Here is a 57671-nt window from a genome sequence, read left to right on the forward strand (position 1 = left end):
GGCACCTCGGGTACTTCGGGTACTTCGGGTACTTCGGGTACTTCGGGTACTTCGGGTACTTCGGGTACTTCGGGTACTTCGGGTACTTCGGGTACTTCGGGTACTTCGGGTACTTCGGGTACTTCGGGTACTTCGGGCACTTCGGGCACTTCGGGCACTTCGGGCACTTCGGGCACTTCGGGCACTTCGGGCACTTCGGGCACTTCGGGCACTTCGGGCACTTCGGGCACTTCGGGTACTTCGGGTACTTCGGGTACTTCGGGTACTTCGGGTACTTCGGGTACTTCGGGTACTTCGGGTACTTCGGGCACTTCGGGCACTTCGGGCACTTCGGGCACCTCAGGCACCTCGGGCACTTCCGGCACCGCCACCACCCCGCTCGGCAACGTCCTTCAGCAAACCGGCACGCTGGTCACCGCCCTCGGCACCACCGTCGCGAACGGCGGCTCGCAGATCGGCGGCGTGCAAGTGCCCGGCACGCACCCGACGACGGCCGCCAGCGTGGGCAATGCCGTCACGAGCCTCGGCAACGGCGTGCAGTCGCTCGGCAGCGGCATCGCGGGGGGCCTCGGCTCGATCGGCGTGTCGCCGAACCCGCTCGGCCCGACGCTCACGTCGACCACCGGCCTGCTGACCGGCGCGGGCGGCGCGGTCAACAATCTCGGCAACGCGGTGACGAGCCTCGGCAGCGGTCCGCTGTCGCCGCTCGCGCCGGCGACGACGCAGGTAGGCAGCCTCGTCAATACGGTCGGCACCGCGGTGAACTCCACCGCGTCGGCGTTGAACACGGCGCTGAGCAGCGCCCCGGTCCAGCAGCTAGAGACGCAGCTCGGCAGCGTGATCAATCCGATCACCAACACGCTGACCGGCGGTGCCACGACGCCCGGCGCCACGCAGACGCTCGGCGGCGCGACGCTGCTCGGCGCCCCGCTCAACGGGCTGCTCGGCACACTCGGCAGCGGCCTGGGCCTCGCGGGCTCGCAGATCGGCAGCACGACCGGCAACCCCGTCGGCGCGAGCACCGGCAATACCGTCGCGCAGCTCGGCAACACGGTGGCATCGGCCGGCGGCCTGCTGTACGGCGGCAGCGGCAGTTCCAGCAGCGGCACGAACCCGCTCGCGCCGATCACCGGCCTGCTCGGCACGTTGACGGGCGGGCTCGGCGGCGGCAGCAGTTCGAGCGGCTCGGGCGGCACCAGCGGAACGAGCGGGACGAGTGGAACGAGCGGCACCAACCCGCTCGCCCCGATCACCGCGCTGCTCGGCACCGTGACGGGCACGCTCGGCGGCATCGGTTCGAGCGGTACGGGTGGTACCAGCGGCACCGGCGGCAACGGTGGCGCGGGCGTCGGCGGCTTGCTGGCGCCGGTCACGGGCCTCGTGAACGCGCTGACGCCGCTCGGCGCCAGCCTCACCGGCACGGTGACGACGCCCGGCGGCGGCGTGACCGGCAACCTCGGCGGCGCGCTGACGAGCGGCCCGGTCGGCACGCTGACGGGTTCGTTGACGTCGCCGACCGGTGCGCTCGGCGCTGTCGGCACGGCGAGCCCGGGCGGCGCGGTCGGGACGGTGACGACGCCGTCCGGCAGCGGCACCGTGACGGCCGGCCTGTCCGGCAGTTCGGGCAGCACCGCGGGCGGCGCGACCAACCTGCTCGCGCCGGTGACGAACCTGCTCGGCGGTCTGCTCGGCGCCACCGCGCCGAAGAAGTAACGCTTCACCCATCAGAACGACAGGCCAGTGGCCGGGCCCATTCCGATACGGAGCCCGGCCGACGGCCGGCGTCATCCGCCAAGCGGGGACGCCGGCCCACCTCCCGACGAGGATCCGATCATGAATTCCACCATCGACGGCATTGCAGCAGTCCACGATCGTCCGCCGCGCTCCGCCACGCCGTTTCGCGCCGGGCTGCTCGGCATCGCGGCCGGGCTGGTCGCGCTGTGGGTCACGCGCGACCAGCCGGCGCTCGACGCGGCGACCCGCGCCGTGATCGCGAGCGTCGCGATCATCGGCACGATCGCGCTGCACGAAATCTTCGTCTCGCGCGTGTATCTGCGCCCGAGCGCCGGGCTGTCGCGGCAGGCACTGCGCCCGCTGGGGCTCGCGCGCGTCGCGACGCGCCTCGGCGCGCTCACGTCGATCTACGCGGGCATCGGCGCGATCTACTGGCTGCTCCCCGAATATCACGGCGCGTTCTATCTGCCGTTCTGGTCGCTGCTGCGCTCGCTGGCGCCGTACGTGATCGTCGCGGCGCCGTTCTACTTCGCGTGGATGGACCGCCACCAGCGCGACACCGACGACGCCTATCTGCTGTGGGGCCGCTACCTGTTGCGTCGCGAGCGGCCGGCGAACTGGCAGCCCGTGCGCGAGATGCTCGCCGGCTGGGGCGTGAAGGCGTTCTTCCTGCCGCTGATGACCGTGTACCTGTCGAAGGACGCCGATCACCTGAGCACATCGCTCGCGAACGCGCTGCACGCGCCGATGACGCTCGCGACCTTCGTGTTCCTGTACGACCTGTCGTTCACGATGGACCTGATGTTCGGCACCGTCGGCTACCTGTGCACGTTCCGCATTCTCGACAGCCACGTTCGCACCGTCGAGCCGACCACGCTCGGCTGGGGCGCCGCGCTGATCTGCTATCAGCCGTTCTGGTCGCTGATCTCGAACAACTACATCCGCTACGAAGGCTCGCTGTTCTGGGACAACTGGCTGCTGTCCGCGCCGACGCTGCGCGTGATCTGGGGCGGCGCGATCATCTTGTTGCTGATGACCTACGCGCTGTCGACGATCTCGTTCGGGCTGCGGTTCTCGAATCTCACGAACCGCGGGATCATCACGTCGGGCCCGTACCGGTTCACGAAGCATCCGGCCTACATCACGAAGAACCTGTCGTACTGGATGGTATCGGTGCCGTTCGTCGAGCCGCTCGGCTGGCAGGTCGCGCTGATGCACTGTGCGAGGCTCGTCGCGGTGAACCTGATCTACTACACGCGCGCGAAGACGGAGGAACGGCATCTGATGCGCGATCTGGACTATCGCGCGTATGCGGAATGGATCGCGCAGCACGGGTTGTTTGCGCGGATGCGGCACGCGTTGGGTATGCGCGCTGTGGTGTGAGGCCGTGTAACGCGGCGGCGATCGTCGGTTCGATGAGCGGCGCGCATCCGCGCTTCGCGCCGGCGCGCCCCGAACGCGCACCGGTGCGATAATCCGTCGAACCCACGCGACGACGCCGCGCCCCTACACCGCCAACCCACCCGCCGATGGCCGACGAACCCCGAACCGATCGCGCGCACCGCGTCGACATCATCGCGCTGTGCGGCAGCCTGCGCGCCCAATCGCACAACGCAGCGCTGCTCGATGCGGCGGCCCGCGTCGCACCGCACGGGATGCGCATCGTGCGCTTCGAACGGCTCGGCGAGTTTCCACTGTTCAATCCGGATATCAAATCTCCGACGCCGCCCGCGGTGCACGACTTGATCGAACGGCTGAACGCGGCGCACGGCGTGCTGATCGCGAGCCCGGAATACGCGCACGGCGTGACGGGCGTGATGAAGAACGCGCTGGACTGGATCGTCGGATGCGAGGCGGTCGTGTACAAGCCGGTCGCGGTACTGAACGCGTCGCCGCGCGCGACGCACGCGGACGCGGCGCTGCGGGAAACGCTGGCGGTGATGTCCGCATGCATCGTCGAGCGCGCGTCGATCGCGCTACCGATCCTCGGCAGCGGGCTCGATGCGGCCGGTATCGCCGCGCATCCGCACTTCGCGCCGGCGCTGACCGATGCGCTGCTCGCACTGCGCGCGACGATCGACGCGCAGACGCCGAGCCGCTAGCGAAGCACCGCAACGGGCGTCATCGCGCCCTCACCCGCGCGACTTTCTTCGCGGGCTTGCCGGACTTCGCTGCCTTGGCGCGCGGCGCATCCTTGTCGGGCGGCGGGCCGCCGGCCAGATCCTCGAGCCATGCCAGCGCATCGATATACGACAGGAACTGCTGCAGGTAGTCGGGTGACAGCTCGCGCATCGTCGCGAGCGACCGATGCACGAGGCTGTTCGAATTGAGCGGTCCCGCGTTGCGCGGCACCTGGTCGAGCGACTGGCGGTACTGCTGCTCGGTGCGGACCTTCGACCACGTCGCGCGGAAGTAGTCGATCAGCTCGGGATCGATCCCGCGCCGGTCGGCCTGCGCATCGCGCGCGAGCCGCGCGACGAGCCCGGCGAGTGCGCCGCGCGCAGGCCCCTGCGCGCCGGCATGCGCGCTGTCGCACGCAGCTGCGGTTGCGGTTGCAGCTACGTTTATGCCTTCGCTCGCGCGCGCCACGATCGCGGCGAACGCGTCGAGCAGCGTCGCGAACCGCGCGTCGAGCAGCGCGCGCGCATCGCCGTCCAGCGCGGCCGCGCGTTTGGCGAGCGCGTCGAGCCGATGAAAGCGCACCGGGTCGAGCCGGTCGGCGCGCTGCTCGCGCCATCCGTCGAGCATCGCGCGCACCTGCGTCGCGTCCACCGTCACTTCGCCGTTCCTCCATTCGACGCGCTCTTGCGCGGCACCGGCGCAATCTCCACGCGGCGGTTCTTCGCGCGGCCTTCGTCGTCGGCGTTCGAGCTGACCGGCTGCTGCGAGCCGAACGCCGCCGCGAACACCGACGGCGCCGGCACGCCGGCGTCGATCAGCGCGCGCGTGACGGTCAGCGCGCGCTTCGCCGACAACTCCCAGTTGTCCGCGAACAGGCGGTTGCCGGCGCGCACCTGCTGATCGTCGGCGAAGCCGCTGACCATCAGGATCTCGTCGCGCGTCTTCAGGTACGCGGCGAGCGGCCCGGCCAGCGTCTTCAGCAGATCGCGGCCGGCCGGCTGCAACTGGTCCGAGTTCAACGCGAACAGCACGTTGCCGCTGATCCCGATGCGCCCGTTCACGAGCGTCACGCGACCGGCCGCGAGCGGCCCCGCGAGCGCCTGCTCCAGCGACGCGCGCTGCTGCGCTTCCTGCCGGCGCGCGCGCACGGCTTCCTCGAGCTTCGACGTCAGCTGCAATTGCATGCCGATCACGCCGACGAGGATCAGCACGAAGGCGCCGAGCAGCACCGACATCAGGTCGGCGAACGCGGGCCAGACCGGCGCGGCGGGCGCGCCGTCGTCGATTTCGTCATGCATGTCTTACGCTCCGACCGATGCGCGCCGACCGGCAATCTGCTGCAGATCCTCGACGATCTGCTTCTGCGACATCATGCTGAGGTCGATCACCTCGCGCGCCTGCGCGACGTAGTACTCGAGCTGCTCGTCGCTGCGCGCGAGCGATTTCTCGAGCGCGGCCTCGATGCGTTGCAGGTGGCTCAGCAGCTTGTCGTTCGATTCGCCGAACACCTGCACGGCCGCGCCGAACGCATCGCCGAGGCTCGCGACCTCGACTGCGCCCGCCGTCACCTGCGCCGCCACGGAATCGAGCTTGCGCGTCTCGGCATCGACGGCGTCGTTGAAGCGCGCGCCGACGCGTTCGAGCAGATCGGCCGACGTGCTGACGAGCGCATCGATCGCGGTGCGCTGCTCGGTCGATGCATGATTGACCGCGCCGAGCAGGGTTTCGAGCGTCGCGAGCAGGCGGCTGCGCTCGTCGAGCATCGCCGTGTCGCGCACCATGCTGTCGGACAGACGCTGGCGCAATTCGGCGACGACGTCCGCCGCGGCCTTCGGCGCTTCCGATGCGGCCTGCACGAGGCGCGAGATTTCGTTGATCGTGTCGCTCGCGTGCGCCTGCGCCTGTGCGGTGATCTCGTTGGCGGTGCGTGCCAGCGTGTCGCAGATGTCCTGCTGGCGCGTCGCCGCGTGCGCGCTCGTCTGCGCCCATTCGTCACGCAGCACGGCGGCCAGGGCCGCCAGCGAGTCGCTCCATGCGGCCAGACGCTCCTCGTCGCGCGCGGCGAGCTGCGTTTGCAGGCCTGCATGCGAATCGCGAATCGTCGACAGCAGATCGTTCGAGCGTCGTTCGAACGTCGCGGCTTGCGCGGTCAGATCGCGTGTGGTCTGTGCGAGCGCGTCGCAGATCTCCTGCTGACGGCCTACGCTGTGCACGCCCGCGCGCTGCCATTCGTCGCCGAGCTTCGCGGCCATCGCGGCGAGCGAGTCGCTCCATGCAGCCAGACGTTCCTCGTCGCGTGCGGCGAGTTGCGTTTGCAGGCCCGCGTGCGAATCGCGAATCGTCGACAGCAGATCGTTCGAGCGTTGCTCGAACGTCGCCGCCTGCGCGGTCAGATCGCGCGTCGTCTGTGCGAGCGCATCGCAGATCTCCTGCTGACGGCCTGCGCTGTGCACGCCCGCACGCTGCCATTCGTCGCCGAGCTTCGCGGCCATCGCGGCGAGCGAGTCGCTCCATGCAGCCAGACGCTCCTCGTCGCGTGCAGCCAGTTGCGTCTGCAACCCCGCATGCGCGTCGCGCATCGCGACGAGTGCGGCCGCCGAGTGTCGTTCGAACGTGGCCGCGGCTTCGCCGAGCGCGCGCGCATGCCGGTCGGCCAGCGCGTCGCCGACCTGCTGCTGCTGCGCGAGCGCATCGCGCCACGCGTCGGACAGACGGCCTTCGGTAGACTCGAGGCGCGTCGCGACGCCGTCGAGCAGATCGCTCGAACGCTGCGCGAAGGTGTCGGTGAACCGGCCGAGCGTCGTCTGCAGCTGCTGCGCGACGGCGTCGCCGGCGCGGCGCTGCTCGTCGAGCGCGCGGCCCCACGCGGCCGTCACGTCGGCGGTGGTCTGCTCGAAGCCGCCGGCCAGCGCGTCGAGCTGGCGCTGCACCGCGCCCGTCACGGTGTCGCGCAGCGCGGCCATCTCCTGCGCGAGCCCCGTCATCGTCGCGGCGACGACCGGCTGCAGCGCAGCGCCGGCCACGCGCGCGCTTTCGGCGGCGCTCTCCTTCAACGCGTCGCCGACGTTCGCGGCAAGGCCCGCATACGCGCGCTCGGTGCGCTCGAAGAAGGCGTGCTGGCTTTCGATCTGGCGATCGTGCAACGCGGCGCTGCGTGCGTCGAGCGCCGTCATCATCGTGTGCAGCCGGTCGACCAGCGCGGGCATCACGTCGGCCTGGCGCTGCAGCAGCCGGAACGATTCGTCGCGCTGATGCGCGGACGAGTGCACGCGCAGCGTCGTCGCGATCTTCGCGTCGAGCAGCTGCGCTGCCTCGATGCGTTCGCGCCGCACGAGCGCCGACAGCAAGCCGAGCATCGCGGACGTCGCGACACCCGCGATCGACGTGCCGAACGCGAAACCGAGGCCCTTGACGGGCGCGATCAGCGACGCGCGAATCGCATCGAGGTCGGTGGCGCTTTCGAGCGCGGCGCCCGTGCCTTTCAATGTCACGACCATCCCGAGCAGCGTGCCGAGCATGCCGAGCAGCACGAGCAGGCCGACGAGATAAGGCGTCAGCGCCGGACCCGGCAGCGCGACGCGCGCGCCCTCGACGCGCGCGCGCACCGCGCCGCGCAGCCCGGGGTGCAGCGTATCGAGCCACGTGTCGAGCGTCGCCGGCGGCTCGGTCAAACCGGCCACCGCGCGCGTCAGCGTGGCCGTGGCCTGCCGGTAACGCTGCAGCTCCCACGCACCGGCGACGTAGCACGCGCCGATCAGCAGCGTGACGGCGGCCGCAAGCGGGTTCGACGCGACATAGCCGGCGCCGATCCAGCCCACTGCGAGCAGGCCGGCGATGAACACAACGAGATCAAGACGAATTCTGGACATAGCTTGGGAATTAGCTGGTGCGAAGGGCCGCGAGCAGCCCGTCCACCGTTTGAAACCGGACTTCGAGTTCGGCCAGCAGGATGCTTTGCATCTCGTCGCGGAACGTGTCGAGCCACGTACCCGGCACGACCGGCGTGACCGGCGCGGGGCTCGGCGCGTCGGGCGCGGCATCGGCATCGGCATCGGCCGCTGCTTGCGCGTCGGCGAGCGCCTGCCGCTCCGCGTCGCGCAGCCGCTCGAAGCGCGTGCCGAGCAACGCGGGCACGGCGCCCAGCAGGCTGCGCTCACGCGCGCCGAGCACGCGCTCCATGATCGCGTCGAGCGTCGCGAGCCGCGCCAGCGCGGACGAACGCGCGGCGAGCGCGACGCGCAGGCGCGCGCGCAACTGGCCGATCGCCGTCTCCATCTCCTGCTGCAGGGACAGACACTGCTGGCGGAAGTCCGCGAAATCGGCCGTGTCGGCGGGCGGCGGCGGCATCTCGCCGGCGCGCCGCCGCGTGCGCGGCCGAAGGGCGCCCGTGATCGCCTGCGCGAGGTCGTGGCGCACGCGCGCGCTGTCGCGCTCGGCGTCGTAGCCGCGCACGCCGGCCGCGACAGCGGGCGGGTTCGCATTCAGTGCCGACGACAGCGTGATCGCGTCGGTCCAGCCGAGCCATTGGCTCAGGCGGTCCGACAGCGTCTGCCGGGATTCCGCGACGTCGGCATCGGTCAGGCGCGCGAGCAGCCGGACGAGCGTCGGGCCGCTCAGCGCCGGGCGCGGAGGTGCTTGCACCATGCTGCAAACCGTCAAAAAAGGCAGCAGTTTACACGTCGTCGCGCGGTCGCCCGCCAGAATCGGGAAAGCGATGCGGCACCGCACCGCGTGCGGCCGGCGGGAACGCCCGCCGCACAAGGCTCGCGAGCCGATCGCGGGCGCGCCGGCCGGGACGGCACCGCACCGCGCGGCGGCTGCTGGCCGCCGGCGAGCAAGCCGGCCGGGCTCGCGACGACGGTCGAACGGGTTCCATGAGCCTTACTCGTGCCGAACGCGATCGCTCGCAGCCGGACCATCGGCCGGCCGTGGTGACGGGGAGTCAGTGCATGGCGGATTCGCCAACCGCGCGTCGCGTCAGATCCCGGCCTTCGGCGCGTTCAGGATCAGCCGCAGCCCGAGCAGCGCGATCGCACCGGCCGCGATGCGGTCGACCCACTTCCTCGCCCGGAGATACAGCTCGCGCGGCCGGCGGGTGGAGAAGCACAGCGCGACGATCGTGTACCAGCCGAACTCGACCGCGAACACGAGCGGCGGCAGCGCCAGGTAGCACCACAGCGGCGGATGTTGCGGCAGCAGCGCCGCGAAGATGCTGCCGTACCAGATCGCAGTCTTCGGGTTGCTCAGCTGGGTCGTGAGGCCGGCCAGGAACGACTTGCGCGCGCTGCCCGCCGCGCCGGCCCGCGGATCGTCCATCGCGATCGGCCGGTCCGCGCCGCGCCAGATCTTCGACGCCATGTAGATCAGATACGCGCCGCCCGCCAGCTTGAGCGCGACATACAGCCACTCGACCGCCTGCAGCAGCGTATAGAGCCCGGCGAGCGCGACGCCGCCGAACGCGATGCCGCCCACGCCCATGCCGAGCGCGGTCGCGAGCCCGTCGCGGCGCGACAGCCCGATCGAATTGCGGGCGACCAGCACGAAGCTGGGGCCCGGAATCATCGCGCCGAGCCAGAGCGCAGCCAGAATGGCGAGTACGGCAGCCGATGCAGTCATCGAAGTCTCCTTTGCCTTGCGACGCCGCGACGCCGGCGCCTGCGCGTCCGTCCCGGACCGGGAAGCCACCGATTCTGGCACGCTTCGCGGGCCGCCGAAAGCGCGGCCGCACGTGCGGGGCGGCGCCAACCGGTCTACCATGGGCGCTCGCCGCCGTTCGCGCGCGCCGGCCCGGCATGCGGCTTGCGCGCTCCGTTCCCACGTTGAACCAGCGCAGGAGGACGTCATGACGCAACACTTCGACGCGATCGTCATCGGCACCGGGCAAGCCGGGCCGCCACTCGCCGCGCGCCTCGCGGGCGCCGGCATGAAAGTCGCGATCGTCGAGCGCGGCCGGTTCGGCGGCACCTGCGTGAACACCGGCTGCATTCCGACCAAGACGCTGATCGCCAGCGCCTACGCGGCGCACCTCGCGCGGCGCGCGCACGAATACGGCGTGTCGGCCGGCCCGGTCAGCGTCGACATGAAGGCCGTGAAGGCGCGCAAGGACGCGATCGCCGGCCGCTCGAACCACGGCGTCGAGCAATGGGTGCGCGGGCTCGACCATACGACCGTGTTGCAGGGTCATGCTCGCTTCGAGCAGGCCGACACGGTGCGCGTCGGCGACGCGTTGCTCCAGGCCGAGCGGATCTTCATCAACGTCGGCGGCCGCGCGCAGATTCCGCCGATACCGGGTCTCGACACGGTGCCGTACCTGACCAACTCGACGATGATGGACGTCGATTTCGTGCCCGAGCATCTGGTGATCGTCGGCGGCAGCTACATCGGGCTCGAGTTCGGTCAGATGTACCGCCGCTTCGGCGCGCGGGTCACCATCGTCGAGAAAGGGCCGCGCCTGATCCAGCGCGAGGACGACGACGTCTCGCAGGCCGTGCAGGAGATCCTCGCCGGCGAAGGCATCGACGTGCAGCTCGGCGCGAACTGCCTGCGCGCGCGACGCGACGGCGAGCGCGTCGTGGTCGGTCTCGATTGCGACGGCGGCGGCCGCGAAGTGGCCGGCTCGCATCTGCTGCTGGCAGTGGGCCGCGTGCCGAACACCGACGATCTCGGCCTCGAACGGGCCGGCGTCGCGACGGACTCGCGCGGCTACATCGCCGTCGACGAGCAATTGCGCACCAACGTCCCGGGCATCTGGGCGCTCGGCGACTGCAACGGACGCGGCGCGTTCACGCACACCGCGTACAACGACTACGAGATCGTCGCGGCGAACCTGCTCGACGACGATCCGCGCAAAGTGTCCGACCGCATTCCCGCCTATGCGCTGTACATCGATCCGCCGCTCGGCCGCGTCGGGATGACGCTCGCGCAGGCGAGGCAGACCGGCCGCCGGCTGCTGGTCGGCACGCGGCCGATGACGCGCGTCGGCCGCGCGGTCGAAAAAGGCGAGAGCCTCGGCTTCATGAAGGTGATCGTCGATGCGGACGACCACGCGCTGCTAGGCGCGTCGATCCTCGGCGTGACCGGCGACGAAGTCGTGCACGGGCTGCTCGACGTGATGGCCGCGCGCGCGCCTTATACGACCATCAGCCGCGCGATGCATATCCATCCGACCGTGTCCGAACTCGTGCCGACGCTGCTGCAGGATCTGCATCCGGTGGAATGAGGGGCGGTGTGCGCCGGCGGCGGCGCACGATCGAAAGGTTTGGGTTCGACGGCGTGACCGCAGCCGGTCGGTGCAGGGAGCGCCTTACGGCGGCCGGTAGGTTCGACGGTTCGGCGGTTCGGCACGGGCGTCTAACAGTCCGAACATCCGGGTGCCCGACTACCCGTGCGCCCGAATGTCCGGGGATCGAAGCGTCACCGCAGCGATGCAGCGATGCGCCGCGACACGCGCGCCGCATGCGCTGCTCGCGCGTGCGTCAGCTCGCGAAGTACTGCGGCCGGTCGATGTCGGCCAACAGCCCCGGCTGCGTCGGCGCCCAGCCGAGCGCCGCGCGCGTGCGCTCGCTGGTTGCGGGCGCATCCATTCCGACGAACATAGCGAACCAGCCGAAGTGCTCGCGCGCCTGCTCGGCCGAGATCGACGCAACGGGCAGATCGAGCCGCCGGCCGATCACGGTCGCGATCTCGCGAAACGGCACGCCCGTGTCGTCGACCGCGTGGTAGCGCGCGCCGCGCGCACCGCGCTCGACTGCGAGCCGGTACACGCGCGCCGCGTCCAGCCGATGCACGGCCGGCCAGCGGTTCTCGCCCTCGCCGACGTAAGCGGATACCCGTCGCTCGCGTGCGAACGCGATCAGGCGCGGCACGAACGCGTGGTCGCCGTCGCCGTGCACCGACGGCGGCAGGCGCACGACGGACGCATGCACGCCGCGCGCTTCGAGCGCGTGCGCCGTCGCTTCCGACGCGCGCGGATAGGCCGCCGACACCGGCACGTGCGGATCGTCCTCGGTCGCCGCGCGGCCCGGTGCCACCAGCGCGAGCCCCGACGTGACGACGAGCGGCCGCGCCGACCCTTCCAGCACCGCGCCGATCGTCTCGATCGCGCGGCGGTCGAGTTCGCAGTTTTCAGCGAAGCGCGAGAAGTCGTGATTGAATCCCGTATGGATGACCGCGTCGGCGGACTCGGCGCCGCGCGTCAGGCTGTCGGCATCCTCGAGCGACCCGCGATGCACCTGCGCGCCGGCGGCCGCGATCGCTGCCGCGGCGGCGTCGGAACGCGCGAGGCCGAGCACCGCATGCCCGGCGGCCACGAGTTCGGCAACGACCGCGGAGCCGACGAAGCCCGACGCTCCTGTAACGAAGACACGCATGTTCAACACCTCCGGATGAAATGGAGGCTTACTATCTGCCGGCCGCCGCGCGCGGTGAAGACGTGACGGTTTACCGGTAAACGAACTAACAGGCTATGGCTGACGCCCCCGACAACCTGCTCGGCGCGTACCTTCGGGACCGCCGCGAGAAACTCGACCCCGCCGCGCTCGGGCTGCCGTCGACGCGGCGCCGCACGCCGGGCCTGCGGCGCGAGGAAGTCGCGCAGCGCGCGCACGTGAGCACCGCGTGGTACACGTGGCTCGAACAGGGGCGCGGCGGCGCGCCGTCGGCCGACGTGCTCGACCGGCTCGCCCGTGCCTTGCTGCTCGACGACGCCGAGCGCGAGCATCTGTTCCTGCTCGGCGTCGGCCATCCGCCCGAAGTGCGTTATCACGCGAGCGGCGGCGTGACGCCGCGCCTGCAGCACGTGCTCGATGCGCTCGACGCGAGCCCCGCGATCGTGCGCACGGCGACCTGGGACGTGGTCGCATGGAACGCCGCGGCCGCCGCGACGCTGACCGACTATGCGACGCTGCCGCCGGTCGCGCGCAACATCCTGCGGCTGATCTTCGTCGATCCGCGCGTGCGCGACGCGCAACCGAACTGGGACCGCGTCGCGCGGTTCGCGGTGGGCGCGTTCCGCGCCGACATCGCGCGCGGCGGCGCAACCCAGGCCGTCCAGGCCTTCATCGACGAGATGCGCGCGACGAGCGCCGAATTCGACGCGCTGTGGCGCGACCACGATATCCGCTCGCACGACGAAGGAACGAAGGAGATCCGCCATCCGCACGCGGGGCGGATCACGCTCGAATACTCGGCGTTCGCCGTGATCGGCCGTGCGGATCTGAGCCTCGTGATCTTCACGCCGACGACGGCGGCCGATCGCGCAAGCATCCGTTCGCTCGTCGCTGCGCGCGAGCAGGCTCGTGCAGCGCAGGCGCCGGCCATGTAGCGGTGCGGCGTCGCCCATGCGCGCTGTCGTGCGGCGTGGACGCGCCATCGGATTCCCCACTGACAGGCAGTCGAATATTTAATTTTCAAGCGGCGCAGCGCAGCTTTACCCTTTCGGCATCGCATCGTGGGGCCGCAGGCCCCGTCCTGGAGCAATTCGATGACCGACCGCTGCACCGCGCAAGCCGCCTGCCGTCCGCGCGCCGCTTCAATGTCGTATGGCGCGCTCGCGCTGCTGGTGCTGGCCGGCATCAACCTGCGTCCGTTCCTCACTGCATTCGGCCCCGTCCTCGACTTCGTGCGCAGCGACACCGGCCTCGGCTTTCGCGCGGCTGCGCTGCTGACCACCCTGCCGTTCGTGCTGATGGGCATCGTCGCCGGGGTCGGCGTGGGGCTCGCGCGGCGCGTCGGCGAACGACGCGCGCTGACGGTCGCGCTGGTGCTGATTGCCGCCGGCTGCACCGCGCGGTTGTGGGCGGGCAGCGGCAGCGGGCTGGTGGTCACCGCGATCGTCGCTGGCGCCGGAGTCGCGGTGATCCAGGCGCTCACGCCGGGCCTCGCGAAGCGCTGGTTCGTCGATCGGCTGCCGCTCGCGATGGGCGTCTATTCGGCCGCGCTCGTCGGCGGCGGGGCGTTCGGCGCGATGACGAGCCCGTGGCTCGCCGCGCACGGCGGCTGGCGTCTGTCGCTGGCCGTCTGGGCCGTACCCGCGCTCGTCACGCTCACGTTGTGGCGAACGCATGCGCCGCGTGACGCAGCGCACGGAGCGCATGCAGTGCATGCAGCGCACGCGGCCACGGTGCCGGCGTCGGTCGCCGCGTTCGCGCGGGTGCCGCGCGCATGGCAGCTGGCGCTGTTCTTCGGTCTCTGCAACAGCGGCTATGCGAGCGTCGTCGCGTGGCTGCCGGCGTTCTATCGCAGCGCTGGCATGAGCGCGCAGGCGAGCGGCAACCTGCTTGCATGGATGGCGCTGTTCCAGGCGGCCGGCGCGCTGGCGATGCCGCTGCTCGCGAAACGGGCGCACGATCGGCGTGCGGTGCTGTGGGCGACGCTGGCGTTGCAGGCGACCGGCTTCGCCGGGTTCGCGGCAATGCCCGCGCTTGCGCCATGGCTGTGGGTCGCCAGCGTCGGCATCGGGCTCGGCGGTTTCTTCTCGATGAGCCTGATCGTCACGCTCGACCATCTTCCCGACGCACGACTCGCCGGTGCGCTTGCCGCGTTCGTGCAGGGTGTCGGGTTCCTGATCGTGGCCGCGAGCCCGTGGCTGATCGGCTGGCTGCGCGACGCGGGCGGCGGCTTCGCGATCGCGTGGTGGGCGCATGCCGGCGTGGTCGCGGCGATGGCCGCGTTGAACGCCGCGTTCGCGCCCGCCGGTTATCGGCGCAGCATGGTGCGCATTACCGGCGCGGCGTGCTGAGCGGGCAAGTTTGACGATATGGCGCGTGAGCCGCTGCGGCGCGCATGGGTGGCGACGTGAACGTATCGACCACCATGCGATTGGCGGCCTTGCGTACCGTCACGCGTCGACCGACATCACTTGCTGAGACGGGACGAGCTTCGGCGGCGGGGCGCACTTGCAGATACAAAGGTCATCGCTCAATGCCACAGGCCGCCCGTCCGGCCCCGTCATCGGCTGTCGCGGGCCGACACATTGAATCTTGCCGACGGTTTTGCACGCGGGACAGATCACGTCGTCGCCTTCATGAGCGATGTGTCTGCCGCCAAGCTCGAACGGCGTTGCCGTTGCGCGGACGGTTCCGGCCACGGTCGTGTGATCGCCGTCGAGGATCATGTATCGCGTCATTTGTCGTTGCCTCGTTCAGGTATTCAATGTCTTGCCGGTTTTCTCTTACAGCGGGAAACCGGTTTTCGGATCCAGATTGTAGGCCTTCGCCATCGCATCGACCGTCGCTTCCGACGGCTTCGGTGGCGAGGCGGCGGCGTCCTGCTCCTTCTGCCATTCGAATGTGCCGTCCCACCGGGGGAGCTTTGCGGGCGGAAGGGGCACGATTTTGTCGATGTCGGGGAGTTTGGGGTTGCGGCCGTCGTTATCGCTCAAGAACTGTCCAATTAAGGCGTATCGTCGCGATCGCTCAGGATCATTGGATAATGCAATGTAATCCAATTGATCGGAAGCAGGCGGCCCTTTGAATCCATCCCGCAAGAAAGAGGCTGCCATCACGTCCCCAGAACTCGCGCCTTGCTGAAACACCTTTACAGATTCACTGTAAAGTTTGTCCGTTTTTAAATCGATCGCTAAAGTCGTCGCCGCGTTGCCAAACCCTTGGTCAGCCGCACATCGACGCATCTGGCGCGCGATATCTGGAGCCTTGTCATGAGGAGCCAGCAACTCGGCAACATACGCCTGCGCCTCCGGGTTCCCAAGATCGGCCGCCTTCCGGAAATACCGCAGTGCCGTCTCGGCATCCTGCCCCAGTCCATATCCGGTTTCGAGATAGTGACCGATGTCGTAGTAGCCCGATGGGATGCCTTGTTGGATCAGTCGCACGGCAAGCGCGACCGTTTCCTTCGGTGCATCGGGTGAACCGGCCAAACCGTCGGAAATCAGCGACTGGAGATTCTGATTGACCTTGTAGTGTCCATGTGCCGCCGCGATCCGGTAATAGCGCGCCACCTCGTTGAAATCTTTCGTGCCGTCCTGCTTCTCCAAAAAGCGCGCGTAGAGAAACAGGCCCTCTGCCTGCGGATCAAGCGGCGGCAGGTGATCCGCCTGATGCGTGCAGCTGAAAGCGAGATTCGTGCGCACGGCGCTCATGTCGGGCAAAGCGGTCCCCGGCGGTTCCTTTTTCGAGCAGGCGCAGGCAACCAAGGAAAGCCCAATGATGATGGCGTATCGATTCATGAATCAGTCGGAACGGGCGATCGTGTTCGAAGCTCGCATGAAGGCCACGAGCGACGCGTATGGCTGTTGGGCCACCATTTTGTCGCATCTATTTCACACCTACCACCGCCGCCGCGAATGCGGCATCGCCAACACACCGCCTGGCGCATCTCAATCAAATCCATCCATCGTCGTTCCACGCCCACGTGCTGAATCCACTCACTGCCACAAAGCGATTCACCACCGTCCGATTCAGCGGAATCCCCTGCCGAGATTCGAACGACTTTCCAGCCCGCCGCACGATCGGCCATACCAACAACCGCGCCCCACCCTCAACCGAACGCAGGCGCCCCACCTGTCGCATCCATCCATATCCACGTCGCATACGGATAAAACCTCCGCGCCCCGCCCGCCGTTAACGCGTTGGTAACCCCGGCGCCCCGAGCTTCGACGCGGCGCCCGTCGTCGTTCGTGATCCGTCATCCACATCGCCCGTCGGCCGCCGTTCGACCGCCGGCAAGGGAACGTCATGCGCAAACTCAGCATCCGCGGCGGCCTCGTCGCGACCATCGCCGGCTACACCGTGCTGCTCCTGCTGGTGGTCGGCGCCTGCATCGCCGCGCTCTACGCGGGCAACCATTCGCTCGAGGCGATGTACCGTGACGACACCGCGTCGCTGCTGCATCTGAAAACCAGCTCCGAGCGGATGCTCGTGCTGCGCGAACGCGTGAGCGACGTCGCGCAGATCATCAGCGCCGGCCAGCCGGCCAACGCCGAAATCGCGCAGCTCCATACGCTGCTCCAGCAAAGCAACGACGAGCTCGACGCGTACACGCGACTGCACGCCCGCGACGCCGACGAGCAGGCGCTGTTCGACACGCTGCAATCACGTCGCCGCACGCTGCTCGATCAGGTGTTCCTCAAGGCGATGTCGCAGCTCGACCACGACAACGCCTTCGACTTCCTCGAAACGCACCGCACCGCGCCGCCCGGCCTGTTCACCGCCTATCAGCAGGCGATCGACGCGCTCGAATCGTTCCAGGTCACGCGCCAGAAGGCGCGCTACGACGCAGCCGGCGCGCGCTTTCACCGGATCGTCTGGGCGATGGCGAGCGTCGCCGCGTTCGCGCTGCTGGTCGGCTTCGTCGCGCAGCGCGTGCTCGCGAAGGCGATCATCGAGCCCATCCATCTGGCCGTCGATCAGTTCGACCGGATCTCCAAAGGCGATCTGACCGGCGCGGTCGCGATCCGCGGCGAAAACGAAATGGCCTATCTGCTGAAGGCGTTGAAGCGCATGCAGGCCGGCCTCGTCGACACCGTGACCCAGGTACGCACGAGCACGGAGACGATCGTCGGCGACGTGCGCACGATCGCGAGCGGCAACGTCGATCTGTCCACGCGCACCGAACAGCAGGCCGTCTCGCTGCAGCAAGCTGCGGCAAGCGTGGAGCAGTTGACCGCGACGGTGCGCCAGAACGCGGACAACGCGCGCGATGCCCGCACCTACGCGCAGGGTGCGGCCGGCATCGCGGCGCGCGGCGGCGACGCGATGCGGCGCGTCGTCGAAACGATGTCGGCGATCTCCACCAGCTCCGCGCGGATCTCCGGCATCGTCGGCGTGATCGAAAGCATCGCGTTCCAGACCAACATCCTCGCGCTGAACGCCGCCGTCGAAGCCGCGCGGGCAGGCGAACAGGGCCGCGGCTTCGCGGTCGTCGCGACCGAGGTGCGCGGGCTCGCGCAGCGCTGCGCGTCGGCGGCGAAGGAAATCCGTGAACTGATCGGCAACTCCGCGCAGCGTGTCGAGGACGGCAGCGCGCTCGTCGCGCTCGCCGGTTCGGCGATGACCGAACTCGTCACCGCGGTCGAGCGCGTCAACGCGATCATGAGCGAGACCAGCACCGCGTTCGACGAGCAGACCGCCGGCATCGAGCAGGTGAACGCGGCCGTGATCCAGATGGAACAGACGATGCAGCGCAACGCCGCGCTCGTCGAAGAAGCGGCGGCGGCCGCGCTGTCGCTCGACGATCAGGGCGCGCGGCTGAGCGATGCCGTCGCGCAGTTTCGTCTGCACGGCGCGGCGACGGCCTGATGGCACGCTGATGGCGCGCGAGCGGTGAGCCGTGACCGACAGGCGACGCCCAACCGCGGAACCGGCCGCGCCGCAGCGCCGCCGCGCACCGCCTCTAGCCGCCGTTCCCCGACAGCCCGTGCATCGGCCGCCGCAGCGCGGCATCGAACGGATTCGTGCGCGGGCCGATCGCGTCGGCCTGGCGCCTGAGCAGTTCGACGACCATCGGCATCCGGTCGTCGCCGAGCCGCGACGCCAGCGTGCCGACGCTCAGCGCGCCGACCGGATAGCCGGTGCGATCGAGGATGGGCACCGCGACGCCGGCCATGCCGTCGAGCACGCCGCTGTTGCGACCCGCGTAGCCGAGCTCGCGCACGCGCTCGATCTCGGTGCGCAGATACACCTCGTCGAGCACGCCGTAGCCGCGGATACGCGGCACGTTGAAGCGGATCACCTCCTCGCGCTCGGCTTCCGGCAGGAACGCGAGGATCGCGAGGCTGCCCTGCCCGACGCCGAGTGCGATACGCCCGCCGATGTCGCCGGTAAACGACCGGATCGGAAATGGCCCTTCGCACAAGTCCAGACACACCGCGTCGAAGCCGCTCTTCACGAGCAGGAAGATCGTCTCGCCGAGGCTCGCGCACAGCCGCAGCAACGCGGGCCGGCACAGCGTGCGCATGCTGCTCGGATTGCCGGCCAGCGCGGCGAGCGCGAAGAACTCGACGCTCAACCGATACAGCTTCGATTGTTCGTCCTGCTCGACCATGCGCTCGGCGATCAGCGACTGCAGGATGCGATGCGCGGTGCCTTGCGTGAGGCCGACGGCCTTCGCGAGGTGCGTGACGCGCACGCCGTCCTGCTGCATGCCCGCCAGCGCGCGCAGGATCGCGAACGCACGCTGCAGCATGCCGACGCCCGCTGCGCCGCTGGCGTCGTCCGGCTGCCGCACGGGCGCTTCCGCCGACGTTCCGCGCGAATCGGGTTCCTGCATACCGGCGCTCCTCGATGATTTCATTGAATGGAACAGGGTGAGCCGCCATTGTGGTCCCGCCGAAAAACCGCGGGCATCCGGGTGTGCACGGGATTGACGTGCGTTTTTCGCGGCACGGCCGCCCTTCATCCAACGGAACGAATCGCACCCGCTTCGTCGATTCATTCCGTTCACCGGAATTTTTCCGAAATTCCTCTCGTTGAGCAGAATTCGAAATTGACGCGCCGAAATATGGCTGGCTAGAGTCCGCGTCAATGACGCACCGGCGCTCCGGTGTGCGAACCGGAGCCTCCCATGTCGTTTCTCACGCTTACGGATCTGACGAAAACGTACGGCGAGCTCACCGCCGTCGCGGACGTCAACCTGTCGGTCGAGCAAGGCGAGTTCGTGTCGCTGCTCGGGCCGTCGGGCTGCGGCAAAACCACGACGCTGCAGATGATCGCCGGTTTCGTCGACGTGACGCGCGGGCGCATCGCGCTCGACGGGCAGGACATCACGCACATGAAGCCGAATCGCCGCGGCCTCGGCATCGTGTTCCAGAGCTATGCGCTGTTTCCGCACATGAGCGTCGAGCAGAACGTGGGCTTCGGCCTCGACATGCGCGGCGTCGACAAGGCCGAGCGCGCGGAGCGCATCCGCGCGGCGCTGTCGCTGGTGCGACTCGATGCGCTCGCGCAGCGTTTTCCGCGCGAGCTGTCCGGCGGGCAGCGGCAGCGCGTCGCGATCGCGCGCGCGGTGGTGATCGAGCCGCCGGTGCTGCTGCTCGACGAGCCGATGTCGAACCTCGACGCGAAGCTGCGCGAGGACATGCAGTTCGAACTGCGCGCGATCCAGCGCAAGATCGGCACGACGACGATCATGGTCACGCACGATCAGTCCGAGGCGCTGTCGATCAGCGACCGCGTGGTCGTGATGGAAGCCGGCCGCATCACGCAGACCGACACGCCGTACCGCGCGTACGAACGCCCGGAGAACCGCTTCGTGTCGCAGTTCATCGGCAAGGCGAACCTGTTGCCGGGCACGGTCGTCGCGCACGACGGCGATGCGATTCGCATCGACCTCGGCCACGATCTCGCCGAGACGGGCCGCACCGCGCATCTGCCGATGCACGAGCGCGACGTGCGCGTCGGCGACGCCGTGTCGGTATGCATCCGCCCCGAGAAGCTGCGGCTGTGCGCGCCGGGCGCGGGCCGCTTCGCCGCGACCGTCACGAGCCGCTTCTTCCTCGGCAGCCAGTGGCTGTACCGCGTGGACAGCGCACTCGGCGAAGTGCTCGTGTGCTGCCAGAACGAAGGCGCGGAGCCACTCGAGGAAGGCGCGCCGGTCGGCGTCGACTGGCACAGCGACGCGGTGCGCGTGATGCGCGGGGAGGCATGAATGGCACAGCCTGCCCGCCCGCTGCCTGCCGATCCCGCGCAACGCGGCACGAGCACGAGCACCAATACGAGCGCCGCTACGCCGCCGGCACGCGCGGCCGCCCCGCGTCCGCCGCGCGCGACGTGGCGCGCCCATGCGCCGCTGTGGCTGATGTGCGCGCCGGCGTTCGCGCTGTTCGCGGCGCTCGTGCTCGCGCCGCTCGCGATGACCTTCGCGCTCACGTTCTACCGCTTCGATCCGGCCACCGGCCCGAGCGCCGCGTTCCAGTTCGGTCACTACGCGGAAGTGCTCGGCTCGTCGTACTTCCACGCGATCTTCGCGCGCACCTTCGGCATCGCCGCGCTGACCACCGCGATCTGCGTCGTGGTCGGCACGCCGGAGGCGTACGTGCTGTCGAAGATGCGCGACCCGTGGCGTTCGCTGTTCCTGCTCGTCATCCTCGCGCCGCTGCTCGTCTCGGTGGTCGTGCGCGCATTCGGCTGGAGCATGCTGCTCAACACGGGCGGCCTCGCGAACCAGGCGCTCGCGCTCGTCGGGCTCGGGCCGTACAAGCTCGAGTACACGACGTTCGCGATCGTGATCGCGCTCGTCCACGTGATGCTGCCGTTCATGGTGATTCCCGTGTGGACGGCCCTGCAACGGCTCGATCCGCAAACCGAGCACGCGGCGCTGTCGCTCGGCGCATCGCCGTTCACGACGCTGCGGCGCATCGTGGTGCCGCAGCTGATGCCCGGCGTGCTGTCGGGCAGCCTGATGGTGTTCGGGCTGTCGGCGAGCGCGTTCGCGATTCCCGGCCTGCTCGGCGGACGCCGGCTGAAGGTTGCGGCCACCGCCGTCTACGACGAATTCCTCGGCTCGCTGAACTGGCCGCTCGGCGCGACCATCGCCGTGCTGCTGCTGGTCGCGAATCTCGTCGTGATGCTCACCTACTACCGCGTGCTCGAACGCCGCTACGCGCGCAGCCTCGGAGGCGCTTCCCGATGAGAAACAACGGCCCTGTCGCGCTGGCGTTCCACACGCTCGTGATCCTGTTCGTGCTCGCGCCGCTCGCGATCGTCGTGCTGGTCGCGTTCACGCCCGACGAAACGCTGACGCTGCCGACGCACGGACTGTCGCTGCGCTGGTTCCGCGCGATCCTCGACTATCCGGACTTCATCACGGCGTTCGCCAACAGCGTGAAGCTCGCGTTCGCGTCGGCGACGCTGTCGCTCGCGCTCGGCCTGCCGGCCGGCCTCGCGATCGGGCGCGCGACGTTCCCCGGCCGCGCGTTCGTGAACGGCCTGCTGCTGTCGCCGCTGGTGATTCCCGGCCTCGTGCTCGGCATCGCGCTGCTGCGCCTGTTCGCGCTGATCGGCGCGACCGGCTCGTTCGCGTGGCTCGTGCTCGCGCACACGATCGTCATCACGCCGTTCGTGATGCGGCTCGTGCTCGCGTCCGTCGCGGGGCTCGACCGCAGCATCGAACAGGCCGCGTGCTCGCTCGGCGCCGACCCGTGGACGATCTTCCGCCGCATCACGCTGCCGATGATCGTGCCGGGCATCACCGGCGGCTGGCTGCTCGCTTTCATCAACAGCTTCGACGAGCTGACGATGTCGATCTTCGTCACGTCGCCGCAGACGGTCACGCTGCCGGTGCGCATGTACATGTACGCGACCGAATCGATCGACCCGATGATGGCGTCGGTGTCGGCGCTCGTCATTTTCATCACCGCCGGCGCGATGCTGCTGCTCGATCGCGTGTACGGCCTGAACCGCATCCTGATCGGCCAACATTGATGACGACTTCCGCTTCCCGCTCCACCGATATCGCCGACGACGGCGCGCAGTTCGTGCGCGTCGCCGAACACGGACGCACGGCGGTCGGGTTCACGCTCGACGGCCGCGCCGCGCAGGCGCTCGCCGGCGACACCGTGCTCACCGCCATCCTCGTCGCGCAGCGTCGCGTGCGCGTGAGCGAATTCAGCGGCCAGCCGCGCGCGGGCTTCTGCCTGATCGGCGCATGCCAGGACTGCTGGGTGCGCACCGAAGCCGGCGCACGGCTGCGCGCGTGCTCCACGCCGATCGCCGAAGGCATGCGCCTCGTGACGACAGCCGTGCAGCCGGCCGCGACCGGAGCCGCGTCGTGACGGCCGCGCTGCAGCCGGTGATCGTCGGCGCGGGGCCGGCGGGCGTGCGCGCGGCCGAGGCGCTGGTCGACGCGGGGCTGCGCCCCGTCGTGATCGACGAGAACGCACGTTGGGGCGGGCAGATCTATCGGCAGCCGCCGGCCGGGCACGCGTTCACGCGCGGCAAGCGCACGCTGTACGGCTTCGACGCCGCGAAGGCCGACGCCGTGCACCGCACCATGGCCGCGCTGCTGCCGCACGTCGACTACCGGCCGAACACGCTCGCGTGGGCGTGCGGCACGGGCCGTATCGACACGCTGCAGGACGGCCGCGAAGTGACGGTGCCGTTTTCGCGCCTGATCGTTGCGAGCGGCGCGACCGACCGCATGCTGCCAGTGCCCGGATGGACGCTCGCGGGCGTCTACACGCTCGGCGGCGCGCAGGTCGCGCTGAAGGCGCAGGGCTGCGCGATCGGCCGCCGCGTCGTGTTCGCCGGCACCGGGCCGTTGCTGTATCTGGTCGCCTATCAATATGCGAAAGCCGGCGCGCGGGTCGCGGCCGTGCTCGATACGAGCCCGCTGCGTCAGCAGACGGCGGCGGCCGCCGCGCTGTTGCGGATGCCGACGACCTTCGCGAAGGGGCTGTATTACATCGGCTGGCTGCGCGCGCACGGCGTTGCGGTGGAAACCGGCGTGACGCTCGAGCGCGTACTCGGCGACCAGCACGTGCGCGGGCTCGCGTGGCGTGCGGCCGACGGCGACGCGCACATGCTCGACTGCGATGCGCTCGGCCTCGGCTTCGGGCTTCGCCCCGAAACGCAGCTCGCCGATCTCGCCGGATGCCGGTTCCGCTTCGATCCGCTGAGCGGCGCGTGGCTGCCGGAGCGCGACGCGGCCGGTCGCACGTCGATGCGCGGCGTCTACGTCGCCGGCGACGGCGCGGGCATCGCGGGCGCCGACGCGGCCGAAGCATCGGGCCGGCGCGCGGCGCTCGCACTGCTCGACGATGCCGGCTTCGCGCCGGGCTCGCCCTCCGGCAAGCCAGGCGCGGCCGCGCTCGAGCGCACGCTGGCGCGGCTCGGTGCGTTCCGCGCGGGCCTCGAGGCGGCGTTCACGCCACCGCCCGAGCTCGCCGCACGCTGCCCCGACGACACGATCGTGTGCCGCTGCGAGGAGATCGATGCGGGCACGCTGCGCCGCTGTGTTCGCGACGGCGCAGCAACCGAACTGAACCGGCTGAAGGCGCTGACGCGTGCCGGGATGGGCCGCTGCCAGGGCCGCATGTGCGCGGACGCGGCCGCGCGCGTGCTCGCCGCCGAAACCGGCCGCCCGCTGGCGGAGGTCGGACGGTTGCGCGCGCAACCGCCGGTGAAGCCGTTTCCGATCGCGGCCGCACTCGCAAGCGACGACGTCGCGACGATTCCCGACGAGGCGCGCGATGAATGAGCGCAGCCGTTACGATGTCGCGATCGTCGGCGGCGGGCTGGTGGGCGCGTCGGCGGCGCTCGCGCTGACGCGGCGCGGGCTGCGCGTCGCGCTGTTCGAGCGCCGCGATTGCGGCGCGCAGGCGAGCGGCGTCAACTACGGCGGCGTGCGCTGCCAGGGCCGCCCGGCCGAACAGCTGCCGCTCGCGCTGCGCGCGCGGCGCATCTGGGATCGGCTGCCCGAGCTGATCGGCTGCGACGGCGAGTTCGTCGTGTCCGGCCACTTGCGGCTCGCGCGCAGCGACGCCGATCTCGACGCGCTCGATGCATACGCGACGCTCGCCGGCGAGCACGGGCTGCCGCTGCAAGTGATGCGCGGCGCGGCGTTCCGCCGCCGCTACCCGTGGCTCGGCAGCGCGGCGCTCGGCGGCTCGCTGTGCGCGACCGACGGGCACGCGAACCCGCGCATCGTGTCGCCCGCGTTCGCGCGCGCGGCGCGCGCGGCCGGCGCCGACGTGTTCGAACACGCGCCCGTCGACGACGTGCGACACGACGGCACGCAGTTTCACATCCATGCGGGCGCGCGCACATGCGTCGCGACGTGGCTGATCAACTCGGCCGGCGCGTGGGCGAACACGATCGCCGAACGCTTCGGCGAGGCGGTGCCGATGGAGCCGATCTACCCGAACATGTGGGTGACCGAACCGCTGCCGCCGTTCATCACGCACAACCTCGGCGTGTACGGCGGCGGCGTATACGCGCGGCAGGTCGCGCGCGGCAACTGCGTGATCGGCGGCGGACGCGGCCGCGGCGACGGCGAGTTCGGCCAGCCGTCGGTCGACACGACGCGCGCGGTGATGCGCGACGCGTGCGCGCTGCTGCCCGCGCTGCGCGACGCGCTGCTGATCCGCACGTGGAGCGGCGTCGAAGGCTGCACGCCGGACCACAACCCCGTCATCGGCGCGAGCCGTACGACACCGAAGCTGCTGCATGCGTTCGGCTTTTCCGGCGGTGGCTTCCTGCTCGCGCCGGGCGTCGGCGAAGTGCTCGCCGACCTCGTCACGGCCGGCGAAACCGCCACGCCGCTCAGTGCATTCTCGATCGGCCGCTTCTTCCGCGAAGCCGCGCCGAGCGCCCCTACCCGTCAACAGGAGACCCAACGATGAAACTGCCCGCAACGATCGCGGCGGCGGCCGCCCTCTGCATCGCGTGCGCCGTCGCGCCCGCGTCCGCGCAAACCAGGACGATCTACGTCGGCATGAACGGCGGCCCGATGGAGAAGGCCTATACGAGCCAGGTGCTGCCCGAGTTCGAGAAGGCGAACAACGTGAAGGTCGTCGTCGTGCCCGGCACGTCGTCGGACGTGCTCGCGAAGCTGCTTGCGAATCGCAACAAGCCGCAGATCCACGTCGCGTTCCTCGACGACGGCGTGATGGCGCGCGCGGTGAGCCTGGGGGTGTGCCAGAAGCTCGACGATTCGCCGGTGCTCAAGGAGCTGTATCCGTTCGCGCGGATGAAGGACGACGTCGGCGCGGGCGTGCAGCTCGGCATGACGGGCATCGCGTACAACCGGAAACTGTTCGCGGAAAAGGGCTGGGCGCCGCCGACGTCGTGGCTCGATTTCGCCGATCCGAAATACAAGGGCAAGGTCGTGTTCCAGTCCGCATCGAGCAGCACCTTCGGGCTGCACGGATTCCTCGCGATCAACCGGCTGCTCGGCGGCAGCGAGCAGAACGTCGAGCCGGGCTTCAGCAAGTGGGCGAGCACGGTCGGGCCGAACGTCGTCGAGTACATTCCGAACTCGGCGAAGATCTCCGAGATGGTGCAGACCGGCGAAGCCGGCCTGTTCCCGCTGACCCCGACCGGTGTCGGCGATCTCCAGGACAAGGGCATTCCGGTCGCCTATGCGAACCCGAAGGAAGGGCCGGTGCTGCTGCTGGTCGACCTGTGCGTGGTGGCGAACAACCCGGACCCGCAACTCGCGCAGAAGCTCGCGCAGTTCCTGCTGTCGGCCCCCGCGCAGACGAAGGCGGCCGAGGCCGGCAGGCAGATCCCGACCAACCGGCTCGCGAAGATGCCCGCCGCGATGCAGCAGAGCCTCGGCAACGTCGACGATCTGCTGCACAAGGTGACGGTGGTCGACTGGACCGCGATCAACGCGCATCGCACGCAGTGGGATACGCGCTGGAATCGGCAGATCGAGCGGTGAGTGTCGAGGGTTGGGGGTGCGCCATCGCCGGCGCCGCGGCCATCCTCCGCGGACGCGGTGCGCGCCGGCCGCGCGCCGGCGATCAGCGGCGCGGCAACGCCCGCTGCGCCGCCGCCAGCCCAGCCCCCGCGAACAGCGTCAGCGCCGAATAGACGAGCCCGCGCGCGAGCCCCGCGCTGTCCGACACCCAGCCGATCGCGACCGGCCCCGCGATCTGTCCGAACGCGAAGACCGTCGTGAACGCGCTGATGCCCTTCGCCCAGCCTTGCGGCGGCAGGTTGTGACGCACGAACGCGGTCGTCGACGCGACCGCCGACAGAAACGTCGCGCCGAACAACACGCCCGACGCGAACGCCGCTGCCGGATGAACGAACAGCGCGGGCATCAGCGTCGCCACGCCGAGCAACGCATTGAGCACCGCGAGCGCCTGGCCGCCGCGCATCCGGTCGAGCAGCGTCGACCATAGCCGTGCCGACACGACGGTCGCCACGCCGAGCATCACGTAGAACGCGGCCACCACCGTCCCGCTCATCCCGGCGCCGCGCAGCAGCGCGACGATGAACGTCATGTAGCCGATGTAGCCGACGCCGAACAGCCCGTAGCCCGCGAGCGCGAACGCGAAGCGCGCGGGGCCGGCGATCGCGGCCGGCGCGGCGGCGTCGCGCCGCACGGCCGCTGCCGCGTGCGCGTGCTCGATGCGGCGCGCGGCCGACACGGCCGCCGCCGAGAACAGCACGCACGCGACTGCGAGCGCGAACCAGGCCGGTTGCCAGCCGTGCGCGCGATGCACGAGCGTCGCGGGCACCAGCAGCGACGACGCGACGATCCCCCAGCCGGTGCCGCCGTAGTACAGGCCGAGCAGCAGCCCCGCGTCGCGTGGCGACGCGGACGCGAGCCGCGCGGCCAGCACGCCGCCGCTGATGAAGATCAGCGCGCTGCCGATGCCCGTCGCGACGCGCGCGGCGAGCAGCGCGTCGGTGCCCGACACCAGCCCGCAAGCGGCCATCAGCGATACGGTGAGCACGCAGCCGGCGGTGAGCAGCGTGCCCGCGCGCCAGCGCCGCGACAGCAACGGGAAGACGAGCGCGCCGAGCAGATAGCCGGCCGCGTTGGCCGTATTGAGCGCGCCGGCCTCGGCGAACGACCAGCCGAGATCGGCCTTCATCGGCGGCAGCAGCAGTGCATACGAAAAGCGCGCGAGCCCCAGCGCGATCGCGCTGCCGAGCGACAGCCGGACCGCGAGCCGCCAAGCGGCCATCCGGTCGGCTTCGGCCGTGCCGGCGCCCGCCCGTGCGCGGGCGGCATGCTGCGGTGGCGGCGCTGCGCGCATCGCGGTGTCTCCATGATGGTTCGAATCGTCCAGCCTGACCGGCCGTGCGCGCGGCCGTGGCCGCGCGTGAGGAAGCCGTCAGATGGTGCCAGAAAACCGGCCGCGCCGCGCGTGCCCGGTGCGGCATCGGCAACCGCCGGCGCGCGAGCGCGGCCGGTCGTGCGTGCGCATGTTGCGCATGACCGAATGCAAAAAAAGAAGCCGCCATACGCCGATTGAAATTATAAAAAATACAATTCCCCGCTGAATTGCTCCCATCGCCGATATTCCAAAAAAAATCGCCGCGCGCGTTTGAATCGATTCGGCTTCATCCGGCCCCGGATCACGCCGACAGGCGCGAATTCCGCGTGTTTATCAACGAACGACTAAAAACGCAGCAATGCATTGCATTCGATAAATCCTCAGACTAATATCGACGCCACTCGCCCGGCATTCAGGAAATACCGGGTGGGCGGCGGTAATACCCTTACCGTGCTTTCATGTTGAATCGCTGTTCACCACAGGAGAATTGACATGCAGGAAACCCAGCAGATCGAATTGCTTGACTGGATGCAGGAAGACACGCACCCCGAGGCCGTCGACATGATGGTCGAGGATGCGGTGGTGCCGTTCGGCACCGCGCTCTGGCCGGTCTGAGCGGCCCGTCCGTTCCCGCGGAAGGGCTGCGGCCCTTCCGCCGCTTCCGGAGACACGCATGCTGAACCTGCATCGCGCGCTGGGTTTTCATCCGGCGCTGCGCGACAAGCTCGCACGCGGCGAGACGGGCAAACTGCTGGTCGGCTACGACACCCGCAATCGCGACACCGCGTTGCGCGCGTTTTCCGCCCTGCCCGACTCGCTCGACGCGACCACTCTCAGCCTCGAAAACACCGCACCCGACGACATCGCCGCCGCGCTCACGCAGGCCGATCTGTTCGTGCTGCTGTACGACTCCTCATGCCTGCCCACGCCGTCGCCGAGCGGCCCGCCGTTTCTTGCGGCGATCCGTCCCGCGATCGTCGAGCACTGGAACAAGTCGGTGCTGTTCAAGGATTACGGCCCGCATCTCGACGAGGCGTTCGCCGAATCGCTCGACGACATCGCCGCGCGCAACGCGCGGCTGATCGAAGCGGCCGCGCGCGCGTCGCAGATCCATTTCATCGACGAGGCCGGCAACCGGCTCAGCGGTTCGCTCGCCGCGGACCAGAAATGGACGAGCGTCGACGGCATGGGCAACCTCGACGTCGTGCCCGGCGAGATCGCGACGCACGTCACCGACCTCAACGGCTCGATCGTGTTCAGCGGCACGTTCCTCGGCACCGTGCCGTTCGCGATCAAATACCGCGTGGCCGAGCGGCTCGCGACGCTGCACGTGCGCGACAGCCTGATCGACGGTTTCGACAGCGACGATGCGGGCTTCCGGCGCGACTTCGCCGCCTATCTCGAGCGCCACGACAATCACCGGCGCATCGAGGAGTTCGGGATCGGCACGAACCTCGGCATCCGCGCGCTGTACGGCCGCAACGCCGGCTTCGAGGAACGCCACCCGGGCCTGCATCTCGGTCTGGGCGGCGGCGCGAACGGCAGTCATCATCTCGACCTGATCTTCGCGCGCGGCACGCTCGCGTTCGACGAGCGGATCGTGTTCGACGGCGCGTTCGCCGTCTGAGCGCGCGTCAGGCTTCGGCGGCGGCTGCGTCGCCGAGCCACTTGAACATCACGAAGCAGTCGACGAAGCCGAGCCGCGCATGCCGATACGCGCGCGGCAGGCGCCCGACGATCTCGAAGCCGAGCTTCTGCCACAACGCGACGGCCACGTCGTTCGTCGCGACCACCGAATTGAACTGCATCGCGAGAAAGCCGCGCTCGCGCGCCACCTGCTGCGAGTGCTCGCACATCGCGCGCGCGAGCCCGCGGCCGCGCGCGGCCTCGCTGACCATGTAGCCGCAGTTGCACACGTGGCTGCCGGGGCCGGCCGCGTTCGGCTTCAGGAAGTACGAGCCGAGCAGCTCGCCATCCTGTTCGGCCACCCAGGTGCAGAGCGGCGCATCGAGCCACAGCGTGCGCGCGGCTTCGAGCGTCGGCGCGGGATCGAGCGCGTAGGTTTCCTGCGCGGCGACGACCGCGCGGTAGGTGGGCCAGAAACGCGCGAAGTCGTCTTCGGTCATCGGGCGAAGCGTGATCATTGGGGTCCTTGCGGTTGAAAGATGGGAGCGGAGTGGCGCGCGCATCAAGGCTGCACCATCCACACGAGCACCACCGTCGCCGGCGCCGCGTGCATGTCCACCGGCGGGCGTTCGAGCCTCGGCTCGACGTCGAGTGCCTGCGCAATCGCGGCCGCATCGTCGACCGTCGTCGTGCGCACGATCGTCATCAGCCGCGCGGGCCGATGCAGCGTCTCGCGATACAGCGCGCCGTACCACAGCGGCCGCGTGCCGAGCGCGTCCTGCAACACGTACGGATAACGCCACAGCCGCAGCACGAGACGGCTGTCCGGCCGCGCGGGATCGACGCGCACGAACTCGCGCCGCGTGCTCTCGCCGTGCGTGTAGCGCGGCAGCACCGGCAACGCGTCGGCCTGCGCCTGCGGCAGGAGCCAGCGCAGTGCGCTCGCGGGCGACCACGGCGTCGCGCGTTGCCAGCCGGCCAGCGACAGATGGCGATCGAGCGTATCCGACGTCGCGCACCATTGCAGCGGCAGATACTCCTCGCGATCGCCGCCGATCTCGGTGCGTCGCACCGGCACGCGCTGCCAGCCGCCGCGCAGCCACTGGTCGACCGTCATCGCGACGACGTCGCCCACATGCGGGCGCGCCGCGCGATCGAGCGCCCACTGCGCGGGCACGGTCCACACGCCGGCCGTCGCCGTGACGACCACCAGCGCGACCAGCGCGCCGCGCGGCTGCACGTGCTCGCGCACCTGCCAGTATGCGTAGGTGGCGGCCAGCACCGCGAACCAGGCGAGCCCGAGGCTCCAGCCGCCGATCAGCCCCGACAGCCAGGTGTCGCCCACATACAGCCGCGCGAAGCCGCCCAGTACGATCCACAGCACGACGGCCGTGACGACCGGCACGCGCCACAGCGCGGGCCGGTCGCGCGCGAGCAGCCAGCCGATGCCGCTGCTCGCGACGATCGCGAACGCCGCGTCGGCGTCGGGCAGCGGCACGTGCAAGGTGCCGGGCGGCAGGCTGGCGGGCGTCGTGCCGAGCGCGCCGGCGCCGAACGCCGGCGCGAGCACGACCGCGACGCCGACCGTCGCCGCCCACCACGCCGACGTCAGCCAGCAGCGGTGGATCATCAGCCAGACGAGAAACGCAGCGGCGACGATCAGCCCCGTATCGCGTCCATGCAGCACGGCCAGCGCGCGCATCGCCGCATCGACGGGCGGCGTGCGCAGGTTCTGCAGAAATGAGTACAGCGCAATGTCGGCATGCGTGAGCGGATCGTTCGCGACGACGTCGCGCACGACGTCGCCGAACAGCCACACGCAGCCGACGAACAGCAGCGCGAGCACCGGCACGGCGCCCGGCAGCCGCCGAAGCGCTTCGATCGCCGCGTGCAGCCGCGTGCCGAAGCGCGGCCAGCGCCGCGCGCACGCGTGCATGCCCGCGGCGGCTATGCGGCGCAGCAACGGCCAGCCGCGCCGCAGCGTGAGGCGCACGCCGATCCATACGAGCGCGACGAGCGCGGCCACCACCAGCAGAATCGCCGCGACCCGCACGCTGATCGCGGCGGCCAGCGCGGCCGACGCACCGAACAGAATGCCGGGCGCGACGTGCACGGGCGCCCAGATCAGCGCCGAGACGATGTTGACCGGATAGAACGCGCGTCGCGGCAGCGTCGCGCATCCGACCACGACCGGCACGACCGCGCGCACCGGCGCGAGGAAGCGCGCGAGGACGATGCTCTTCATGCCGTGACGCAACACGAACTGCTCGCCGCGCGCATAGGCGTTCGCGTAGCCGAAGCGCACCCAGCCGTTGCGAATCGCGCCGCGGTAGCGGCGGCCGAGCTCGTAGCTGACGCCGTCGCCGACGATCGCGCCGACCGCCGCGACGCCGAGCGTCGTCCAGGCGTCGAGCGCGCCCGCGCCGATCAGCGTGCCGGCCGCGAACATCACGGCGCCGGCCGGCACGATCGTGCCGATCAGCGCGATCGATTCGGCACAGGCGACGACGAACACGACCGCCAGCACGAGCAGCGGATGCGCGCCGATCGCGGCCAGCCAGCCGTGGATCGCGTCGCTCATCGCGGGCCGCCGGGCATCACTGTGCGCCGCGCCGGCAGCGGGCGCATCGCGGCGGCGCGCGGCTTCGTCGATGCGCGTGCGCGCCCGTGGGCGGCGTCAGTCGAACTCGTGCTGCCGCGCGTCGGCCTCGAGCGGCGCGTCGTGGTAACCGACGGTCGCGATTTCATGCAGATAGCGCGCGAGAAACGCGCCGATCGACCCGGCTTCCTCGTACTGATGGACATGACGAAACTCATGGGTGAGCAAACGCCGCGTGTCGTGGCCGCGCAGCACGAAGACCGCGTGGCCGAGCGTGAGGCCGATCGTCTCCGGCGCGAGCAGCCCGGAGTCGTGGGCGATCGCGCCCAGCGTCGGCGTATCGGGAAACGGCAGCCGATCCGCGATCACGACGCGGATCCGCTCCGGCTGCGCGACGCCGACGGCGCGCGCATCGGCGTGCTGCGCGCGCGTCAGCGGCGCGCCGTGCGCAAGCCCCTGCGCGGCCTGCGCACCGGCCCACGCGACGGCGTCGGGCAGCACGGACGGCAGGATGTGGACGAGATCGACCATCGTCGGGATTCCTTCGGCGGGACGCATTCCAATCGCTCACCAGTTTATCTCTTAAACAGGCCGGCCCGCGGTCCGCGGCATCGACCGGCGGCCGACGACCACGCGGAAACGCCCGCCCCGTCTGGCGCTGCCGCCTGCACCTGTACGCGGCGATCGTTTCGCTGCAATATGCATTCCCCGCTCAAGTGTCTCAAAAAGATACATCGGGCACACCGTTTGCCGCTGCGGCGGAATATATTGTTGGACGAACAGCCGCGGCCACGCGGCGCCATCCGGGAGAGAACCGCTCGATGATCAGGGTAATTCTGGCTGACGATCATGCAGTGATGCGCGACGGCTTGCGTCACATCCTGGAGACGGCCGGCGGCTTCGACATCGTCGGCGAGGCGAGCGACGGCGACGCCACGCTGGCGCTCGCCGAACGGCACACCGCCGACGTGCTGCTGCTCGATCTGTCGATGCCGGGGCCGACCGGCATCGACCTGATCCGGCTGCTGAAGAAACGCGCGCCGTCGCTGCGGCTGCTGGTGCTGACGATGCACGCGGAGACGCAATACGCCGCCCGCGCGTTCAAGGCCGGCGCGACCGGCTACCTGACCAAGGACAGCGCGAGCACCGCGCTGGTGGAAGCCGTCGGCAAGGTCGCGGCGGGCGGCGTGTACGTCAGCCCGTCGGCCGCCGAGAGCCTCGCGCGCACGCTGCGTACGCCGGCCGACCTGCTGCCGCACGAACGGCTGTCCGCGCGCGAGCTCGACGTGATGCGTCGCATCGTGGCCGGTCAGACGGTCACGCGGATCGCCTCGGAGCTGGCGCTGAGCGCGAAGACGGTCAGCACCTACAAGACCCGCATCCTGGAGAAGATGGATCTGCCGCACGAGGCCGCGCTGGTGCGCTACGCAGTGCGCCACGAGCTCGATCTCGGCGTGGGCGACGCATGATGGCCGCGTTCCGCATGCGCGAGCCGGCCGCCGCCGACGACGACGCGCCGCAGCCGTCACACATGTTCATGTCGTCGCTGCCGCCGGGCCGGCGCGAGCGGCGGCTCGCGCTCGCGACGGTGCTCGTGTCGGTCGCGATCTTCGTCGCGCTCGCGCCGTTCGCGCGCATGCAGCTGCCGCGGGTATGGGGCTTCATTCCGGTGTACCAGTCGGCGATCGTCGTCAGCGACATCGTGACGGCCGGGCTGCTGCTCGGCCAGTTCGCGATCCTGCGCGAGAAATCGCTGCTCGCGCTCGCCGGCGGCTACCTGTTCACGGGCTTCATGGCCGGCACGCACATGCTGACCTTTCCGGGGCTGTTCGCGCCGACCGGCCTGCTCGGCGCCGGCGAGCAGACCACCGCATGGCTGTATCTGTTCTGGCACGGCGGCTTTCCGTTGGCGCTCGGCGTATACGCGCTGCTGCGCGCGGCCTCGCGTACGCGCAGCCCATCGCTGCAGCGGCGCCGCGCGGCGGTTCCCGTGCTGCTGTGCATCGCGCTGACCGCCGGCGCGACCGCCGCGCTCGCGTTGCTCGCGACCGCCGGCCACGATTTGCTGCCGCGCATCATGGACGGCAACCGGATGACCGCGACGATGACGAACGCGATCGCGGTCGTCTGGGGGTTGAACCTCGCGGCGCTCGTGCTGCTGTGGCGGCAGCGGCGCCGTCACTCGGTACTCGATCTGTGGCTGATGATCGTGCTGGTCGCGTGGCTGTTCGACATCGCGTTGTCGTCGATGCTGAACCACGGGCGCTTCGATCTCGGCTTCTACGCGGGGCGCACCTACGGCCTCGTCGCGTCGGCCGTCGTGCTGTTCGCGCTGCTGTTCGAGAACGGCCGGCTTCATGCGCAGACGGTGCGCGCGCTCGCCGGCGCGCGCTATCAGCACCTGCTGGTCGTGCAGAAGAGCGCGCAGCTCAACGACGCGAACGAACGGCTCGAGCAGCGTGTCGCGGCGCGCACCGCGCAGTTGAGCGCGTCGAACCGCGACCTGCGGCGCGAGGTCGAGGAGCGCGTGCGCGCGGAGCGGGCGCTGCAGGCGTCGCGCGAGGAGCTGCGAGAAATCGCGGCAATGAGTGCGAGCGCGCGCGAGGCCGAACAGCGCCGCATCGCGCGCGAGCTGCACGACGAACTCGCGCAGACGCTCGCGACGCTGAAGAACGACCTCGAATGGCTGCTCGATCACGTGCCGCAGGAAGACGCGGCACTGGCCCGCAAGATCGGCGCGATGCACGCGCTCGCGCGCGGCGCGGTCACCGCGACGCGGCGCATCGCGTCCGACCTGCGTCCGCTGATGCTCGACGACCTCGGGTTCGCGGCCGCGATGCAATGGCTCGTCGAAGATTTCCAGCGCCGTCATGGGGTCGTTTGCGCGCTGCGCGTCGAGCCCGGCGAGTTGCAGCTCGACGAGCCGTATGCGACCGCCGTGTTCCGCATCGCGCAGGAAGCGCTCGCGAACGTCGCGCGGCATGCGGCGGCGTCGAGCGCGAGCGTGGCGCTCGCGTATCGCGACGAGACGCTCGTGCTGACGATTCGCGACGACGGCGCCGGCTTCGATCCGGGCGCGCCGCGCAAGTCCGCTTCGTTCGGGCTGGTGGGTCTGCGCGAGCGCGCCTACCTCGTCGGCGGCACGCTGCGCATCGACACGACGCTCGGCGAAGGAACGACGGTCGAGGTGGAGGTTCCGGTGGCGGCCGCGCATGTCGCGATCGCGTACGACGCACGCCACGCCGCGCGCACGCAGGAATGACCGGCGAGGAGCACGCCCCGGCGCGCGGCGTCGCGCATCACGCCTGCGCGGCGACCATCGTGCGCTCGGAGCGCGCCCAGGCGATCAGCGCGCCGATCCCGAGCAAGGCGAGGCACACGATCGGCACGATCATCGGCCCGAACGCGGTGCCCGTGACCTTGCCCGCGAACGGCATCAGATTCTGGCTGAAGAAGCCGCCGAGGTTGCCGATCGAGTTGATCGCCGCGACGCTCGCCGCTGCGCGCGCGCCGGTGAAGTAGCGCGGCGGCATCGACCAGAAGCACGGATACAGCAGCGGAATGCACGCGCCGCCGAGCACGAGCGCGATGAAGCGCAACGGTGTGGACGGCAGCACGAGGCTCATCAGGAAGCCGAGTGCGCCGAGCGCGGCGACGATCGCGATGGTGCGCAGGATGCTCTTCGCGCGGCGCAGCTTCGACGGCAGCCACACCAGCAGCACGACCGCGAGCGCCCACGGCAGCATGCTCAGCAGACCGTTCGTGCTGCTCGACACGCCGAACGATTTCACCAGCGTCGGCAGCCAGTACGTGACGCCGTACAGCGACGTCGACATCAGCATGTAGGTGGCCGCGAACAGCATCACGCGCGGATCGAGCAGCGCAGCCCACGGCTTCGCATGGACGGCTTGCGCCGGCTTCTCGCGTTCGAGCGCGGCGGCGACGATCTGCTTCTCGCGTTCGTCGAGGAACGGCGCCTCGCGGAACGATGCGGGCAGCACGCGGAACACGACGATCGCGACGAGCACGGCCGGCACGCCGGTCGCCACGAACACCCACTGCCAGCCCGCGAGCCCCCACACGCCGTTCAGGCCGAGCAGCACGCCGCCGACCAGCGAGCCCAGCATGTTCGCGAGCGCGCTGCCGAGCGTGAAGATGCCGAGCACCTTCGCGCGATAGCTCTGCGGAAACCACAGCGTCAGGTAGTAGATGACGCCCGGATAGAAGCCGGCCTCGGCGATGCCGAGCAGGAAGCGCAGCGAGCAGAACGCCGGCATCGACGTGGTGAAGCCCATCAGCACGGTGATGAGCCCCCACGTCAGCATGATCCGCGCGAGCCATACGCGTGCGCCGTAGCGATGCAGCGCGAGCGTGCTCGGCACTTCGAACAGCAGGTAGCCGATGAAGAACAGCGACGACGCGAGGCCGAACGCGGCTTCGGTCATCCCGAGGCTGTGCACCATCTGCAGCTTCGCGAAGCCGACGTTCTGCCGGTCGATGAATGCGATCAGGAACATCACGACGAGGATCGGCAGCAGGCGCCGCGCGATCTTCGACATGATGCGCTGTTCTTCGGCGGACGCGGGGTCCAGGGTATCGGTGGCATTCACTACGGGCTCCTCCGTAAATCGGTTGCTGATCGGTTGAACCGGCGCGACGCGCGCGCCCGGCTATTCAGTGGAATCGGTGATATCGGTGGTATCGATTGAATCGGTGCTCAGCTCGACCGGTATGCGTCGAGCATCGGCGCGAACATCTCGTGCCACGCGCGCGGCTTCGCCTTGATCGTGCCGGCGAGGTACAGGAAGTCGACGTAGTCCATCAGCTGGTTCGGCCGCACCGAGAAACGCGTGTCGGGCGCGGCCAGCATCTGCAGCACGTCGTCGTGCGACACGCCGACGCCCGACGACGCCGCATACAGCGCGGCCGCCGCGCGCGGGTCCTGCGCGATCAGCCGGTTCGCTTCGTCGAGCGCGCCGAGAAACGCCATCGCGAGCGCGGGCTCCGTATCGACGAGCCGCTTCGGCGCGAACACGACGTCGAGCGTCAGCGGCCCGAGCGCGTCGACCGAATTCACGACGCGATGAATGCCCGGCTGCCGCAACTCGAGCGTCGAGAACGGCGGCGACGTGAAATGCGCGGTGATGCCGCCGTCGCGGCGGATCAGCGCCTGCATCGCCTGCGGGTGCGGCAGGTTCACGGTGATCGAATCGAGTTGCGCGAAATGGCGCGCGCCGAGCTGCCGGCTCGCGACCATCTGCAGCACCACCGCCGACAGCGACGTGCGAATGCCGGGCACCGCGATCCGGTCGGACGGCGTGAAGTCGCGCAGTGCGACGAGGCCCGGCCGGTTCGCATTCAGCGACAGCGACGTCGTCGACAGGCCGCTGATGCCGATCACCTCGACGTTCGGAATCCCGCGTGCGCGCGCCCACAGCTCGATGAAGCCCGGCGCGCCGGCCGCCGCGAAATCGAGCGTGCCGGCCATCATCGCGTCGTTCACGGAGTTGCCGCCGTCGAGCAGCACCCAGTCGAGGGCGATGTCGCGCAACCCATGCCGCGCCGCGTGACGCTCGAACAGCCGCTGCTTCTCCATCACGAGCAGCGGCAGATACAGCACGCCATATCCTTTCGAGATCCGTACCGTACGCGGCTTCGCACGCGCGAGCGGCGGTGCGGCCAGCAGGCCGAGCGCGAGGCCCGCGCCTGCGGCGACGAGCGCACGTCGGCGCGGCGACGTCGTCACGCGCAGCTCCGCGTGCAACGGAGATCGCACGCGGACCGGCCGGCGTGCGCTGCGCTGCGTCGCGCATGGGGCCGCGCGCTCGCGGTGCGCGTCAGATGCTGCATGTTGCCGTCTCCTCTGGTATTAATGCCGTCTTCGCTCGTTTCGGCTGAACACAGGTTATCGGGCGAGTCTGAGAAAATGCTGAGATCCCGCCCCCGGGGAAACCCGTAACCCTTCATTGCGAACGGCACCATGCGCATTCTCGTCGTCGAGGACGATGCCGAAATCGGCGCGGCGATCCGCGCGCGGCTCACGCGGCTCGGCCATGCGGTCGACCACGAAACCGACGGCGCGACCGCCAACAGCCTGCTGCGCGTCGAGCGCTTCGATCTCGTCGTGCTCGATGCGAACCTTCCCGGCCTCGACGGCTTCGCCGTGCTGCGCAACCTGCGTGCGGCGGGCAGCACGACGCCGGTGCTGCTCGTCACCGCGCGCTCGGCGATCGACGACCGCGTGAGCGGCCTCGGCCTCGGCGCCGACGACTACCTCGTGAAGCCGTTCGACTACCGCGAGCTCGATGCGCGCGTGCAGGCGCTGCTGCGCCGCAACAGCGGTCATGCGAACGACGTGCTGACGCTCGGCGGCCTCGTGATCGACCGCAGCAGCCGGCTCGCGGAGCTCGACGGCCAGCCGCTGTCGCTGTCGCGCCAGGAGTTCGCGCTGCTCGAGATTCTCGCGAGCCGCCCGCAGCGAATCTTCTCGAAGGACGAGCTGCTGAACCAGCTGTTCAGTTTCGGCAACGAGCCGAGCGCGAATGCGGTCGAGCAGTACGTGACGCGCGTGCGCAGGAAGCTGCACGGCAGCTCGGTCGAGATCCGCACCGCGCGCGGGATGGGGTATCAGATTGCCGCGCACTGACTGGTTCCCGAAGACGCTGTTCGGCCGCACGCTGCTGCTGATCGCGCTCGTCGTCGCGACCGGCGCGCTCGCGCTCGCCGCGATCGCGCGCTACTACGCGGGCGTCGCGGCGGAGCGCGCGTACGACCAGCTGCTTGCAGGCGCGTCGATCCAGGTCGCGGAAAACCTCTACGTGCAAGGCGGCGTGCTCGCGCTGAACCCGCCGGTCGCCGCGCTGTCGACGCTGTCGCGCTACGACCTCGTCTACTACAAGGTCGTCGATTCGCGCGGCGTCGTCGTGGCCGGCTACGGCGATCTCGCGAGCCCCGCGACGGCGGCCGCCGCGAAGCAGGGGCCGGCGTTCGCGGACGCCGTGTACCAGGGGCATCGCGTGCGCACCGCGACCATCGCGCGCTACATGCCCGAGGAGAGCACGCCGGGCTGGGCGATCGTCACCGTTGCGCAGACAACGAACGCGCGGCAGCAGCTGACCAACGACATGAGCATCAAGGTGTGGACGCTGATCGTGTTGATGAGCGTGCTCGCGATCGGCGCAAGCGGGCTCGCGATCCGGCGCGGCCTGCGCCCGCTCGCGCAGATCGGCGCGATCATCGCCGCGCGCGACCCGGCCGACCTGCGGCCGGTGGCCGTCGACACGCCGAGCGAGATCGACGCGATCATCGGCTCGATCAACGGGCTGATGCGAAGGCTGGCCGAGCGGATCAACGCGATGCAGCGCTTCATCGCCGATGCAGCGCACCAGATGCGCACGCCGCTCGCGCGGCTCGACGCGCAGATCGAGCTGCTCGACGGCGAACACGATCCGGCCCGGCATGCGGCGCGGCTCGATGCGTTGCGCGCGACCTGCGCCGATGTCGGACGTCTCACCGGGCAGTTGCTCAATCACGCGATGGTGATCCACCGCACCGAGGCGGTGCCGCTGCAACCGGTCGAGCTCGTCGCGCTCGCGAAGGACGTGCTCGGCCGCGCGATTCCGCTCGCCGGCGCGCGCGACGTGGCCGTTGCGTTCGCGAGCGATGCACCGCAAGCGTGGATCGACGGCGATGCGATCAGCCTGCAGGAGGCGTTGTCGAACGTGCTGCACAACGCGCTGCTGCACGGACATGCGGACGATATCGTCGTGTCGGTCGCGACGGCGGGCAATGCGGAGGATGGCGTCACGCTCACCGTCACCGACAACGGCCGCGGAATCGCGCGCGAGCATTGGGACGCGGCGTTGCAGCCGTTCGTGCGGATCGCGGCGGACGGCAGCGAGCGCCGCACGGGCTCGGGGCTCGGGCTCGCGATCGTGCAGGAGGTGATGAAGGCGCACGGCGGGCGCGTCGGGTTCGCGTTTCCCGACGCGGGCGGGTTTGCGGTCGTGTTGACGTTTCCACGGGCGGTGGGGAGTGGGCGGGGAGCGTGAGCACGCAGCATACTGCCGCCGTCAGGCCGTCACGGCATCCCCGCCGAGATACGCATCGCGCACGCGTTCGTCGTCGAGCAGCGCCCTCGCCGGCCCTTCGAGCGCGACGCGCCCCGTCTGCAACACGTATCCGTAGTGCGCGATCTCCAGCGCGAGGCTCGCGTTCTGCTCGACCATGAACACCGTCACGCCCTGCCGGTTGATCGCATCGATGAGTTCGAGCACCTTGTCGACGTAGAGCGGCGACAAGCCCATCGTCGGCTCGTCCATGCAGATCAGTTTCGGCCGCGCCATCAGCGCACGCGCCATCGCGAGCATCTGCTGCTCGCCGCCCGACAGCGTGCCCGCACGCTGCGCGAGCCGCTCCTTCACGCGCGGAAACAGGTCGAGCACGCGCGCGTAATCGTCGGCGACCGCCGCGCGGTCGCCACGCGTGTACGCGCCCATCAACAGGTTCTCGCGCACGCTCATGTCGCCGAACAGCCGCCGCGCCTCGGGCACCGCCGCGATCCCGCGCCGGACGCGCTGCGGCGTCGCGAGCGACGTCACGTCGTCGCCGTCGAAGCGCACGACGCCGCGCCGCGGCCGCATCAGCCCGAGAATCAGCTTCATCGTCGTCGACTTGCCGCTCGCGTTGCCGCCGAGCAGGCTGACGATCTGCCCGCGGCCGACCTCGAAGCTCACGTCGAAATGCACCTGCACCGGTCCGTAGAACGTGTCGAGGTGCTCCAGTTTCAGCAGCGTGTCGGTCATCGCGAGGTCAGCTCCAGAAAATGGTGGGCTCATGCCGCCGCGCGCGCGGCGTCCGCATGGCGGCGCCCGAGATAGGCCTCGATCACGCGCGGATCGTGCCGCACGTCGCGCGGCGCGCCTTCGGCGATCTTCACGCCGTTGTCGAGCACCATCACGCGATCGGATACGCGCATCACGAGCTCGAGCTTGTGTTCGATCAGCAGGATCGTCAGGCCGCCCGCCTTCAGCGACTGGATCAGTTGCAGCATCTCGGCGGTCTCGGTCTCGTTCATCCCGGCGGTCGGCTCGTCGAGCAGCAGCAGGCGCGGGTGCAGCGCGAGCGCGCGGCCGATCTCGACGCGTCGGCGGTTCGCATACGACAGGCTATGCGCCGGGTGATCGATGCGCGGCGCGAGCCGCTCGCCGAATCGCGCGACGATGTCGCGCGCTTCGGCGCGCAACGCGGCTTCCTCGCGCCGCACCGACGCGGGCCGCACCAGCGCGCGCCATACCTCGGCCGCCGCGCCGAGCACCGGCCAGCCGCGTCGCGCCGCCCGCAGCCGCGCATGGGCGCCGATCAATACGTTGTCGAGCACGCTCAGGTTGCCGAACACGCGGCCGTGCTGAAACGTGCGCGCGATGCCGAGCGCCGCGAGCCGCTCCGGTGCGACGCCGGTGATGTCGCTCCCGTCGAACGTCACGCAGCCGGCGTCGGGACGGTCCGCGCCCGCGATCAGGTTGAACAGCGTCGACTTGCCCGCGCCGTTCGGGCCGATCACGCTCAGCAATTCGCCGTCGGCGAGCGTCAGGCTCGCGGCGTCGAGCGCGGTCACGCCGTCGAAGCGGCGTGTCAATCCGCGCACGTCGAGCAACGGTCGACGAGTGGTCATCGCATTTCTCCTTACACGGTGCCGAGCAGGCCCTGCGGCCGGAACCGGACGAGCAGCACCAGCACGACGCCGTAGATCAGCATCCGATAGTCGGCCGCCCAGCGGAACAGCTCGGGCAGCCCGATCAGCGCAACCGCGCCGACGATACCGCCAAGCACGTTGCCGAGCCCGCCGAGGATCACCATCGTCAACGCAAGGATCGAGACCTGCGAATCGAAGGTCTGGTGATTGATATAGCTGTACAGATGCGCGGCGATTCCGCCGCTCACGCCGGCCGCCACGCCGCCGACCGCGAATGCGATCGCCTTGTAGCGATTCGGCGCGATGCCGTGCGCGCGTGCGGCGACGTCGTCCTCGCGCACCGCGCGCAGCGTACGGCCGAGATGCGAGCGCAGCAGCCGCACCTGCAGCAGCGCCAGCACGACGAGCACCGCGAGTGCGAACCAGTACGCGGCGCGCGCGGTGCTCGCCCACGGCAGCGGCGCGATGCCGGTGATGCCGAGCGGGCCGCGCGTGAGACCGTCCCAGTTCAGGATCACGAGGCTCACCACTTCGCCGATGCCGAGCGTCGCGATCGACACGTAGTGGCCGCGCAAGCGGAATGCCGGATAGACGAGCAGCGTGCCGAGCGCCGCGGTGATCGCGCCCGCACACGGGATCGTCACAGCCGGCGACCAGCCGAGATCCGACGACAGCAGCGCCGATGCATACGCGCCGATCACGAGCAGCGCCGCATGGCCGAGCGAGATCTGCCCGACCGTGCCGGCCACCAGCGTGAGGCTCAGTGCGAGCAGCCCATACAGCCACGCGTTGGTCAGTGTCTGCAGCACATACGGCGACGCGCCGAGCCACGGCAGCGCGGCAGCCAGCACGATCAGCGCCGCGACGGCCGGGCGCGGCACGCGTACGTGCCTCGCAGCGGCGAGGAAGGTGCCGGTCATCGGCTCGGGCGGCAGCGCGCGCTTCGCGCTGAACAGCCCGTTCGGCCGCCATACCAGGAACACGATCAGCAGCCCGAACGCGAACAGGTCGCGATAGCTCGTCCCGAACAGCGCGACGCCGTAGCTTTCGACGAGACCGAGCAGCAGGCTGCCCGCAATCGCGCCCGGCACGTTGCCGAGCCCGCCGATCAGCAGCGCGACCACGCCCTTGAGCGTCGCCTGGAAGCCCATCGCAGGATCGATGCTGTTGTAGTACATGCCGACCAGCAGCCCGCTAACGCCGCCGAGCGCGCATGCGATTGCGAACACGGCCTGGTTCACGCGATCGACGTCGACGCCCATTTGCAGCGCCGCGTCGCGGTCCTGCGCAGTGGCGCGCACGGCCCAGCCGAGCCGCGTGAAGCGCAGGAATCCGTACAGCAGTGCGGCCGCCGCGATGCCGATGCCCGCGATCAGCAGGTCGAGCGCGCCGAGCGTCGCGCCCGCGATCCGCACGTGCCAGTCGGGCAACGGCGTCGGCACGGCGCGCGGATCGGCGCCGAACACGAGCTGCGCGAGCTGATCGAGGATGAAACTGATGCCGATCGTCGCGAGCAGCGGCGCGATCCGCGCCGCGTGGCGCAACGGCCGCAGTCCGATGCGCTCGATCGCGATGCCGAGCGCCGCGCAGCCCGCGACCACCGCCGCGAGCGCGACGGGCAGCGGCAGGCCGAAGCGCGTCAGGCACAGCCAGCCGACGAACGCGCCCACCATGTAGACCGAGCCGTGCGCGAAGTTGATCAGATGCGACACGCCGAAGATCAACGCGAGCCCGACCGCGAGCAACGCGTAGATGTTGCCGACGATGAGACCGTTGAGCGTGTAGTCGAGCCAGGAAGCCATCACGATACGTCCGTCGAAAGCATGCGGGTCAGGGCGCGCGCTGGATCAGCGCGCGGCGAGCTGCGGCTTCGCGCCGTCCCACAGCGCCCACTGCCCCTGCTTCACCACGAGATAGACGGTGCGGGCGCCCGCGACACGGCGCGTCTGCGGGTCGAAGCGCACCTTGCCGAAGATCACGCTCGGCACGTCGCTCACCTTCGCGAAGCCGTCGTGCGCGGCCGCACGCGTGGTCCCGTAGCGGCGCAGCACGTCGGCCGACAGGATCAGCGCGTCGTACGCGCGCGCCACGAACGAATCGGGATCCGCATGATATTTCGCGCGATAGCGCTGCACGAACGCCTGCACTTCCGGACGCGGTTCGGCCGGGAAAAAGTTCGACTCGGTATAGACGCCTTCCACGGCCGTGCCGCCCAGTTCGAGGAATTTCGGCGAATACACGGAGCCGACCGCCGCGATCGGCAACGCGAGGCCCGCGCTACGCGCCTGACGCACGATCTGCGCGCCGTCGGCGTAATACGAGATCAGCACGATCGAATCGGGCTTCGACGCACCGATGCGCACGAGCGTCGAGCGGAAGTCCTTCTCCGCCGGCTGGTAGCCTTCGGCCGCGACGACCTGCGCGCCGAGCCCCGCCGCCGCCTTCGCGAAGATGTCCTTGCTCGTGCGGCCCCAGTCGGTGTTCAGGTACAGCACCGCAATCCGCTTGAAGCCGAGCTCCTTCACCGCGTAACGCGCCAGCAGCGGCTGCTCCTCGGCCTGACTGAGCGCGGTGCTCCACAGGTAGTCGCCGCCCTTCGTGAAATCGGGATGCGAATTCGTGAAGCCGAACTGAATCAGCTGCCCGCGCTGGTAGATCGGCGACGCGGCCATCGACGTCGCGCTGGAGAAGTCGCCGAGCTCGATCACGATGCGCGGATCGGCGACGAACTTCTGCGCGATCGCGACCGCTTGGCGCGGGTCGCTGCGGCTGTCCTGGAAATCCACCGCGAGCGGGCGGCCATGGATGCCGCCGCTGCCGTTGATCTCGTCGAGCGCGAGATCGAAGCCGCGCTTCCATTGCTCGCCGTATTGCGCGTCCTGCCCGGTGAGCGGTCCGCTCACGCCGATCACCAGCGGCTCGCCCGATACGCCCGCGGCGAGCGCGCCGCCCGTCGACAAACCCCATGCGGCAGCCAGCGCCGCAACCGTGCCCAGTGCGCGCCGCCATGCGCCGCGTGTGTCGATGCCCGATACCTTCATACGCCCCCCAGCCGTCCGCCAATCGAAAAGAGTGACGGCATGTAACCATCTGCCTCAGGGCGTTCCAACGAAGTTTTGCGCATATCGATATCGCACGCGGCGCGAAGCCGAACGCGTGCGTCGATGCATCGGCGTGCGGCGCACATGCACGGCGCGTGCGTACGCGGCGCAGCGCTTTGATTCGATTGAGGTTCGACATGCGCGGCCGTGCGGGACCGGCACGCATGCACGTAATCGAACTCCGCGCGGTGCGCCCGCGCTTCGCACTTTTCGCGCTGTCGATAGCAAAAATCATTATATGAATCACGCATGCTTGCGCTCCTACAATGCGCACATTGCATCATCGGAACGCGCCATGGAGTTGCATCAACTCGAAGCATTTTCGGCGGTCATGTCGGCCGGCAGCGTCACCGGCGCGGGCGAACTGCTCGGCCGTTCGCAGCCGGCCGTCACGCGGCAGATCCAGGAGCTCGAAGCCGATCTCGGCTATGCGCTGTTCGACCGGCACGGCCCCCGCGTCACGCCGACGCGCCGCGCGTTCCTGCTCTACGACGAAGTCGAGCGTTCGCTCGTCGGCCTGCGCGCGATCGAAGCGCGGGCGCGCGCACTCGGCGACGAAACGGCCGAGCCCGTGCGCATCGCGGCCACGCCTTCGCTCGCGGCCGCGCTCGTGCCGGCCGCGCTCGCCGCGCTGCCCGACGGCGCGCACGCGCCGCATTACCAGCTGCGCAGCGAATCGGCCGAACACGTCGTGCACGAAGTGCTGGCAGGCACCGCCGATATCGGCGTCGTCACGTTGCCGATCGCGCATGCCGGGCTCGACGTGCACTGGATCGCGCAAGCCCGTTGCGTCGCCGTGCTGGCCGCGGCCGATCCGCTCGCGACCAAGCCGCGTATCGCACTGCGCGATCTCGCGCGGCGCCGCATCGTGACGGTCGCGAACCGGCACCGGCTGCGCCAGCGCATCGATGCGGCGTTGGCCGCAGCACGTGTCGACGTCCGTGTATTCGTCGAGACCAACGCATCGCTGAATGCCGTGATGGCCGCGCGCGCCGCGCTCGGGATCGCGATCGTCGATCCGGCAACGGGCGTCGCACTGCCGGTCGAAGGCGTCGTCGTACGCCCGCTCGATGCGGACATACCGTTTGCGTTCGGCGTCGCGACGCCGGCCGGCAAGCCGCGCACGGCCGCCGTCGACGCGCTGCTCGACGCGCTGCAGCGCACGACGCGCACACTCCTCGACGGCGTGATCTTTCACGATGCATCTGTGCACGACGCGTGGATGCGCGGCGACCGGCCGCGCACCGACGGCGACGCGCGCCCGGCTCGCGCGACGCGCCCTACCCGATCGACCCGCACCGCGCACGCGCGCGGCGCCCGCAAGGAGGCCGCATGACGGCGACGCCCGACACACTCGCGGCACTGGAAGCACGTGTCGAGCAGGACCTGCGCTGGCTCGACCTGCCCCCGCCGTCGTGGGTGCCGCCGCGCGAGGTCGACGGTGCGCGCGTACTCGACGTCGCGATCGTCGGCGGCGGCATGGCAGGGCTCGCGGCGTCGGCCGAGCTGCGTCTGCTCGGCATCGACAACCAATGCGTGATCGACCGCGCGCCGGCCGGCTACGAAGGCCCGTGGGTCACCTTCGCGCGGATGGAGACGTTGCGCTCGCCAAAGCAGCTCGCCGGCCCCGCGCTCGGGCTCCCCGCACTGACCTTTCGCGCGTGGTTCGAAGCCTGCCACGGCCGCGACGCATGGGATGCGCTCTACAAGATCCCGCGCACGCAGTGGATGGACTATCTGCGCTGGTACCGCCGCGTGCTCGACCTGTCGGTGCACAACGACACCACGCTCGTCGCACTGCGCCCGCGTGACGACGGCCTGCTTGCGCTCGACTTGCAAGCGAGCGGCGCAACGCGGACGGTGCTCGCGCGTCACGTCGTACTGGCGACCGGCCGCGACGGACTCGGCGGCCCGTACGTTCCGCCCGTCGCGCAACGCGTGCCGCGCACGCGCTGGGCGCATTCGTCCGAGCCGATCGATTTCGCGGCGCTCGCCAGCAAGCGCGTCGGCGTGGTGGGCGCGGGCGCGTCCGCGTTCGACAATGCCGGTACCGCACTCGAGGCAGGCGCCGCTCGCGTCGACCTGCTGTTCCGTCGCGCGGACATTCCGCGCATCAACAAGCTGACCGGCATCGGCAGCCCGGGCCTCGTGCATGGCTTCGCCGCGCTCGACGACGCGACGAAGTGGCGCTTCATGCACTATGCGCTGACGTCGCAGACACCGCCGCCGCGCGAGAGCGTGCTGCGCGTGTCGCGGCACCCGCACGCGTACTTCCATGCGGCCAGCCCGATCGAAACGCTGGTCGACGCTCATGACGGGCTGCAGGTCGTCACGCCGCGCGGTCGCTACACGGTCGATTTCCTGATCTTCGCGACGGGCTTCCATTCCGATTGGACCACGCGCACGGAATTCGCATCGTTCGGGCCGCATGTGCGGCGCTGGAAGGATCGCTACCAACCGCCGCCCGGCACCTGGCTCGACGAACTCGCCGAGTCGCCCGATCTCGGTCCCGCGTTCGCGTTCCAGGAACGCGAGCGCGGCGCATGCCCAGCCGTCACGCGCATCCACTGCTTCAACAATGCGGCGAGTCTGAGCCACGGCAAGCTGTCCGGCGACATCCCCGCGATCAGCGCGGGCGCGGGACGGCTCGCGCGCGGCATCGCGAGCCGGCTGTTCGACGACGATCGCGACCGCCACTACGACGCGCTCGTCGCGTTCGCCAACGCGGAGCTGCATGGCGACGAATGGCGCGACGCCGACGCGTGGACGGCGCCTTCCACGACACCCGTGACCACCGGAACCCACCACGATGATTGATACCCAACCGCCGGCCGCCGCGCCGGATACGATCGACGCGGTCGCCGGGCTGCGCGACGACAGTCCGGTCGCCGCACTGCGCCGCGCGCGCGAGAAGGTGCTGCGCCATACGCAGTTGAGCGAAGCCGCGCTGTTCGATGCCGCGCTGCCCGATCTTTCGCTCATCGAGCGTCTGCATGCGGCGCGCTACGTCGCGCAGCGATCGAGTGCGCACGCACTCGCCGCGACCTACCACGCGCGGCTGATCGAGGCGGGCGGCACGCCGGACGACATCGCGCGCGCCGACGCCGACGCATTCGATGCGCTGCCGCGCCGTCTGGGTGCGCTGCTCGCGCATGCGCGGCGCCTGACGCTGTCGCCCGTCGACGCACACGCGTCCGATCTCGCCGCACTGAAGTCGGCGGGATTCACGACGGCGGCAATCGTTGCGTTGTCGCAGCTCGTCGCGTTCGTCGCGTATCAGCTGCGCGTCGCGGCGGCGGCCAGCGCGTTGCACACGCGCGTCGCGCGGGAGGCCGCATGACCACGGTCACCTCCCACGGCTTCACGTCCGACACGCTCGGCTGGCGTGCGTGGCTCGATACGGTGCCGCTCGAACGCGCCACCGCGGAGCAGCTCGACGTGCTCGAGGCGAGCCATCCGCACGCAAAGACGTCCGACTATTACCTGCTGCTCGTGCATCAGCCCGAGATCCTGCGGCAACGCTCGGCCGTGTTCAACGCGATCATGTACGGCCCCGGCGGACTGTCGCGCGCGGAGCGGGAACTGGCGAGCACGGTGGTGTCGCGTGTGAATGGCTGCGTGTACTGCGCATCGGTCCATGCGCAACGCTTCACGCAGCTCGCGAAACGCAGCGATTCGATCGAGCAGGTATTTGAAGACCCATCGACGGCGGGGACGAACGCGCGCGAACGCGCGATCGTCCGCTATGCGATCGCGCTAACCGAGCGGCCCGACACGGTGGACGACAGCGACATCGCCGCGCTCGAGGCCGCGGGACTCGCTCATGACGAAATACTCGACCTGTCGCATGCGATCGCGATCTTCGCGTGGGCGAACCGCTTGATGCTGACGCTCGGCGAACCGGTGTTTCCGCAGGCCACGACGAACACTTGACGGTGGCGCTGCTCGCCGGCCGGCGAGCCGTCGATGCGGCGCCCGGCCGTTCGCTCAACCCTCCAGCAGCTTCAACCCCGCCGGCAACGTCTCCCCGAACACGCGCGCCGTGTCCGCTTCATCGAACGCGATCGCTTCGCGCACCATGTCGATCCAGGCGGCCGACGCGTTCGCCGCCGACAGCCGCTTGATCACCGCCGCACGCGTGTCGTCCGCCAGATCGCGTTCGCGATCGCCGGTCATCCGCGCGATCTGCGCGACCGCGAACGCCGCCGGTTCGACCTGCTTCCAGTCGAGCGCGAACAGCGCATCGAGCCAGCGCTGCGCGACGTCGGCCGGCACGACGCTGTGCGCGCTGCCGTAGAACGGCCGCCGCGCGCCGATGCGCCCGAGCGCCCACGCGCACAGCGTGCGCTCGGCCGGCTTCTGCAACTGCGCGATCAACCGCTCGCCCAGCTCCACCTTGCGCTCGACCGGCAATCGCTCGAGCGACGCGGACAAGCGCGTCATGTCGGCCGGCCCGACCTTGGCCGGGTCGAACGGCAGCTTGCGGCGCTTGTCGTCGGACGGTTCGAGGAACGCGATCGCGTCGCGCACCTGCGCCTGCGCATCGTCGTCGAGACCGCCGGCCGCACGCCGCCACAGCGTCCACCATTCGGACCACACCTGCGCGTCGTTCACGTACTGGATCCCGTCGTCGAACAGCGGCCACAGCTGCTCGATGCGCCACGCGTCGAGCGGATGGCCGAAGCCAGGACGCACGCAATAGCCGGCGAGGTTCAGCCACGCGCGCTCGTGATCGGCCGAACGGCGGCGGCGACGCGCACGCGCGAGCAACGCGTCGAACAGCTCGCGCGCGAGCGCGACGTCCCACTCGTCGCGCGGGCCGAGCACCTGCTCCAGTTGCGCGCGCAACCGCCGCGTGTCCTTCGGCTCGACGTTCGCCGCCTTGCCGCCGAACGAGCGGTCGATCAACTCGATCGCCTGATCGAGCCGCGGATGGCGCGCGGGCCCGTCGACATCGCCGGGGCTGGGCGCATCGCCGCGCAGCTGGAATTCGAGCCGCCAGCGCCGCGACGCATCGTCGGTCGCGATGCAGTGCATTTCGAGCGTGCCGACCTCGGTCAGCGACGCGGTGAGCTTCACCGGTGTTTCGCGTGCGCCGCCGCCCGCCTGCCGGTCGATGACCGTCGCGATCGGCGGCAGCCGCACGAAGTCGCCGCCGGCGAGTTCGACGAGATCGCCGGGCCGATAGACCGTGTCGGCGACCGTCGACACCAGATGGAACCGCACCGGCTGTCCGAGCTGCAGCGCGAACGTGCGCGCATCGAGCCGGAGCTCGCGGCCTTCGTCGGTGCCGCGCGGCAACAGACACACGCCGCGCGGCGCGGCGGCGGCATCGCCGTCGTCGTCCAGCACGAGGAAATAGCTGCGCGCGGAGCCGCCGCCGATGCGCGGTGCATGCCCGCCGCGCGCGAGCCCATAGGCCACCGCGCCGCGTGCGACCGCCACGTCCGGATGCGCGTTGTGCAGCACGTCGAGCGGCGCGCCGCGCCATGCGCCGAGCGTCTGCGCGAGGCGGCCGGCGAGCGCGTCCGCGCGGAACACGCCGCCGTTGAGCAGCAGCGTGTCGGGCAGCGGCCCCTGCGCGTGACGATTCAGGAACGCGGCGACGTGGCGCGTGACGGCCGGATCGCTCGCGTACGGCAAGCCGAACTCGACGATCGCGGCGCGCGTGCGGCGCGGCATGTCGTTCGCGTCGACCTGCGGGAAGAAACCGTCGACGACGATCTGCTCGACTTCCGCGCGCGTCAGCTCGGTCGAACGCGCGCCGCCGACGAGCCGGCTGCCCGCGCCGAGCAGCGTCACGGTGACGGACGCCGGCGCAGCGGCGCCGAGCAGCCGCTCCTTGGCCGCGCGGCAACGTTCGACGAGCTGCGACAGGCTCGCGGCCGACAGCCGCGTGCCGGGCTCGGTCAGGCGCGGCTCGACCAGGCGCGCGAGCGCGAGGTCCATGTTGTCGCCGCCGAGCATCAGGTGATTGCCGACACCCACGCGCGTGAAGGTCGGTTCGCCATCGTCGCCCGGCGCGACGTCGACGAGCGTCAGATCGGTCGTACCGCCGCCGACGTCGCAGATCAGCACGCGCCGCGGCGCGGCGAAGGTATCGCGCAACGTCGCGCGCTGACCGTACAGCCAGTCGTAGAACGCGGCCTGCGGCTCCTCCAGCAAGCGCAACGCCGGCAGTTGCGCGCGCCGCGCGGCTTCGACCGTCAACGCACGCGCGCCGTCGTCGAACGACGCGGGCACGGTCAGAATGACGTCCTGCTGCGCGAGCGGCGCATCGGGGAAGTGTGCGTCCCAGGCCGCGCGCACGTGCGCGAGGTAGCTCGCGCTCGCATCGACCGGCGACACCTTGGCGACGCCGTCGGCGCCGCCCCACGGCAGGATCGCCGCGAGCCGGTCCACCGCTGCGTTCGACAGCCAGCTCTTCGCGCTGCTGACGAGCCGGCCCGGCACCTGTGCGCCGAGCGTGCGCGCGTAGCGGCCGATCACGGCCGGCACGGCGTCGGCCGCATTGCCGGCCGTCCACGGCAGCGCGATCGCGTCGGCCGGCAGTTCGCCGGCCGCCGGGTGATAGCGCACCGACGGCAGCAGCGGCTGCGCAGCCACCGCGCCGGGGCCGACCAGCTGCTCGACGTCGAACACGCGGATCGCGTCGAAGCCGGCCTCGACGTACGCGACGACGGTGTTGCTGGTGCCGAGGTCGATACCGACCGTATAGCGCTTCATCGCGCTCAGGCGGCGCCGCGCACGTCGAACTCGACCTTCCAGCGCTCGCTCGTGCCGCTCGGGATCGCCTCGAGCTCGAGCGTGCCGGCTTCGGTCACGCGCGCATGCAGCTTGACCGGCACGATCTCGCCGACGGTGCGTCCGTCGGCGGGCAGCGTCGCCTGGATTTCCTCGAGCTCCTGCAATTCATCCGGCGACCAGTAGTCGAGCAGCGTGCCGACCTGATCCTGGCGGCGCACCGACGACCCGAAGAAGCGGAACTGCACCGGCTCGCCGACGACGAGGCCGAACTCCTGCGGCGGCAGCGCCGCATCGGTGCCCTCCTCCATTCCGAACGGCGCGACGCACAGCGCCTGCACCGGCGGCTCGAGCCCCGGCACCGCGGGCATCGCCGATTCGATCGCGACGTAGTACGCACGCGCCGTGCCGCCGCGAATGCGCACGCCGCGGCCGCGCTTCACGTAGCCGTAGTAGGCCGCGCCGCGCGCGACGGCGAGATCGAGGTCCGCGCCTTCGAGCAGGCGGGCGGCCGGCGCGCCTTCCGCGGCGAGCCAGCCGTTCAGCGTATCGAGCACGCGCTGCGTGAGCAGCGCCGACTTGAACACGCCGCCGTTGAACAGCACCGCGGTCGGATGCAGGAACGTCGCGCCCGCCGGCAGCGTGCGCGCCACGCCGTCGAGCGCGTCGAGCGCCGCGACCTGACGGCCGAGGAACGCCGCCAGATGGCGCGTGATGCCCGCGTCCTGCGCATACGGCAAGCCGAGCTGCGTGAGGCCGACGCGCGCGCGGCTCACCGGCCGCGCCGCCGCATCGACCTGCGGGAAGAAGCCTTCGAGGATCGTCTGCGTGAGTTCCGCGCGCGTCAGTTCGGTGCGGATCGAGCCGCCGATCAGCTTCGAGCCGCGGCTCGGCACGACGAGCGGCACCGCATCCGTCGTCGGGTCGGACAGCAGCGTTTCCTTCGCCGAGCGGCACGCGTAGGTCAGCGCGCGCAGCTGCCACGGATCGGCCTGCGTGCCGTTCTGCGCGAGCTTGCGCGCGACCACGTGCGCGAGCGCGAGGTCCATGTTGTCGCCGCCGAGCAGGATGTGCTCGCCCACCGCGACGCGATGCAGTTCGAGATTGCCGTCGCGTTCGACCACCGCGATCAGCGACAGGTCGGTCGTGCCGCCGCCGACGTCCACGCACAGGATCAGATCGCCGACCTGCACCTGCTTGCGCCAGCCGCCTTCGCTCTTCTGGATCCAGCTGTAGAGCGCCGCCTGCGGCTCCTCGAGCAGCGTCATCCGCGCGTAGCCGGCCGCGCGCGCGGCCTCGGCCGTCAGCTCGCGCGCGGCCGGGTCGAACGACGCGGGGATCGTGACCGTCACGTCCTGATCGGCGAACGGCGCGTCCGGATGCGCGTGGTCCCACGCTTCGCGCAGATGCGTGAGGTAGCGCGTCGAGCTTTCCAGCGGCGACACGCGCGCGACTTCGGGCGGCGCATCGCTCGGCAGGATCGCCGCGCGGCGATCGACGCCGGGGTGACACAGCCAGCTCTTCGCGCTCGACACGAGCCGAATCGGCGTGCCGGCGCCGCGCGTGCGCGCCATCTCGCCGACCGCGAAATTGCGCGACGCCGTCCACGGCAGCGTCAGGTCGCCCTGCGTGAGCTCGCTCTCATGCGGCAGATACAGAAACGACGGCAGCAGGTCGCGCGACTCCAGTGCGCCGGGCGCGGTCAGCTGGGCGATCGGCAGCACCTGCTGCACGATCTTCTCGCCGTCGCTCGCGGCGCTGTCGACGTAGGACAGCGCGCAGTGCGTCGTGCCGAGATCGATACCGATCGAATAGCGCGGATCGCTCACAGTTCCACCTCCGCCGGTGCGATCACCGATGCGTCGTGGCTGCCCGTCAGCTTCGGCAGGCGCACGTCGGCCACGCGCCAGCCGCGATGGCTGACGGTGCCCGTGAACGGCGCGGCGCCGACCACGTTGCCAGTCACGCGCACGGCCGTCGCGTCGAAGCCGGCCGGCAGCGTCACGCGCGTGCCTTCCGCTTCGTCGCGTACCGGCACGATCGTGAAGTGTTCGCGCAGCGCGGCGCGGCAACCGTCGTGCACGAGGCGCGCGGCTGCGCCGATGTCGGCGTCCGCATAGCCGGCGATGTCTTCCTCGACGAAATCGATGAAACGCGCATCGCGCTGCAGCAGGCCGAGCAGTTGAAGCGCGGCTTGCGGGCTCGCTTCGCGCAGTTCGGGCGCGGGCGCCTTGGCCGGTGCGGGAGCAGGTGCGGGTGCGGGCGCCGCGGCCGGTGCCGGCGCAACCGGTGCCGGTGCGATCGGTGCCGCGGCGCCGTCGCGCACGCGCAGCACGCCGGCCGCGAACTCGCGGTTGCCGAGCACGGAGAAGAACGTGCCGACGGCCAGCGACAGCCGGCCGAAGAAGGACAGGTTGGATTCGGGCATGGGGTGTGGACTCCTGTGGGCTCGCGACGCGGCGAGCAGCTTGCCTGAGCGCCCGGCAGCGGCATGCGCGGAACGCACGCCGCCCGGCCCGGCGCGTAGTTCGGGCGCGCCCTCTCGGGTGCGGAAAACCCGTATTTTGCCCTGTGGCGGGCGAATCGGGCAGAAGTCCGGGGGACGGAACACCGGCGCGACGGCTTTCGCGGCGTGCAGGAATGCGTCGGATGGCCTGCTGCAGGACGTCGGCCGCGATGGCGCGGGGCGTCTGTGCGGGGCCGGGGTGGCGGGTCGCTGGCGGTTGGAATCGGCGTGTGAATGCGTTCGTGGCATGCACGCGTGAGTGCGTGTGAGTGCGTGTGATGGCGCAGACGCGGCATTGCGGCGACGGCGTCGGTCGTCGTCGAAACCGACGCCGTCGCGGCCGGTCATTCGCGTGACATCGGCAGCAGAAGATACGCGTGTCGTCGTGCGGACTGCCGACGGGGCTGCTCATCCGTCGATTGGAATCGGCGCGCGAGCGCGCTCGGGACACGCACGCGTAAACGCCCGTTATCGCGCACGCGCGGCATAGCCGCGACGGCGTCGGACATCGCCGAATCGGTCGCGGCCGGTCATTTGCGTGACATCGGCAGCAGAAGATACGCGGGCCGTCGTTGTGCGTATTGCCGACGGGCTACCCATCCGTCGATGCGACGCGCGGGCGCGACCGCGATCGTTGCAGGCCGGCCGCGATTGCGCATCGTTCGAACGCACTTGCGCCGAGCGTTCGTCGGCTCGATGGCGATGCCGAAGCAAGACGCAAGAGAAACGCGAACGACATGCCGCATCGCCTCGCGTCGGGCCCAGCCGACCATGAGCGCGAACCGGCAACCGCGACGGCTCGACAAAACCCGCGTGATTCAATGCGCCGAGCGCGACCATCGATCCCGGCCGCGCAGCGCACCCACGCCCGCCCAACCGATACAAAAACAGCCCGCGATTGCGCTGATCGCAATCGCGGGCCGTCCGGTTCGACGCGGGAGCGCTACGGCCTTCCGCTCGAACCTCGCGTCACTCGTGCTGCTTAGTGACCGCGGTACAGCGACTTCATCTCGTCATTCGCGCGCGGCGCGACGACCTTCGCCGGCTTGCCGGCCGCTGCGGCGCCTTGTGCGTTGTTGCCCACACCGCTGTTGTCGACACCTTGTGCGCGAGCCAGCGCATGTTGCTGATCGACGCGGGCTTGTGCGGCCTGGATGTCGTCCGGATAGTGCGGGTCTTCGCCGACCGCCGGGTTATAACCGGCCTTCTCCAGTTCGATCAGCTCGGCGCGCACTTGCGCACGGGTGAGCGGTGCGGTGTTCTGAGCGAAAACGGCGACCGGAGCGGCAAGGGCAGCAGCAACGACAACGGCTTGAATAAGGTTCTTCATGATACGTACCTCCGACTGTGTCTGGTTGTGTGGCTTCGAACACCTCGTTCGTTGCCAATGACTAAAGTTTAGGCACGTGCGCCCTCGAGAGTTATCGGGCTGCGTGGAAGTGATTGTTGCTGGCCGCGGATGGAATCCGGCGTCACAACCGCTGCGCAGCGATGGATTCCGCGCGCCAAGTGCGGTTTAATCGATGCCCGGCCACGCCAGCATCAACGGACATTTCATGCTCGACCTCGAAGATCTTCGGCTCGTTCGCGCGATCGGCGCGTCACGCTCGCTGGCGTCTGCCGCGCGCCTGCTCGACCTCACGCCGCCCGCGGTCACGCTGCGCCTGCAGCGGATGGAGGCGCGGCTCGAGGTCCGGCTCGCGGTGCGGCAGTCGAAAGGCATCGCGCTGACCGACGAAGGGCAGCGGCTGTACCAGGAAGCCGTCGCGATTCTCGAGCGCGTCGAAGCGTTGCCGCTCAGCCTCTCCGGCGATCACGGCGACGTGCAAGGCACGCTGCGCGTCGTCGCGCCGTTCGGCTTCGGGCGCAAGTACGTCGCGCGCATCGTGCGCGACGTGCAGCGTGCGCATCCGAAGCTCGAGATCTCGCTGCATCTGTCGGAGAGCCCGTTGACGAGCGCGTCGGGCGCCGATGTGGTGATCCACGTCGGCAGCCTGAAATCGTCGTCGTGGATCGGCTATCCGCTCGCACCCAACGAACGCTTCCTGTGCGCGAGCCCCGGTTACGCGCGCCGCATCGGCGCATTGAGCCATCCGTCCGACCTCGCCCGCTACGACTGCCTGTGCCTGCGCGAGAACGACGAAGACATCGTCCGCTGGCGCTTCTCGCAAGCCGGCGACGGCGAAGGCGACGCCAGGCGCTCGGCCGTGATCCGCGTGACGGGCGCGCTGTCGTCGAACGACGGCACCGTGATCACCGACTGGGCGCTCGCGGGGCTCGGCATCGTCGAACGCTCCGAATGGGACGTCGCGCCGCTGCTGGCGAGCGGCAAGCTGGTCAGGCTGCTGCCCGACTGGCATCTGCCGCCCGCGCCGGTGACCGCGCTGCTGCCGTCGCGCACGGGCCGTTCCGCGCGACAACGGGTGTTCCTCGAAGCGGCCACGCAATTTCTCGCGCCGCCGCCGTGGCGCGCGAAGGTGCCGCCGCCCGCCCATCATTAAATTGGTGTTAATGACCGATTTCCGCCGCGTTAAACCCGCGGCGAGTCGAACGCCGTAGAGTGTGTGCGTCGCCAACCATCGAGGCAACGCATCATGGGCATCCCCACCGTCACCACCCCCGCCGCACTGATCGACGTCGATCGGATGCACGCCAACATCGCGCGCCTGCACGCGCATCTGGACGCATTCGGCGTCGCGTTCCGGCCGCACGTGAAGACGACCAAGTGCCAACAGGTCGTGGACGCGCAGATCGCGGCCGGCGCGCGCGGCATCACGGTGTCGACGCTGAAGGAGGCCGAGCAGTTCTTCGCGAGCGGCGTGCGCGACATCGTCTATGCGGTCGGGATGATCCCCGCCCGGCTCCCTCAGGCGCTCGCGCTGCGCCGGCGCGGCTGCGACCTGAAGATCGTCGCCGACAGCCTGCACACCGCGCAGGCGATCGCGGCGTTCGGCCGCGAGCATGGCGAGCGCTTCGAAGTCTGGATCGAGATCGACGTCGACGGTCACCGTTCGGGGATCCGCCCCGACGACGACTTGCTGATCGACGTGGGGCGCACGCTCGCCGCTGGCGGCATGACGCTCGGCGGCGTCCTGGCTCACGCCGGCTCGAGCTACGAATACGACACGCACGACGCGCTGGTCGCGATCGCCGAACAGGAGCGCGCGCGCACCGTGCATGCCGCGCAGCGCCTGCGGGCGGCCGGCTTGCCGTGCGACGTCGTCAGCATCGGCTCGACGCCGACCGCGCTGTCCGCGGCGAACCTCGACGGCGTGACGGAAGTCCGCGCGGGCGTGTACGTGATGTTCGACCTCGTGATGCACAACATCGGCGTGTGCGCGCTGTCCGACATCGCGCTGTCGGTGCTGACCACCGTCATCGGCCACCAGGAAGAGAAAGGCTGGGCGATCGTCGACGCGGGCTGGATGGCGATGAGCCGCGATCGCGGCACGCAGCGGCAGGCGCGGGACTTCGGCTACGGTCAGGTGTGCACCGAAGCCGGCGACGCGCTCGACGGCTATCTGATGAGCTCGGCGAATCAGGAGCATGGGATCGTGTCGCGCAGCGGCGCGCCGGATCCGGATATCGCGAGGCGGTTTCCGATCGGCACCCGCTTGCGGATTCTGCCGAACCACGCGTGCGCGACCGGTGCGCAACATCCGGAATACCGTGCGCTGACGCGCGACGGCGCGACGCAGACTTGGCCGCGTTTCTACGGGTGGTAAAAGCGCCGGCCATCGCGGCCGTCGCGATTCAACGTCGAGGCAACCGTTTGTTCAACGACAGTCGCCTCATCGAATTCCAGTTTGCATCATCTTTCCACAGGCTCGCCCGCCATGCCGTCAGACGCCCAGCTC

Annotated in this window: 49 protein-coding genes and 1 pseudogene (2 of these 50 only partly in view); 27 read left to right on the plus strand and 23 right to left on the minus strand. The window is 70.0% G+C overall.

Translation table 11 applies throughout. The annotated features are described in order from the left end of the window. The 3 genes from AK36_RS30830 to AK36_RS08110 form a co-directional block, all read left to right on the plus strand. On the plus strand, positions 1–1713 hold the 3' portion of the coding sequence (locus tag AK36_RS30830) for a collagen-like triple helix repeat-containing protein (protein WP_045578238.1). The gene continues 282 nt to the left of window position 1, outside the view; only the last 1713 of its 1995 coding nucleotides appear in the window; the start codon falls outside the window, past its left edge; the stop codon is at positions 1711–1713. 120 nt (positions 1714–1833) lie between these two features. Then, entirely contained in the window at positions 1834–3117 is a 1284-nt protein-coding gene (locus AK36_RS08105) for an isoprenylcysteine carboxylmethyltransferase family protein (RefSeq protein WP_045578239.1), read from the plus strand. Between the two features lie 146 nt (positions 3118–3263). Further along, positions 3264–3836: an NADPH-dependent FMN reductase gene (locus tag AK36_RS08110; RefSeq protein ID WP_045578240.1), complete on the plus strand. Its 573-nt coding sequence runs from the start codon at positions 3264–3266 to the stop codon at positions 3834–3836. Positions 3837–3855: 19 nt separating this feature from the next. Here AK36_RS08110 and AK36_RS08115 read toward each other — a convergent pair whose 3' ends face one another. The 5 genes from AK36_RS08115 to AK36_RS08135 all read right to left on the minus strand — a co-directional run bounded on the left by AK36_RS08115 (position 3856) and on the right by AK36_RS08135 (position 9471). Then, positions 3856–4512, minus strand: a complete 657-nt coding sequence (locus AK36_RS08115) for a DUF2894 domain-containing protein (RefSeq protein ID WP_045578241.1) — start codon at positions 4510–4512, stop codon at positions 3856–3858. Further along, complete coding sequence (locus AK36_RS08120) at positions 4509–5153, minus strand: OmpA family protein (protein WP_014724507.1); 645 nt, start codon at positions 5151–5153, stop codon at positions 4509–4511. Before AK36_RS08120 ends, AK36_RS08115 begins: the two co-directional genes overlap by 4 nt. Positions 5154–5156: 3 nt before the next feature. After that, a complete protein-coding gene (locus AK36_RS08125; RefSeq protein WP_045578242.1) occupies positions 5157–7724 on the minus strand; it encodes a DUF802 domain-containing protein in 2568 nt (855 codons plus the stop codon). Positions 7725–7734: 10 nt separating this feature from the next. Further along, positions 7735–8499, minus strand: a complete 765-nt coding sequence (locus AK36_RS08130; protein ID WP_011881421.1) for a DUF3348 domain-containing protein — start codon at positions 8497–8499, stop codon at positions 7735–7737. A gap of 333 nt (positions 8500–8832) precedes the next feature. Beyond that, positions 8833–9471, minus strand: a complete 639-nt coding sequence (locus tag AK36_RS08135; RefSeq protein WP_011881420.1) for a LysE family translocator — start codon at positions 9469–9471, stop codon at positions 8833–8835. Positions 9472–9697: 226 nt separating this feature from the next. Here AK36_RS08135 and AK36_RS08140 point away from each other — a divergent pair, with 226 nt between their 5' ends. Beyond that, complete coding sequence (locus tag AK36_RS08140) at positions 9698–11074, plus strand: FAD-containing oxidoreductase (RefSeq protein ID WP_011881419.1); 1377 nt, start codon at positions 9698–9700, stop codon at positions 11072–11074. A gap of 256 nt (positions 11075–11330) precedes the next feature. Here AK36_RS08140 and AK36_RS08145 read toward each other — a convergent pair whose 3' ends face one another. After that, positions 11331–12224: an SDR family oxidoreductase gene (locus AK36_RS08145; RefSeq protein WP_045578243.1), complete on the minus strand. Its 894-nt coding sequence runs from the start codon at positions 12222–12224 to the stop codon at positions 11331–11333. Between the two features lie 95 nt (positions 12225–12319). On the opposite strand from AK36_RS08145, the gene AK36_RS08150 reads away from it, so the two are divergent. Further along, complete coding sequence (locus AK36_RS08150; protein WP_045578244.1) at positions 12320–13177, plus strand: helix-turn-helix transcriptional regulator; 858 nt, start codon at positions 12320–12322, stop codon at positions 13175–13177. 159 nt (positions 13178–13336) lie between these two features. Then, on the plus strand, positions 13337–14593 hold the full coding sequence (locus AK36_RS08155) for a cyanate transporter (RefSeq protein WP_045578245.1): 1257 nt from the start codon (positions 13337–13339) through the stop codon (positions 14591–14593). A 99-nt stretch (positions 14594–14692) separates the two neighbouring features. Here the strand turns inward: AK36_RS08155 and AK36_RS08160 are convergent, their stop codons facing one another. Together AK36_RS08160 and AK36_RS08165 are read right to left on the minus strand one after the other, a co-directional pair. Continuing rightward, the gene (locus tag AK36_RS08160) at positions 14693–14980 is read right to left on the minus strand and encodes a PAAR domain-containing protein (protein WP_011881415.1); all 288 of its coding nucleotides are present in this window, start codon (positions 14978–14980) and stop codon (positions 14693–14695) included. A 48-nt stretch (positions 14981–15028) separates the two neighbouring features. Beyond that, positions 15029–16039 (minus strand): annotated as a pseudogene (locus tag AK36_RS08165) (SEL1-like repeat protein); the annotation flags it as partial. A 508-nt stretch (positions 16040–16547) separates the two neighbouring features. Between AK36_RS08165 and AK36_RS08170 the strand changes: the two are divergent. Then, positions 16548–18110, plus strand: coding sequence for a methyl-accepting chemotaxis protein (locus tag AK36_RS08170; protein WP_045578246.1), 1563 nt, complete (start codon positions 16548–16550; stop codon positions 18108–18110). A 94-nt stretch (positions 18111–18204) separates the two neighbouring features. On the opposite strand, the gene AK36_RS08175 is transcribed toward AK36_RS08170, so the two are convergent. Continuing rightward, positions 18205–19080 (minus strand): IclR family transcriptional regulator, encoded by an 876-nt coding sequence (locus AK36_RS08175; protein WP_045578247.1) that lies wholly within the window; start codon positions 19078–19080, stop codon positions 18205–18207. A 294-nt stretch (positions 19081–19374) separates the two neighbouring features. Here AK36_RS08175 and AK36_RS08180 point away from each other — a divergent pair, with 294 nt between their 5' ends. Genes AK36_RS08180 through AK36_RS08210 form a run of 7 tightly spaced genes read left to right on the plus strand, consistent with a single transcriptional unit; the run spans position 19375 to position 26193 of the window. Then, on the plus strand, positions 19375–20457 hold the full coding sequence (locus AK36_RS08180; protein WP_034194912.1) for an ABC transporter ATP-binding protein: 1083 nt from the start codon (positions 19375–19377) through the stop codon (positions 20455–20457). Continuing rightward, entirely contained in the window at positions 20458–21441 is a 984-nt protein-coding gene (locus AK36_RS08185) for an ABC transporter permease (RefSeq protein ID WP_045578248.1), read from the plus strand. Next, entirely contained in the window at positions 21438–22232 is a 795-nt protein-coding gene (locus AK36_RS08190; protein ID WP_011881409.1) for an ABC transporter permease, read from the plus strand. Before AK36_RS08185 ends, AK36_RS08190 begins: the two co-directional genes overlap by 4 nt. Beyond that, positions 22232–22582 carry a (2Fe-2S)-binding protein gene (locus AK36_RS08195; RefSeq protein WP_011881408.1) on the plus strand — a complete coding sequence of 117 codons (351 nt, stop codon included), beginning with the start codon at positions 22232–22234 and terminating at the stop codon, positions 22580–22582. The genes AK36_RS08190 and AK36_RS08195 overlap by 1 nt, the downstream gene beginning before the upstream one ends. Then, entirely contained in the window at positions 22579–24006 is a 1428-nt protein-coding gene (locus AK36_RS08200) for an FAD-dependent oxidoreductase (protein WP_045578249.1), read from the plus strand. The genes AK36_RS08195 and AK36_RS08200 overlap by 4 nt, the downstream gene beginning before the upstream one ends. Continuing rightward, on the plus strand, positions 23999–25150 hold the full coding sequence (locus AK36_RS08205; RefSeq protein ID WP_045578250.1) for an NAD(P)/FAD-dependent oxidoreductase: 1152 nt from the start codon (positions 23999–24001) through the stop codon (positions 25148–25150). The genes AK36_RS08200 and AK36_RS08205 overlap by 8 nt, the downstream gene beginning before the upstream one ends. Beyond that, positions 25147–26193 carry an ABC transporter substrate-binding protein gene (locus AK36_RS08210; protein ID WP_011881405.1) on the plus strand — a complete coding sequence of 349 codons (1047 nt, stop codon included), beginning with the start codon at positions 25147–25149 and terminating at the stop codon, positions 26191–26193. Before AK36_RS08205 ends, AK36_RS08210 begins: the two co-directional genes overlap by 4 nt. A gap of 82 nt (positions 26194–26275) precedes the next feature. Here the strand turns inward: AK36_RS08210 and AK36_RS08215 are convergent, their stop codons facing one another. After that, positions 26276–27523: a YbfB/YjiJ family MFS transporter gene (locus AK36_RS08215; RefSeq protein WP_034194908.1), complete on the minus strand. Its 1248-nt coding sequence runs from the start codon at positions 27521–27523 to the stop codon at positions 26276–26278. A gap of 513 nt (positions 27524–28036) precedes the next feature. Between AK36_RS08215 and AK36_RS34550 the strand changes: the two genes are divergently transcribed. Both AK36_RS34550 and AK36_RS08225 read left to right on the plus strand, forming a co-directional pair. Continuing rightward, on the plus strand, positions 28037–28159 hold the full coding sequence (locus tag AK36_RS34550; protein ID WP_006479692.1) for a hypothetical protein: 123 nt from the start codon (positions 28037–28039) through the stop codon (positions 28157–28159). A 58-nt stretch (positions 28160–28217) separates the two neighbouring features. Then, a complete protein-coding gene (locus AK36_RS08225; protein ID WP_045578251.1) occupies positions 28218–29171 on the plus strand; it encodes a CgnE/CgnB domain-containing protein in 954 nt (317 codons plus the stop codon). A gap of 7 nt (positions 29172–29178) precedes the next feature. Here the strand turns inward: AK36_RS08225 and AK36_RS08230 are convergent, their stop codons facing one another. From AK36_RS08230 to AK36_RS08240, 3 genes are all read right to left on the minus strand, one after another. Then, the gene (locus AK36_RS08230; protein ID WP_014724489.1) at positions 29179–29688 is read right to left on the minus strand and encodes a GNAT family N-acetyltransferase; all 510 of its coding nucleotides are present in this window, start codon (positions 29686–29688) and stop codon (positions 29179–29181) included. A 44-nt stretch (positions 29689–29732) separates the two neighbouring features. Further along, a complete protein-coding gene (locus AK36_RS08235; RefSeq protein WP_045578252.1) occupies positions 29733–31751 on the minus strand; it encodes an LssY C-terminal domain-containing protein in 2019 nt (672 codons plus the stop codon). A 96-nt stretch (positions 31752–31847) separates the two neighbouring features. Continuing rightward, positions 31848–32300 carry a hypothetical protein gene (locus AK36_RS08240; RefSeq protein WP_043292355.1) on the minus strand — a complete coding sequence of 151 codons (453 nt, stop codon included), beginning with the start codon at positions 32298–32300 and terminating at the stop codon, positions 31848–31850. Positions 32301–32590: 290 nt separating this feature from the next. Between AK36_RS08240 and AK36_RS08245 the strand changes: the two genes are divergently transcribed. Both AK36_RS08245 and AK36_RS08250 read left to right on the plus strand, forming a co-directional pair. Then, positions 32591–33238 (plus strand): response regulator, encoded by a 648-nt coding sequence (locus AK36_RS08245; protein ID WP_041494073.1) that lies wholly within the window; start codon positions 32591–32593, stop codon positions 33236–33238. After that, the gene (locus tag AK36_RS08250; RefSeq protein ID WP_045578253.1) at positions 33235–35031 is read left to right on the plus strand and encodes a sensor histidine kinase; all 1797 of its coding nucleotides are present in this window, start codon (positions 33235–33237) and stop codon (positions 35029–35031) included. The genes AK36_RS08245 and AK36_RS08250 overlap by 4 nt, the downstream gene beginning before the upstream one ends. A 37-nt stretch (positions 35032–35068) precedes the next feature. On the opposite strand, the gene AK36_RS08255 is transcribed toward AK36_RS08250, so the two are convergent. Further along, the gene (locus AK36_RS08255; RefSeq protein WP_014724483.1) at positions 35069–36379 is read right to left on the minus strand and encodes an MFS transporter; all 1311 of its coding nucleotides are present in this window, start codon (positions 36377–36379) and stop codon (positions 35069–35071) included. Positions 36380–36486: 107 nt separating this feature from the next. Next, entirely contained in the window at positions 36487–37515 is a 1029-nt protein-coding gene (locus AK36_RS08260; RefSeq protein ID WP_045578469.1) for an ABC transporter substrate-binding protein, read from the minus strand. A gap of 234 nt (positions 37516–37749) precedes the next feature. Here AK36_RS08260 and AK36_RS08265 point away from each other — a divergent pair, with 234 nt between their 5' ends. Both AK36_RS08265 and AK36_RS08270 read left to right on the plus strand, forming a co-directional pair. Next, positions 37750–38415: a response regulator transcription factor gene (locus tag AK36_RS08265; protein WP_011881394.1), complete on the plus strand. Its 666-nt coding sequence runs from the start codon at positions 37750–37752 to the stop codon at positions 38413–38415. After that, on the plus strand, positions 38402–39820 hold the full coding sequence (locus tag AK36_RS08270; RefSeq protein ID WP_011881393.1) for a sensor histidine kinase: 1419 nt from the start codon (positions 38402–38404) through the stop codon (positions 39818–39820). Before AK36_RS08265 ends, AK36_RS08270 begins: the two co-directional genes overlap by 14 nt. A gap of 21 nt (positions 39821–39841) precedes the next feature. Here the strand turns inward: AK36_RS08270 and AK36_RS08275 are convergent, their stop codons facing one another. The 4 genes from AK36_RS08275 to AK36_RS08290 are packed head-to-tail and all read right to left on the minus strand — an operon-like array spanning position 39842 to position 44504. Continuing rightward, positions 39842–40573 carry an ABC transporter ATP-binding protein gene (locus tag AK36_RS08275; RefSeq protein WP_011881392.1) on the minus strand — a complete coding sequence of 244 codons (732 nt, stop codon included), beginning with the start codon at positions 40571–40573 and terminating at the stop codon, positions 39842–39844. 29 nt (positions 40574–40602) lie between these two features. Beyond that, on the minus strand, positions 40603–41442 hold the full coding sequence (locus AK36_RS08280; protein WP_014724480.1) for an ABC transporter ATP-binding protein: 840 nt from the start codon (positions 41440–41442) through the stop codon (positions 40603–40605). 11 nt (positions 41443–41453) lie between these two features. Beyond that, entirely contained in the window at positions 41454–43265 is a 1812-nt protein-coding gene (locus tag AK36_RS08285; protein ID WP_045578254.1) for an ABC transporter permease, read from the minus strand. A gap of 45 nt (positions 43266–43310) precedes the next feature. Then, positions 43311–44504, minus strand: a complete 1194-nt coding sequence (locus AK36_RS08290) for an ABC transporter substrate-binding protein (protein ID WP_011881389.1) — start codon at positions 44502–44504, stop codon at positions 43311–43313. A gap of 355 nt (positions 44505–44859) precedes the next feature. On the opposite strand from AK36_RS08290, the gene AK36_RS08295 reads away from it, so the two are divergent. From AK36_RS08295 to AK36_RS08310, 4 genes are read left to right on the plus strand one after another with little or no spacing between them, the layout of a single operon-like run. Continuing rightward, complete coding sequence (locus AK36_RS08295; RefSeq protein WP_011881388.1) at positions 44860–45900, plus strand: LysR family transcriptional regulator; 1041 nt, start codon at positions 44860–44862, stop codon at positions 45898–45900. Next, on the plus strand, positions 45897–47381 hold the full coding sequence (locus AK36_RS08300; protein WP_045578470.1) for an NAD(P)-binding domain-containing protein: 1485 nt from the start codon (positions 45897–45899) through the stop codon (positions 47379–47381). The genes AK36_RS08295 and AK36_RS08300 overlap by 4 nt, the downstream gene beginning before the upstream one ends. Beyond that, positions 47374–47904, plus strand: coding sequence for a CMD domain-containing protein (locus AK36_RS08305; RefSeq protein WP_011881386.1), 531 nt, complete (start codon positions 47374–47376; stop codon positions 47902–47904). Before AK36_RS08300 ends, AK36_RS08305 begins: the two co-directional genes overlap by 8 nt. Then, complete coding sequence (locus AK36_RS08310; RefSeq protein WP_034194900.1) at positions 47901–48497, plus strand: peroxidase-related enzyme; 597 nt, start codon at positions 47901–47903, stop codon at positions 48495–48497. Before AK36_RS08305 ends, AK36_RS08310 begins: the two co-directional genes overlap by 4 nt. A 54-nt stretch (positions 48498–48551) precedes the next feature. On the opposite strand, the gene AK36_RS08315 is transcribed toward AK36_RS08310, so the two are convergent. The 4 genes from AK36_RS08315 to AK36_RS08330 form a co-directional block, all read right to left on the minus strand. Beyond that, positions 48552–51290, minus strand: coding sequence for an Hsp70 family protein (locus AK36_RS08315; RefSeq protein WP_045578255.1), 2739 nt, complete (start codon positions 51288–51290; stop codon positions 48552–48554). A 5-nt stretch (positions 51291–51295) separates the two neighbouring features. Beyond that, complete coding sequence (locus AK36_RS08320; protein ID WP_011881383.1) at positions 51296–53137, minus strand: Hsp70 family protein; 1842 nt, start codon at positions 53135–53137, stop codon at positions 51296–51298. Next, a complete protein-coding gene (locus tag AK36_RS08325; protein ID WP_034194897.1) occupies positions 53134–53736 on the minus strand; it encodes a DUF2760 domain-containing protein in 603 nt (200 codons plus the stop codon). The genes AK36_RS08320 and AK36_RS08325 overlap by 4 nt, the downstream gene beginning before the upstream one ends. 1060 nt (positions 53737–54796) lie before the next feature. Further along, the gene (locus tag AK36_RS08330) at positions 54797–55144 is read right to left on the minus strand and encodes a DUF4148 domain-containing protein (protein WP_011881381.1); all 348 of its coding nucleotides are present in this window, start codon (positions 55142–55144) and stop codon (positions 54797–54799) included. A gap of 226 nt (positions 55145–55370) precedes the next feature. Here AK36_RS08330 and AK36_RS08335 point away from each other — a divergent pair, with 226 nt between their 5' ends. From AK36_RS08335 to AK36_RS08345, 3 genes are all read left to right on the plus strand, one after another. Continuing rightward, positions 55371–56315, plus strand: a complete 945-nt coding sequence (locus AK36_RS08335; protein WP_140995244.1) for a LysR family transcriptional regulator — start codon at positions 55371–55373, stop codon at positions 56313–56315. 93 nt (positions 56316–56408) lie between these two features. After that, the gene (locus AK36_RS08340; protein ID WP_014724474.1) at positions 56409–57539 is read left to right on the plus strand and encodes a DSD1 family PLP-dependent enzyme; all 1131 of its coding nucleotides are present in this window, start codon (positions 56409–56411) and stop codon (positions 57537–57539) included. A gap of 111 nt (positions 57540–57650) precedes the next feature. Next, a protein-coding gene (locus tag AK36_RS08345; RefSeq protein WP_045578257.1) for an ornithine cyclodeaminase family protein crosses the window boundary here: on the plus strand, positions 57651–57671 show its start. It continues 951 nt past the right edge of the window; the window shows 21 of its 972 coding nt (coding positions 1–21); its start codon is at positions 57651–57653; its stop codon lies beyond the right edge, outside the window.

The organism is Burkholderia vietnamiensis LMG 10929, from assembly GCF_000959445.1.
GTDB lineage: Bacteria > Pseudomonadota > Gammaproteobacteria > Burkholderiales > Burkholderiaceae > Burkholderia > Burkholderia vietnamiensis.

Coding starts and splice junctions, on each gene's coding strand:
- AK36_RS08120 (WP_014724507.1), bottom strand. CDS start 5,153: ATGCATGACGAAATCGACGACGGCGCGCCCGCCGCGCCGGTCTGGCCC.
- AK36_RS08265 (WP_011881394.1), top strand. CDS start 37,750: ATGCGCATTCTCGTCGTCGAGGACGATGCCGAAATCGGCGCGGCGATC.
- AK36_RS08295 (WP_011881388.1), top strand. CDS start 44,860: ATGGAGTTGCATCAACTCGAAGCATTTTCGGCGGTCATGTCGGCCGGC.
- AK36_RS08300 (WP_045578470.1), top strand. CDS start 45,897: ATGACGGCGACGCCCGACACACTCGCGGCACTGGAAGCACGTGTCGAG.
- AK36_RS08205 (WP_045578250.1), top strand. CDS start 23,999: ATGAATGAGCGCAGCCGTTACGATGTCGCGATCGTCGGCGGCGGGCTG.
- AK36_RS08245 (WP_041494073.1), top strand. CDS start 32,591: ATGATCAGGGTAATTCTGGCTGACGATCATGCAGTGATGCGCGACGGC.
- AK36_RS08195 (WP_011881408.1), top strand. CDS start 22,232: ATGACGACTTCCGCTTCCCGCTCCACCGATATCGCCGACGACGGCGCG.
- AK36_RS08105 (WP_045578239.1), top strand. CDS start 1,834: ATGAATTCCACCATCGACGGCATTGCAGCAGTCCACGATCGTCCGCCG.
- AK36_RS08290 (WP_011881389.1), bottom strand. CDS start 44,504: ATGAAGGTATCGGGCATCGACACACGCGGCGCATGGCGGCGCGCACTG.
- AK36_RS08250 (WP_045578253.1), top strand. CDS start 33,235: ATGATGGCCGCGTTCCGCATGCGCGAGCCGGCCGCCGCCGACGACGAC.
- AK36_RS08170 (WP_045578246.1), top strand. CDS start 16,548: ATGCGCAAACTCAGCATCCGCGGCGGCCTCGTCGCGACCATCGCCGGC.
- AK36_RS08175 (WP_045578247.1), bottom strand. CDS start 19,080: ATGCAGGAACCCGATTCGCGCGGAACGTCGGCGGAAGCGCCCGTGCGG.
- AK36_RS08325 (WP_034194897.1), bottom strand. CDS start 53,736: ATGCCCGAATCCAACCTGTCCTTCTTCGGCCGGCTGTCGCTGGCCGTC.
- AK36_RS08185 (WP_045578248.1), top strand. CDS start 20,458: ATGGCACAGCCTGCCCGCCCGCTGCCTGCCGATCCCGCGCAACGCGGC.
- AK36_RS08305 (WP_011881386.1), top strand. CDS start 47,374: ATGATTGATACCCAACCGCCGGCCGCCGCGCCGGATACGATCGACGCG.
- AK36_RS08150 (WP_045578244.1), top strand. CDS start 12,320: ATGGCTGACGCCCCCGACAACCTGCTCGGCGCGTACCTTCGGGACCGC.
- AK36_RS08160 (WP_011881415.1), bottom strand. CDS start 14,980: ATGACGCGATACATGATCCTCGACGGCGATCACACGACCGTGGCCGGA.
- AK36_RS08130 (WP_011881421.1), bottom strand. CDS start 8,499: ATGGTGCAAGCACCTCCGCGCCCGGCGCTGAGCGGCCCGACGCTCGTC.
- AK36_RS08225 (WP_045578251.1), top strand. CDS start 28,218: ATGCTGAACCTGCATCGCGCGCTGGGTTTTCATCCGGCGCTGCGCGAC.
- AK36_RS08180 (WP_034194912.1), top strand. CDS start 19,375: ATGTCGTTTCTCACGCTTACGGATCTGACGAAAACGTACGGCGAGCTC.
- AK36_RS08125 (WP_045578242.1), bottom strand. CDS start 7,724: ATGTCCAGAATTCGTCTTGATCTCGTTGTGTTCATCGCCGGCCTGCTC.
- AK36_RS08315 (WP_045578255.1), bottom strand. CDS start 51,290: ATGAAGCGCTATACGGTCGGTATCGACCTCGGCACCAGCAACACCGTC.
- AK36_RS34550 (WP_006479692.1), top strand. CDS start 28,037: ATGCAGGAAACCCAGCAGATCGAATTGCTTGACTGGATGCAGGAAGAC.
- AK36_RS08330 (WP_011881381.1), bottom strand. CDS start 55,144: ATGAAGAACCTTATTCAAGCCGTTGTCGTTGCTGCTGCCCTTGCCGCT.
- AK36_RS08190 (WP_011881409.1), top strand. CDS start 21,438: ATGAGAAACAACGGCCCTGTCGCGCTGGCGTTCCACACGCTCGTGATC.
- AK36_RS08140 (WP_011881419.1), top strand. CDS start 9,698: ATGACGCAACACTTCGACGCGATCGTCATCGGCACCGGGCAAGCCGGG.
- AK36_RS08155 (WP_045578245.1), top strand. CDS start 13,337: ATGACCGACCGCTGCACCGCGCAAGCCGCCTGCCGTCCGCGCGCCGCT.
- AK36_RS08135 (WP_011881420.1), bottom strand. CDS start 9,471: ATGACTGCATCGGCTGCCGTACTCGCCATTCTGGCTGCGCTCTGGCTC.
- AK36_RS08285 (WP_045578254.1), bottom strand. CDS start 43,265: ATGGCTTCCTGGCTCGACTACACGCTCAACGGTCTCATCGTCGGCAAC.
- AK36_RS08340 (WP_014724474.1), top strand. CDS start 56,409: ATGGGCATCCCCACCGTCACCACCCCCGCCGCACTGATCGACGTCGAT.
- AK36_RS08145 (WP_045578243.1), bottom strand. CDS start 12,224: ATGCGTGTCTTCGTTACAGGAGCGTCGGGCTTCGTCGGCTCCGCGGTC.
- AK36_RS08240 (WP_043292355.1), bottom strand. CDS start 32,300: ATGGTCGATCTCGTCCACATCCTGCCGTCCGTGCTGCCCGACGCCGTC.
- AK36_RS08235 (WP_045578252.1), bottom strand. CDS start 31,751: ATGAGCGACGCGATCCACGGCTGGCTGGCCGCGATCGGCGCGCATCCG.
- AK36_RS08215 (WP_034194908.1), bottom strand. CDS start 27,523: ATGCGCGCAGCGCCGCCACCGCAGCATGCCGCCCGCGCACGGGCGGGC.
- AK36_RS08110 (WP_045578240.1), top strand. CDS start 3,264: ATGGCCGACGAACCCCGAACCGATCGCGCGCACCGCGTCGACATCATC.
- AK36_RS08210 (WP_011881405.1), top strand. CDS start 25,147: ATGAAACTGCCCGCAACGATCGCGGCGGCGGCCGCCCTCTGCATCGCG.
- AK36_RS08280 (WP_014724480.1), bottom strand. CDS start 41,442: ATGACCACTCGTCGACCGTTGCTCGACGTGCGCGGATTGACACGCCGC.
- AK36_RS08230 (WP_014724489.1), bottom strand. CDS start 29,688: ATGATCACGCTTCGCCCGATGACCGAAGACGACTTCGCGCGTTTCTGG.
- AK36_RS08310 (WP_034194900.1), top strand. CDS start 47,901: ATGACCACGGTCACCTCCCACGGCTTCACGTCCGACACGCTCGGCTGG.
- AK36_RS08275 (WP_011881392.1), bottom strand. CDS start 40,573: ATGACCGACACGCTGCTGAAACTGGAGCACCTCGACACGTTCTACGGA.
- AK36_RS08335 (WP_140995244.1), top strand. CDS start 55,371: ATGCTCGACCTCGAAGATCTTCGGCTCGTTCGCGCGATCGGCGCGTCA.